The organism is Lancefieldella parvula DSM 20469 (assembly GCF_000024225.1).
GTDB lineage: Bacteria > Actinomycetota > Coriobacteriia > Coriobacteriales > Atopobiaceae > Lancefieldella > Lancefieldella parvula.
In genome coordinates, this window is sequence record NC_013203.1 from 1,457,501 (window position 1) to 1,515,171 (window position 57,671).

The 57,671-nt window shown below is 47.2% G+C and carries 53 protein-coding genes, 3 tRNA genes, 1 rRNA gene and 1 other RNA gene (2 of these 58 running past the window's edge); 17 read left to right on the forward strand and 41 right to left on the reverse strand.

Features of this window, described 5'->3' with window-relative positions; genetic code table 11:
• From APAR_RS06625 to prfA, 19 genes are all read right to left on the reverse strand, one after another.
• Window positions 1-1,035: ribosomal RNA gene (locus APAR_RS06625) — 16S ribosomal RNA — on the reverse strand (it extends 477 nt beyond the left edge of the window).
• Between the two features lie 610 nt (window positions 1,036-1,645).
• On the reverse strand, window positions 1,646-3,061 hold the full coding sequence (locus tag APAR_RS06630) for a phosphohexomutase domain-containing protein (RefSeq protein ID WP_012809372.1): 1,416 nt from the start codon (window positions 3,059-3,061) through the stop codon (window positions 1,646-1,648).
• Window positions 3,042-3,935, reverse strand: a complete 894-nt coding sequence (locus APAR_RS06635) for a UTP--glucose-1-phosphate uridylyltransferase (RefSeq protein ID WP_012809373.1) — start codon at window positions 3,933-3,935, stop codon at window positions 3,042-3,044. Before APAR_RS06635 ends, APAR_RS06630 begins: the two co-directional genes overlap by 20 nt.
• Before the next feature lie 120 nt (window positions 3,936-4,055).
• Window positions 4,056-4,484, reverse strand: coding sequence for a metal-dependent transcriptional regulator (locus APAR_RS06640; RefSeq protein ID WP_012809374.1), 429 nt, complete (start codon window positions 4,482-4,484; stop codon window positions 4,056-4,058).
• A 108-nt stretch (window positions 4,485-4,592) separates the two neighbouring features.
• Complete coding sequence (locus APAR_RS06645) at window positions 4,593-5,816, reverse strand: LCP family protein (RefSeq protein ID WP_012809375.1); 1,224 nt, start codon at window positions 5,814-5,816, stop codon at window positions 4,593-4,595.
• Between the two features lie 3 nt (window positions 5,817-5,819).
• Window positions 5,820-7,103, reverse strand: coding sequence for a UDP-N-acetylglucosamine 1-carboxyvinyltransferase (gene murA, locus APAR_RS06650; protein ID WP_012809376.1), 1,284 nt, complete (start codon window positions 7,101-7,103; stop codon window positions 5,820-5,822).
• Window positions 7,104-7,130: 27 nt separating this feature from the next.
• Complete coding sequence (gene atpC, locus APAR_RS06655) at window positions 7,131-7,553, reverse strand: ATP synthase F1 subunit epsilon (RefSeq protein ID WP_012809377.1); 423 nt, start codon at window positions 7,551-7,553, stop codon at window positions 7,131-7,133.
• Window positions 7,554-7,561: 8 nt separating this feature from the next.
• Window positions 7,562-9,043, reverse strand: coding sequence for a F0F1 ATP synthase subunit beta (gene atpD, locus APAR_RS06660; RefSeq protein ID WP_012809378.1), 1,482 nt, complete (start codon window positions 9,041-9,043; stop codon window positions 7,562-7,564).
• Window positions 9,043-9,960 carry an ATP synthase F1 subunit gamma gene (gene atpG, locus APAR_RS06665; RefSeq protein WP_012809379.1) on the reverse strand — a complete coding sequence of 306 codons (918 nt, stop codon included), beginning with the start codon at window positions 9,958-9,960 and terminating at the stop codon, window positions 9,043-9,045. Before atpG ends, atpD begins: the two co-directional genes overlap by 1 nt.
• A 6-nt stretch (window positions 9,961-9,966) precedes the next feature.
• Window positions 9,967-11,640: a F0F1 ATP synthase subunit alpha gene (atpA, locus tag APAR_RS06670; RefSeq protein ID WP_012809380.1), complete on the reverse strand. Its 1,674-nt coding sequence runs from the start codon at window positions 11,638-11,640 to the stop codon at window positions 9,967-9,969.
• Window positions 11,640-12,113, reverse strand: coding sequence for an ATP synthase F1 subunit delta (gene atpH / locus APAR_RS06675; RefSeq protein WP_012809381.1), 474 nt, complete (start codon window positions 12,111-12,113; stop codon window positions 11,640-11,642). Before atpH ends, atpA begins: the two co-directional genes overlap by 1 nt.
• Window positions 12,103-12,714, reverse strand: a complete 612-nt coding sequence (gene atpF / locus APAR_RS06680) for a F0F1 ATP synthase subunit B (RefSeq protein ID WP_012809382.1) — start codon at window positions 12,712-12,714, stop codon at window positions 12,103-12,105. The genes atpH and atpF overlap by 11 nt, the downstream gene beginning before the upstream one ends.
• A gap of 42 nt (window positions 12,715-12,756) precedes the next feature.
• Window positions 12,757-12,951, reverse strand: coding sequence for an ATP synthase subunit c family protein (locus APAR_RS06685; RefSeq protein WP_012809383.1), 195 nt, complete (start codon window positions 12,949-12,951; stop codon window positions 12,757-12,759).
• Window positions 12,952-13,087: 136 nt separating this feature from the next.
• The gene (gene atpB, locus APAR_RS06690; RefSeq protein WP_012809384.1) at window positions 13,088-13,888 is read right to left on the reverse strand and encodes a F0F1 ATP synthase subunit A; all 801 of its coding nucleotides are present in this window, start codon (window positions 13,886-13,888) and stop codon (window positions 13,088-13,090) included.
• Window positions 13,889-14,396: 508 nt separating this feature from the next.
• Window positions 14,397-15,041, reverse strand: a complete 645-nt coding sequence (gene upp, locus APAR_RS06695) for a uracil phosphoribosyltransferase (RefSeq protein ID WP_012809386.1) — start codon at window positions 15,039-15,041, stop codon at window positions 14,397-14,399.
• Between the two features lie 122 nt (window positions 15,042-15,163).
• Window positions 15,164-15,628 (reverse strand): ribose 5-phosphate isomerase B, encoded by a 465-nt coding sequence (gene rpiB, locus APAR_RS06700; protein ID WP_012809387.1) that lies wholly within the window; start codon window positions 15,626-15,628, stop codon window positions 15,164-15,166.
• An 89-nt stretch (window positions 15,629-15,717) separates the two neighbouring features.
• On the reverse strand, window positions 15,718-16,368 hold the full coding sequence (locus APAR_RS07375; RefSeq protein WP_012809388.1) for an L-threonylcarbamoyladenylate synthase: 651 nt from the start codon (window positions 16,366-16,368) through the stop codon (window positions 15,718-15,720).
• A 56-nt stretch (window positions 16,369-16,424) separates the two neighbouring features.
• Window positions 16,425-17,318 carry a peptide chain release factor N(5)-glutamine methyltransferase gene (gene prmC, locus APAR_RS07380; RefSeq protein ID WP_012809389.1) on the reverse strand — a complete coding sequence of 298 codons (894 nt, stop codon included), beginning with the start codon at window positions 17,316-17,318 and terminating at the stop codon, window positions 16,425-16,427.
• A gap of 12 nt (window positions 17,319-17,330) precedes the next feature.
• On the reverse strand, window positions 17,331-18,398 hold the full coding sequence (gene prfA, locus APAR_RS06715; protein ID WP_012809390.1) for a peptide chain release factor 1: 1,068 nt from the start codon (window positions 18,396-18,398) through the stop codon (window positions 17,331-17,333).
• A 215-nt stretch (window positions 18,399-18,613) separates the two neighbouring features.
• Here prfA and APAR_RS06720 point away from each other — a divergent pair, with 215 nt between their 5' ends.
• Window positions 18,614-20,302, forward strand: a complete 1,689-nt coding sequence (locus APAR_RS06720) for a hypothetical protein (RefSeq protein WP_012809391.1) — start codon at window positions 18,614-18,616, stop codon at window positions 20,300-20,302.
• Between the two features lie 72 nt (window positions 20,303-20,374).
• On the opposite strand, the gene APAR_RS06725 is transcribed toward APAR_RS06720, so the two are convergent.
• From APAR_RS06725 to APAR_RS06760, 9 genes are all read right to left on the reverse strand, one after another.
• On the reverse strand, window positions 20,375-21,064 hold the full coding sequence (locus tag APAR_RS06725) for a VTT domain-containing protein (RefSeq protein ID WP_012809392.1): 690 nt from the start codon (window positions 21,062-21,064) through the stop codon (window positions 20,375-20,377).
• A gap of 59 nt (window positions 21,065-21,123) precedes the next feature.
• An RNA gene (gene ffs / locus APAR_RS07210) (signal recognition particle sRNA small type) lies at window positions 21,124-21,217 on the reverse strand.
• A 58-nt stretch (window positions 21,218-21,275) separates the two neighbouring features.
• Window positions 21,276-21,614, reverse strand: a complete 339-nt coding sequence (locus APAR_RS06730; RefSeq protein WP_012809393.1) for a hypothetical protein — start codon at window positions 21,612-21,614, stop codon at window positions 21,276-21,278.
• Window positions 21,615-21,706: 92 nt separating this feature from the next.
• On the reverse strand, window positions 21,707-22,525 hold the full coding sequence (locus APAR_RS06735) for a PTS system mannose/fructose/sorbose family transporter subunit IID (protein ID WP_012809394.1): 819 nt from the start codon (window positions 22,523-22,525) through the stop codon (window positions 21,707-21,709).
• A 2-nt stretch (window positions 22,526-22,527) separates the two neighbouring features.
• Complete coding sequence (locus APAR_RS06740; RefSeq protein ID WP_012809395.1) at window positions 22,528-23,394, reverse strand: PTS mannose/fructose/sorbose/N-acetylgalactosamine transporter subunit IIC; 867 nt, start codon at window positions 23,392-23,394, stop codon at window positions 22,528-22,530.
• Between the two features lie 19 nt (window positions 23,395-23,413).
• Window positions 23,414-23,908: a PTS sugar transporter subunit IIB gene (locus APAR_RS06745; RefSeq protein WP_012809396.1), complete on the reverse strand. Its 495-nt coding sequence runs from the start codon at window positions 23,906-23,908 to the stop codon at window positions 23,414-23,416.
• 54 nt (window positions 23,909-23,962) lie between these two features.
• A complete protein-coding gene (locus APAR_RS06750) occupies window positions 23,963-24,394 on the reverse strand; it encodes a PTS sugar transporter subunit IIA (RefSeq protein WP_012809397.1) in 432 nt (143 codons plus the stop codon).
• 376 nt (window positions 24,395-24,770) lie between these two features.
• Window positions 24,771-26,477, reverse strand: a complete 1,707-nt coding sequence (gene pgi, locus APAR_RS06755; protein ID WP_012809398.1) for a glucose-6-phosphate isomerase — start codon at window positions 26,475-26,477, stop codon at window positions 24,771-24,773.
• 96 nt (window positions 26,478-26,573) lie between these two features.
• Window positions 26,574-27,014 carry a hypothetical protein gene (locus tag APAR_RS06760; RefSeq protein ID WP_245526049.1) on the reverse strand — a complete coding sequence of 147 codons (441 nt, stop codon included), beginning with the start codon at window positions 27,012-27,014 and terminating at the stop codon, window positions 26,574-26,576.
• A 238-nt stretch (window positions 27,015-27,252) separates the two neighbouring features.
• Between APAR_RS06760 and trxA the strand changes: the two genes are divergently transcribed.
• Together trxA and APAR_RS06770 are read left to right on the forward strand one after the other, a co-directional pair.
• Complete coding sequence (gene trxA / locus APAR_RS06765) at window positions 27,253-27,570, forward strand: thioredoxin (protein ID WP_012809400.1); 318 nt, start codon at window positions 27,253-27,255, stop codon at window positions 27,568-27,570.
• Window positions 27,571-27,669: 99 nt separating this feature from the next.
• Window positions 27,670-28,386, forward strand: a complete 717-nt coding sequence (locus tag APAR_RS06770; protein WP_012809401.1) for a phosphatase PAP2 family protein — start codon at window positions 27,670-27,672, stop codon at window positions 28,384-28,386.
• Here the strand turns inward: APAR_RS06770 and APAR_RS06775 are convergent.
• From APAR_RS06775 to purH, 9 genes are all read right to left on the reverse strand, one after another.
• On the reverse strand, window positions 28,346-28,843 hold the full coding sequence (locus APAR_RS06775) for a metallophosphoesterase family protein (protein WP_012809402.1): 498 nt from the start codon (window positions 28,841-28,843) through the stop codon (window positions 28,346-28,348). The two genes, APAR_RS06770 and APAR_RS06775, sit on opposite strands and share 41 nt — an antisense overlap.
• A 52-nt stretch (window positions 28,844-28,895) precedes the next feature.
• Entirely contained in the window at window positions 28,896-29,609 is a 714-nt protein-coding gene (locus APAR_RS06780) for a LytR/AlgR family response regulator transcription factor (protein WP_012809403.1), read from the reverse strand.
• A gap of 48 nt (window positions 29,610-29,657) precedes the next feature.
• Window positions 29,658-30,998 carry a GAF domain-containing sensor histidine kinase gene (locus APAR_RS06785; protein ID WP_041654087.1) on the reverse strand — a complete coding sequence of 447 codons (1,341 nt, stop codon included), beginning with the start codon at window positions 30,996-30,998 and terminating at the stop codon, window positions 29,658-29,660.
• Window positions 30,999-31,004: 6 nt separating this feature from the next.
• A complete protein-coding gene (locus tag APAR_RS06790) occupies window positions 31,005-31,631 on the reverse strand; it encodes a QueT transporter family protein (protein WP_012809405.1) in 627 nt (208 codons plus the stop codon).
• A gap of 216 nt (window positions 31,632-31,847) precedes the next feature.
• The gene (locus APAR_RS06795; RefSeq protein WP_012809406.1) at window positions 31,848-32,594 is read right to left on the reverse strand and encodes a glutamine amidotransferase; all 747 of its coding nucleotides are present in this window, start codon (window positions 32,592-32,594) and stop codon (window positions 31,848-31,850) included.
• Window positions 32,587-33,999 (reverse strand): MurT ligase domain-containing protein, encoded by a 1,413-nt coding sequence (locus APAR_RS06800; protein WP_012809407.1) that lies wholly within the window; start codon window positions 33,997-33,999, stop codon window positions 32,587-32,589. The genes APAR_RS06795 and APAR_RS06800 overlap by 8 nt, the downstream gene beginning before the upstream one ends.
• A 148-nt stretch (window positions 34,000-34,147) precedes the next feature.
• Window positions 34,148-37,702 carry a pyruvate:ferredoxin (flavodoxin) oxidoreductase gene (nifJ, locus tag APAR_RS06805; RefSeq protein ID WP_012809408.1) on the reverse strand — a complete coding sequence of 1,185 codons (3,555 nt, stop codon included), beginning with the start codon at window positions 37,700-37,702 and terminating at the stop codon, window positions 34,148-34,150.
• A 393-nt stretch (window positions 37,703-38,095) separates the two neighbouring features.
• Window positions 38,096-38,758, reverse strand: a complete 663-nt coding sequence (locus APAR_RS06810; RefSeq protein WP_012809409.1) for a hypothetical protein — start codon at window positions 38,756-38,758, stop codon at window positions 38,096-38,098.
• A 52-nt stretch (window positions 38,759-38,810) separates the two neighbouring features.
• A complete protein-coding gene (gene purH / locus APAR_RS06815) occupies window positions 38,811-40,400 on the reverse strand; it encodes a bifunctional phosphoribosylaminoimidazolecarboxamide formyltransferase/IMP cyclohydrolase (RefSeq protein WP_012809410.1) in 1,590 nt (529 codons plus the stop codon).
• Between the two features lie 140 nt (window positions 40,401-40,540).
• On the opposite strand from purH, the gene APAR_RS06820 reads away from it, so the two are divergent.
• The 3 genes from APAR_RS06820 to APAR_RS06830 are packed head-to-tail and all read left to right on the forward strand — an operon-like array spanning window position 40,541 to window position 42,785.
• Complete coding sequence (locus APAR_RS06820) at window positions 40,541-41,170, forward strand: GNAT family N-acetyltransferase (protein WP_012809411.1); 630 nt, start codon at window positions 40,541-40,543, stop codon at window positions 41,168-41,170.
• A gap of 2 nt (window positions 41,171-41,172) precedes the next feature.
• The gene (gene gluQRS, locus APAR_RS06825; RefSeq protein WP_012809412.1) at window positions 41,173-42,108 is read left to right on the forward strand and encodes a tRNA glutamyl-Q(34) synthetase GluQRS; all 936 of its coding nucleotides are present in this window, start codon (window positions 41,173-41,175) and stop codon (window positions 42,106-42,108) included.
• Window positions 42,105-42,785 carry a sensor histidine kinase gene (locus tag APAR_RS06830; protein WP_012809413.1) on the forward strand — a complete coding sequence of 227 codons (681 nt, stop codon included), beginning with the start codon at window positions 42,105-42,107 and terminating at the stop codon, window positions 42,783-42,785. Before gluQRS ends, APAR_RS06830 begins: the two co-directional genes overlap by 4 nt.
• Here APAR_RS06830 and treR read toward each other — a convergent pair.
• Window positions 42,760-43,479, reverse strand: coding sequence for a trehalose operon repressor (gene treR / locus APAR_RS06835; protein WP_012809414.1), 720 nt, complete (start codon window positions 43,477-43,479; stop codon window positions 42,760-42,762). The two genes, APAR_RS06830 and treR, sit on opposite strands and share 26 nt — an antisense overlap.
• Window positions 43,480-43,695: 216 nt before the next feature.
• Between treR and treP the strand changes: the two genes are divergently transcribed.
• The 4 genes from treP (at window position 43,696) to APAR_RS06855 (ending at window position 47,581) form a co-directional block, all read left to right on the forward strand.
• A complete protein-coding gene (treP, locus tag APAR_RS06840; protein WP_012809415.1) occupies window positions 43,696-45,189 on the forward strand; it encodes a PTS system trehalose-specific EIIBC component in 1,494 nt (497 codons plus the stop codon).
• Window positions 45,190-45,212: 23 nt separating this feature from the next.
• On the forward strand, window positions 45,213-46,910 hold the full coding sequence (locus APAR_RS06845; RefSeq protein WP_012809416.1) for an alpha,alpha-phosphotrehalase: 1,698 nt from the start codon (window positions 45,213-45,215) through the stop codon (window positions 46,908-46,910).
• Window positions 46,911-47,300: 390 nt separating this feature from the next.
• Window positions 47,301-47,391: transfer RNA gene (locus tag APAR_RS06850), tRNA-Ser, on the forward strand.
• A gap of 113 nt (window positions 47,392-47,504) precedes the next feature.
• A tRNA-Arg gene (locus tag APAR_RS06855) sits at window positions 47,505-47,581 on the forward strand.
• Between the two features lie 36 nt (window positions 47,582-47,617).
• Here the strand turns inward: APAR_RS06855 and APAR_RS06860 are convergent.
• Together APAR_RS06860 and serS are read right to left on the reverse strand one after the other, a co-directional pair.
• Complete coding sequence (locus tag APAR_RS06860; protein ID WP_012809417.1) at window positions 47,618-47,938, reverse strand: hypothetical protein; 321 nt, start codon at window positions 47,936-47,938, stop codon at window positions 47,618-47,620.
• A gap of 144 nt (window positions 47,939-48,082) precedes the next feature.
• Window positions 48,083-49,366 (reverse strand): serine--tRNA ligase, encoded by a 1,284-nt coding sequence (gene serS, locus APAR_RS06865; protein WP_012809418.1) that lies wholly within the window; start codon window positions 49,364-49,366, stop codon window positions 48,083-48,085.
• 110 nt (window positions 49,367-49,476) lie between these two features.
• Between serS and APAR_RS06870 the strand changes: the two genes are divergently transcribed.
• Window positions 49,477-49,698: a DUF6724 family protein gene (locus APAR_RS06870; RefSeq protein ID WP_012809419.1), complete on the forward strand. Its 222-nt coding sequence runs from the start codon at window positions 49,477-49,479 to the stop codon at window positions 49,696-49,698.
• Between the two features lie 41 nt (window positions 49,699-49,739).
• On the opposite strand, the gene APAR_RS06875 is transcribed toward APAR_RS06870, so the two are convergent.
• Window positions 49,740-49,826, reverse strand: a tRNA-Leu gene (locus APAR_RS06875).
• Window positions 49,827-49,959: 133 nt separating this feature from the next.
• Here APAR_RS06875 and APAR_RS06880 point away from each other — a divergent pair.
• The 6 genes from APAR_RS06880 to pknB form a co-directional block, all read left to right on the forward strand.
• On the forward strand, window positions 49,960-51,753 hold the full coding sequence (locus APAR_RS06880) for a serine/threonine-protein kinase (protein WP_012809420.1): 1,794 nt from the start codon (window positions 49,960-49,962) through the stop codon (window positions 51,751-51,753).
• Window positions 51,740-52,864, forward strand: a complete 1,125-nt coding sequence (locus tag APAR_RS06885; protein ID WP_012809421.1) for an FHA domain-containing protein — start codon at window positions 51,740-51,742, stop codon at window positions 52,862-52,864. The genes APAR_RS06880 and APAR_RS06885 overlap by 14 nt, the downstream gene beginning before the upstream one ends.
• A complete protein-coding gene (locus APAR_RS06890; RefSeq protein WP_012809422.1) occupies window positions 52,864-53,277 on the forward strand; it encodes an FHA domain-containing protein in 414 nt (137 codons plus the stop codon). Before APAR_RS06885 ends, APAR_RS06890 begins: the two co-directional genes overlap by 1 nt.
• Before the next feature lie 7 nt (window positions 53,278-53,284).
• Window positions 53,285-54,544 (forward strand): Stp1/IreP family PP2C-type Ser/Thr phosphatase, encoded by a 1,260-nt coding sequence (locus tag APAR_RS06895; RefSeq protein WP_049754789.1) that lies wholly within the window; start codon window positions 53,285-53,287, stop codon window positions 54,542-54,544.
• Between the two features lie 2 nt (window positions 54,545-54,546).
• Window positions 54,547-57,411: an FtsW/RodA/SpoVE family cell cycle protein gene (locus APAR_RS06900; protein WP_012809424.1), complete on the forward strand. Its 2,865-nt coding sequence runs from the start codon at window positions 54,547-54,549 to the stop codon at window positions 57,409-57,411.
• Between the two features lie 100 nt (window positions 57,412-57,511).
• Window positions 57,512-57,671, forward strand: partial view of a Stk1 family PASTA domain-containing Ser/Thr kinase gene (pknB, locus tag APAR_RS06905; RefSeq protein WP_012809425.1) — the start only. The gene runs 1,766 nt beyond the window's last position; the window shows 160 of its 1,926 coding nt (coding positions 1-160); its start codon is at window positions 57,512-57,514; the stop codon falls past the right edge of the window.

Below are 57,671 nucleotides of genomic sequence, written 5' to 3' on the forward strand. Positions count from 1 at the left end.
ACGACAGCCATGCACCACCTGTTTAGGCTCCTTTCGGCCACGACGTTTCCGCCGCTTCACCTAAATGTCAAGCCCTGGTAAGGTTCTTCGCGTTGCTTCGAATTAAACCACATGCTCCGCTGCTTGTGCGGGCCCCCGTCAATTCCTTTGAGTTTTAGCCTTGCGGCCGTACTCCCCAGGCGGGACACTTAATGCGTTAGCTGCGGCACGGAAGAAATACTCCCCCACACCTAGTGTCCATCGTTTACGGCTAGGACTACCAGGGTATCTAATCCTGTTTGCTCCCCTAGCTTTCGCTCCTCAGCGTCAGTTATGGCCCAGAAGGCCGCCTTCGCCACTGGTGTTCTTCCTAATATCTGCGCATTCCACCGCTACACTAGGAATTCCACCTTCCCCTACCAAACTCAAGTCTGCCGGTATCGAGAGCGAGCGGGGGTTGAGCCCCCGGATTTAACTCCCGACCTAACAGACCGCCTACGAGCGCTTTACGCCCAATGAATCCGGATAACGCTTGCCCCCTACGTATTACCGCGGCTGCTGGCACGTAGTTAGCCGGGGCTTCTTCTGCAGGTACCGTCACTTTCGCCTCGTCCCTGCTGAAAGCGGTTTACAACCCGAAGGCCTTCATCCCGCACGCGGCGTCGCTGCATCAGGCTTTCGCCCATTGTGCAAGATTCCCCACTGCTGCCTCCCGTAGGAGTCTGGGCCGTGTCTCAGTCCCAATCTGGCTGGTCGGTCTCTCAACCCAGCTACCCATCATTGCCTTGGTAGGCCGTTACCCCACCAACAAGCTAACAGGCCGCGGGCCCATCCCTCTCCGCCGGAGCTTTCTCGAGTCTTCCATGCGGAAGTCTCGAAGTATTCGGTATTATCCACGGTTTCCCGTGGCTATCCCAATGAAAGGGGCAGGTTGCCCACGTGTTACTCAGCCGTTCGCCACTTTATACACACCCGAAGGTGCTTTAATCGTTCGACTTGCATGTGTTAGGCGCGCCGCCAGCGTTCATCCTGAGCCAGGATCGAACTCTCCATTCAAAAAATTAACTGACTAAAAGTCAGTACAATTTAAAGTTGAGTTGAATCCACGTCTCTAAAATCCCGCTGATCTCGGATTCGCTGAAATTATGAATTGACTTTTGAACAAACTGTTCAAATTCGAATTTCGCTTGTCTGTCTTTGCTGATCTTTCGATCGCAGTATCCGGTTTTCAAGGTTCGCTGCGCTGCGATTTCCCATTGCGTGGTGCGCGGCGCGGGGAATAACTATACGCACTTACGGCTCGTTTGTGAAGGTGATTTTCTATCTTCTTAATTCCTCCACAATTTCTACACGATTTATAGTCTTTAGTGAATTACAACGGATATTTAATATCAAATTACTTATGTTGCCTTGAATTAATTCTTTATTTTTCATCTATATAGTGTTGTCTTATTTAAACGTTTTAATACGTGCGTACATACTGTTTCTAAAATATTATTCCAAAACATTGCTTCAGAAATACCATTCCTGAATGGTATTTCAAAATTAATCGAATTTCTCGTTTGATCGAATTTCTCGTCAATTGATAGAACTGTATGCTAGCTTCATGCTGTAAGAAAACAAGATCACGCTGGAATGATCTACGTAATTTAATGTTTAATAAGACTTAAATTTCGTCTTTTACAATCTGGCAGGCTGCGTCGAGGAGCTGATCACGAAGCGTCTCGTTAGCAGCCTCAGAATATACGCGTACCAGAGCATCCATACGAGAAGGACGAATAAGCACCCATGAATCGTCTTTGAACTGAAGCTTAAGACCATCTGCGTGACTTACCAAAACAGGTACTTGACCTGCAACATTTTCTGGGTTAAGACCTGGAAGGATGTTCCTGAACGCTTGAGTAGCCGCAGCGTCAAGACGCACTCCTCGCCTGCTATAACACATGCGACCCAGCTCAGCCTCATCCTCAGCAACAAGCTGTGCAAGCGATTTATGGGTGTACGCAAGCATCTCGACAACAAGCAGAGCCACAAGCAGGCCGTCTCGCTCCAAGAGGTGACTCGGAATACAGATGCCGCCGTACTCCTCTGCAGCGAGAAGAACGTCTCCCTGCTCAATCTCCGAATAAAGTCGAGCAAATCCAACGGGTACGCTCGCAGATTCCAATCCAAGATGAGCGGCTTGCCTAGAAACCGTTGCAGAACAGGTCAACGTAGAAACAACACGACCGGTTTGCTTACGATTTTGTACAAGATGACGTGTAATGAGCGGGATAAGCTCGTGTGGACTAAGGAGACGACCGCTTTCATCTACAGCAGCAGCGCGGTCTCCGTCGCAATCAATCAAAAGTCCCAACTGCGCATGGCGGGTTACCACCATTGAAGAGCACTCGTCGGCCCATGGATCTGCTGGCTGTGGGTGGATACCACCAAAATCCCTAACAGGACCTTGATGCATTTGATGCACAACGCATCCAGCAGACGAAAGCACGTCGGCAAGCAGGTCTGTTGCCGCGCCGTACATGGGATCAACCACCACGCTAGGGCGCAACTCCTTAATAACAGACACATTAATCTGATCAAGCAGCGCACTTTTATAAGGTGTCACGATATCTGTAGTGGTAAAAGTTCCACGCTGATCTGTTGGCTCAAGCGGCGTTGTCGATTCCACGCGCTGAAGAAAGTCACGCGAAACTGGACCACCATTAGCAGCGCGAATAATCATGCCGCAATATTCGCAGGAAAGTTCAGTTGCAGAAATGATAAGGCCACCAGCTACATTATCGTGATGCGCGCAGGCCCAGCAAATAGATGGTGTGGGACAAAACGTCTCGGAAACACGCACGTCTAGACCAAAGGAGGCTAGTGTTGCGGCAGCTTCAAGAGCAGACGAATCTGCCTCAAAGCGCGTGTCAAACCCAACAAACACAATACCGCCAGGCAGCTCTTGTGACCAGACAGTACCGAGGGCCTCTGCGAGTCTAACTACATTATCCCTGGTAAAGCCTTTGTCATAGCGAGCTTGCCAGCCATCGCTGCCAAAACGGAGTATGTCAGGTCTTTTATCCAATGCGGTTGGCATAGCTGCCGAGCGCCTCTTTAAACGCCGCTGCAGAATCCTGGTCAGAGAGTGCCATACGAGCATTAGTTGCTGCCCAAGCTGCAGGAGTACCGGTATCGCAACCCTCTTCTGGATCAATTACCAGCGCGTACATTTCTTCCTCAGCAAGCAGGCGCTCCATTGCGTCTGTCAACTGAATCTCGTTACCTGCACCAGGACCCTGAGTTGCCAGAAGCTCCATAATCTTTGGAGAGAGCAAGTAACGGCCAACAATAAACAGGTGAGAAGGTGCGTCTTCTGGACGGGGTTTCTCGACAAGTCCGGTTACCTTCCAAATAGCACCCTCACCCTCAGCATTATCTGAAGGAGAAGAAATGCACTCGCCCGCGATAATACCGTAACGATACACTTGATCTGCGGGAACTGGGGCAACCGCAATGACGGAAGCGTTGTTATACTGCTTAGAAATCTCTGCCATTCGAATGCACATCTGACGGTCTGGAACAAAATAATCACCGAGAAGAACAAAAAATGGCTCGTCTCCTACGCCGTCTGCAGCGCAAAGCACTGCATGGCCAAGGCCACGAGGATTGTCCTGATAGGTAAAAGAAACAGGAAGCGCAGAAGCTGCATGAACTTTATCGGCAAGGTCTTGCTTTCCGCGAGAAGAAAGATCGGACTCAAACTTCTGATCTTCAGCAAAGTAGGTTTCAACCTGTGGTTTCTCACGAGAATTGATGATGATTACTTCATCGACCTCTTCTGGCTCAAGAGCCTCTTCTACTACGTACTGAATAACGGGCTTATCCAAAACAGGCAACAGCTCTTTAGGAGTTACCTTTGTCGCAGGTAAAAAACGCGTACCTAGACCTGCTGCTGGGATAATTGCCTTCATGTGTTTACCTTTCAGTTATAAGCCCTGCTGGCTCTGCACACCTAACGTGCATTTTTAAAGATGGCGATTTTGTCGCCGATAAACTCAAATGACAAACGCTCACCTAAACGTCTAGTTAAGCTATTTACTTGGAATCTCAATACCGCGCTTTTCAAGGAACGTAATAAGCTTTGCCAAAGTATCTATAGAAAGTGAATGTTCCATAAGACAAGCTTCTGCGTCTGCAGTCTCTGTGTCTACTCCCAAATCTTCCTCGAGGAAAGTGCGAAGCGCACGGTGAGCGCGCCACGTGGTACGAGCATTTGCCTCGCCTTCTTTGGTCAGCGTAACGCGACCATAACGACTCTGCTCAACCATGTCCTGCTCTTTAAGCTGAGAAAGCGCCTTATTAACGCTTGCTTTAGAAACATCAAGGCATTCAGCAATGTCAACGGAGCGGACACTCTTATCGTCATCTGGCTGCTCAAGTGCAATTCGATAAATTGCCTCGAGATAATCCTCACCGGCTTTTGTCAGTGTGTGGTCGCTTTGTACGTTATCGTTGGCCATAACTCTCCTCCGATGACTGCTTGGCAGTCTTTTTCATGCAAAATCAATTGCGCTACGCAACGAAAATACTTCTAATACTTGAATGATACCCAAAAACGAAGCTAAATTTTACTGGCGAGAAGAGCTGTTTGGAGATTCTGAGGACTCTTCAGAGCTTTTCTCGGTAGCTTCAGCATTTGCCTCAGCATCTGTTTGTTCATTTAAACCAGACGGATCGTTTCCTTCATCAATCACTTTCATCATCTTTGCAAGTGCTTCTTTATCTGTAATAACATACGACTGGCCATCAATTTCTGTTCCCTCAGATGGTACGTATGCCGTATAGATATCCTTATCGGTATTCATTCCAATCATCTGAGTACCTAGGGAAATAATATCTGAGACAGACAAATCAGTAATGACCATACTTGCTGTTGAATTGACAATATTGGCAATGGCCACAGGATCTCCGGTGTTCAAAATCTGAGCAATCATGGCCTTGATGAACGTTCTTTGGTGGCGCATACGAGTGTAATCGCTATCTGCAAAAGCGTAACGAACGCGAGTGAAGAAGAGTGCTTGAGCACCGTTGAGCTTCTGAACGCCAGGATACAGCTCAACAACGTCGCTAAAGTTCTCTGTATCACGCATGTACTGCTCAACGTTTACGGTCACGCCTCCAAGAGCATCTGTAATGCCAGCAAGACCATCGAAGTTAACCTCAGCATAGTGAGCAATATGTACGCCGCACAGTTCGTTAACAGCCTGCACCATACCATTTGCTCCGTCATAGTAGTGGACGGCATTGATCTTCATGTAGGAACCCTTCCACAAGACACGTGTGTCTCGTGGAATAGAAAGCATAGTCACACGCTTATGAATGGGATCAACACGCGCCAAAATAATGGAATCTGCACGATACTCGGTTTCACCAGGTCGTCCATCTGTTCCTAGAAGCAGCACATAATAGGGATCACTTGGTGCAGAAGGCTCCTGAAGCGTTTGGCGAAGCTCATTAGTGATGACCTGCGAGTTATTAAGCTGCGCCTGAACATTTGCGTACCAAATACCTACGCCTACCACAGCAGCAACAAAAACAGCCGCAAAAACACCTAAAAGAGACCTTACCACCATCTGTTTTCTAAAAACACGTTTACGGCGCTTGTGGTAACCCTCTGCCTGCGTACGGCTAAAAGGAGAAGTGCCAGCTGAGATTTTCTGCGAAGCATTAGCCGCGACGCTAGGTGCAGTCCCTTGTGCACTGCCAGCTGCAGTATTTTGTGCGGCATCAGCCGAGGTACCTTGTGTAGCTCCGCTGTCTAGCAATTTTGCATGCTTTGGTGTAGTTGACACAAACTATCCTTCGATAAAATCGTCGTCTGGAATGGTAGTGCGCTGAGCATCTGCTCCCAGCGCGACGAGTTTCTCGACAAATCCCTCGTAACCACGGTCAATGTGGTGAATATCGGAAACGATTGTTTCACCCTCAGCCACAAGACCAGCCATGACAAGAGCAGCGCCGCCACGAAGATCTGGAGACTTAACCTGTGCTCCCTCAAACCCGGAGACACCGCGAACAATAGCATGATGTCCCTCGATAGTGATATCAGCTCCCATACGGGAAAGCTCGGACGCTAGCATAAAGCGGTTCTCAAAGACATTCTCGGTAATAATACAGGTTCCCTTTGCCAGAGCAAGCAGCGTCATAGTTTGTGCCTGCATATCCGTTGGGAAGCCTGGAAACGGCAGCGTCTGAATGTCGATAGCCTTAAGATCTTGCTGGCGAGAAGCCCGTGCCCACCTATCTCCAGTCTCAACGGTAATGCCCATCTGCTCATACTTCTTAAGCACCAGACCAAGGTGATTTGGCTCGAAGCCGTGAACGGTAATGGGCTCACCAGTAAGCGCACCGATAGCCAGGAAAGTACCAGCCTCAATACGATCGCCAACAACTTCATGCTCAACAGGATGCAGCTCAGTTACGCCATGAATCTCAATAACAGGAGATCCAGCGCCCTGAATGTTGGCACCCATTTTATTGAGCATGTTAGCTAGATCGACAATTTCTGGCTCACGGGCTGCGTTATCGATGACCGTTACACCCTTTGCAAAGACTGATGCCATCATCAGGTTCTCTGTTGCGCCAACAGAAGCAAAAGCAAGAGAAACAGTCTCTCCGGTTACGCCGTGAGGAGCACTTGCATGAATATTGCCGTGCTCAACCTTAAATTCGACGCCCAAAGCCTCAAGACCCAAAATGTGCATATCAATTTTACGTGCGCCGATATTACACCCGCCTGGCATCGCAACAACAGCTTTACCAAAACGTGAGATAAGGGGGCCCAAAACAGCAGTTGACGCACGCATTTGTGCAACAAGGCTGTAAGGAGTCTCCCAGCTTGTAATATCTGTGGTATCAATTTTGAGTTCGTGAAGACCAACGACTTCAATACGAGCACCTAACGTCTTGAGTACCTTACCCATGACGTGAACGTCTGCAATATTAGGAACGTTGGTAAGTGTAGTAACACCAGGAGCCATGATGGTTGCAGCCATCAATTTGAGGGCAGAGTTTTTTGCGCCCTCTACGGTGACCTCTCCTGTGACAGAGTTGCCACCCACTACTTTTATGACGTCCATAAACCTCCGAAAACGACAGTGTGAGAATTACTCCTCAACCACTTGCTTCAGAAGTAGATTACACCAGTCTATCTTTTTTGCGTAGTAGGCACGACGATTATCATCTTCTGGAAGAGAAAGCATCTGGTCAATGACATCGTCTCTTGTTTCGCGCACAACATCTGCATCAATGTCATCAACACGACGAGCATGATCTGCCAAGATAATGACTCCTGTTGGATCAATCTCTGCATATCCACCAGAAATCACTATCTTGGTCATAGATTCTTCTTCAGACTCTGGATGAGGCATGTGCAGTCTTACAACACCATCACCAAGCGCAATGATTTCTGGTGCGTGGCCTGGCCACACACCATACTCTCCATCTGATGAAGCAAGAATCAGACTCTCAACGGTTCCTTCGTAGAGGAGCTTATCTGGTCTGACAAACTGACAAGTCAACTCAGCCATGAGAAATCCTAGTTCTGTGAGCTATCTGAAGCTGACATCTTTGCAGCACGCTCACGAACATCTTCGATGGTGCCTGCAAAACGGAATGCCTGCTCAGGTAGGTCATCACACTTACCATCAATAATCTCTGCAAACGAGCGAACAGTTTCCTCAACGGTGCAATATACGCCAGGGTTGCCAGTGAACTTCTCGGCAACGTGGAATGACTGAGAGAGGAACTGCTGAATCTTACGGGCGCGAGCAACAGTACGCTGCTGCTCCTCAGAAAGCTCGTCCATACCCAGAATTGCAATGATGTCTTGAAGGTCAGAGTACTCCTGCAGAGTCTCCTGAACTGCCATAGCAACGCGGTAATGCTCTTCGCCAACAATGGATGGATCAAGAGCAGAACTAGAGCTGGCCAGAGGATCAACTGCTGGGTAAATACCAAGCTCAGTAATAGCACGAGAAAGAACGGTAGTTGCATCCAAGTGCGTAAAGGTTGTAGCAGGAGCAGGGTCAGTAAGGTCGTCTGCAGGGACGTAAACTGCCTGTACGGAAGTAATAGAGCCTTCCTTGGTGGAAGTAATACGCTCCTGAAGCTCGCCCATCTCTGTAGCCAGAGTTGGCTGATAACCAACTGCAGAAGGCATACGACCAAGAAGTGCGGAAACCTCAGAACCTGCCTGAGAGAAGCGGAAGATGTTGTCGATGAACAACAGAACGTCCTGGCCCTGATCGCGGAAGTACTCTGCAGTAGTAAGGCCTGCAAGAGCAACACGCATACGAGCTCCTGGTGGCTCGTTCATCTGACCGTAGACTAGGCAAGTCTTGTTAATAACGCCAGACTCAGTCATCTCAAGGAAGAGGTCAGTACCCTCACGAGTACGCTCTCCAACGCCGGTGAATACGGAGGTACCACCATGCTGTTGAGCTAGGTTGTTAATAAGCTCCTGAATCAAAACGGTCTTACCAACACCAGCGCCGCCAAAGAGGCCAGTCTTTCCGCCTCGAACATAAGGCTCGAGAAGATCGATTGCCTTGATGCCTGTCTCAAAAATTTCTGTCTCAGTAGTGAGCTCTTCGAAAAGAGGTGCTGGGTGGTGAATTGGATAATACTCAACGTCTTCAGGAATTTCTCCACCATCAACTGGCTGACCCATGACGTTCCAGACACGGCCCAGCGTAGACTTGCCTACTGGCATCATCATTGGCTTGCCGGTATCCTTAACGCGAAGATTACGCTGAAGACCATCGGTTGACGACATAGCGACGGTACGAACAACACCACCGTGAAGCTGAGACTCAACCTCAAGAACAGTGCTGACGTGACCAACAGGCGTGTCATCCTCTACCGTCAGTGCGGTATAGATGCTTGGAACAGGTCCGTCGAACTTAACGTCGACAACTGGTCCAACTACGCGAACGATTACGCCATCGTCAACGCGCTGATTGCGCTTGTTGAGAACAGCTTCCTCAAAGGAAGAAGTCTCTACTTGCATATCTGACATTACATATCCTCCAATGCTGCAGCACCACCGATAATCTCATTGAGTTCAGTGGTAATTGCGCCCTGGCGTTCGCGATTGTACGTACGGCTAAGAGCGCCTAAGACGTTCTCAGCATTATCAGTTGCAGACTGCATTGCACGACGGCGTGCACCGTGCTCAGCTGCAGCAGAATCAAGAAGTGCGTGGAAGATGACCGTCTTGATATAAGCGGGCATCAAGGAGTCTAGTACCTGAGAAGCAGATGGCGAGAAGTGATATTCACTCTTGTTATACGTCTTCACCTGTGAGAGGGCTTCTTCGGTACGGGGTTTATTAGGAATCGTGAGTGTCTCGCGTGAAACAGGAAGAAGTTGCTCTGTAACCTGCTCTTGATCAACACGGTTCTTTGCATGCCAATACTTGATTACTACGCGATCAATCTTACCCTTTATATAACCATCCATAATGTAGGAGGCAATACGATCAGCTTGGTCTGCTGTAGGCTCAGAGGAAATGCCTACATAGGACATAGTGGGCTTGATATTTCTATACGTAAAGTACTCAGTTGGCTTGCGTCCGCAAGTAATTATCTCTGAAGCCACACCCTTAGCTTTAAGACGTGCCATCTCATGCTCAACTTCGCGCTGCGGCAAGATGTTAAATCCTCCCGCAAGACCGCGGTCAGATGCGATGACTAAAAACAGCACGTTCTTCTCAACTTTATGCGTAGCAAGAAGAGGCTGTTTCTTAGGATTAAAGCTAGCGCTTGCAACATTTGCAAGCATAAGGGTAATAGCATCCTTGTATGGCGAAGCAGCCTCGGCCCTATCAAGTGCCTTGCGGACACGCGCTGTCGAAATCATCGACATAGTGCGCGTAATCTGCATGGTGCTCCTGATGGAGCTCATACGCCTCGATATTTCGTGAAGGTTCGCCATTAGTAATTACTCCTGCAATGAACCCTGGGTTACTGCGTCAAAAGAACCTGGTGTATCTGCATTAGCTTCTGCTTCATCCACAACCTTGTTTGGATGCTCTTCTATAAACTTAGCCTTGAAGTGCTTAATGTGATCACTCAAGCGCTCTGCCTGCTCATCAGAAATCTTTCCTGTGCGCAAAGAGTTGCGGAGCTGTGGGTGATACTCACTCATGTACTGAGCAAGGCCGTCACGGAAGAGAGCAACGTTCTCAAGATCAACGTCATCAATGAAATTCTCTTTTGCGGCGTAAATTGCGCAAATCTGGTCAACTACGTCCAGAGCTGAGTAACGTGGCTGCTTGAGAAGCTCCATCATATGAGCACCATGGTTAAGCTGGTACTGCGTAGTTGCATCCAAGTCGGATCCAAACTGCGAGAATGCCTGCTTCTCACGGTAACTTGCAAGGTCCAGACGAAGTGTACCTGCAACCTGCTTCATAGCCTTAACCTGAGCGTCGCCACCGACGCGGGATACGGAAATACCTACGTCGACTGCTGGGCGCTGACCCTGGAAGAATAGGTTAGACTGCAGATAAATCTGGCCGTCTGTAATGGAAATGACATTTGTAGGAATGTATGCAGAGACATCGCCTTCCTGCGTCTCAATAATTGGAAGTGCTGTAAGAGAACCTGCTCCGTTTTCATCGGAGAGCTTACATGCACGCTCCAGCAAGCGTGAGTGCAGGTAGAAAATATCACCAGGATATGCCTCACGTCCTGGTGGACGGTGAAGCGTCAGTGACATCTGACGGTATGCAACTGCCTGCTTAGAGAGGTCATCGTAAACAACAAGAACGTGTCCGCCTGGATGATCTTTGTCAGCAGGCTTGCCGTCCTTATCGTTATACATAAAGAACTCACCAATAGCAGCGCCTGCCATAGGGGCAATGTACTGCATTGGAGCAGAATCAGCTGCGGTAGCTGCAACAATGACGGTCTTATCAAGAACACCATGGCGGGAAAGAGACTCGCGGATGTTTGCAACTGTAGACGCCTTCTGACCGATGGCGACATAGATACAAATCATGTCGGTGTTCTTCTGGTTTACGATTGCGTCAATTGCGATAGCGGTCTTACCAGTCTTACGGTCACCAATGATCAACTCACGCTGACCACGGCCGACAGGAACCATAGCGTCAATTGCAAGAAGACCAGTCTGAACTGGCTCGCAGACAGGCTGACGCTGCATAATGCCAGGAGCCTTGAACTCAATAGGACGACGATGTGTAGCGTGGATTGCACCAAGACCGTCAATAGGCTGACCCAATGGATTAACCACACGACCAAGCATGTCGTATCCAGCAGGGATGTCCATAACACGGCCAGTAGTGCGACACTCGTCGCCTTCCTTGATTTCAGAAACTTCGCCGAACAAAACAGCACCGACAGAAGTCTCATCAAGGTTCTGAGCAAGACCGAATACGCTGTGGCCAGTAACGGAGCTGGTAAACTCCAGCAACTCGCCTGCCATAGCGCTGCGTAGACCAGCAACACGAGCAATACCGTCTGCTACCTCAGTAACAGCAGATACCTCTTGCTGGGATACGGTTGAATTGACCTTAGAAAGGCGCTCTCTAAGCTGTGCCATTACAGCATCTGAGCTTAGCGTTCCTTCCTGTATGGTGGTCTTATCAGTCATTACAATTCACTTTCAACGTGATCTGAAGAGAGCCTACTCTTAATGTGAGTGAGTTGTGTCTTTACCGATGCATCATAACGATGATCACGTGCCTCAACTACGATGCCGCCCAAAATCTTTGGATTAACACGCTCAATAAGATACACCTGAGTATTGAAGTTCTTCTCGAGCTTCTCGGTGACCTTTGCGCGTAACTCATCATCAAGAGGCATTGTAGTAGTTACCGTTACCGTAAGTGTCTTGTCTTCTTCTTCAAGAAGCTCCTGGAACGTAGCGGCAACATCATTGATAAGGCTGACATCCTCACTCGCCTGCATAGCACCAAGAGTCTCAAGAACTTCTGGAGAGAACTTCTTTGCGTGCTGCACCTGTACGAGGTCTGCCGTTGCACGACCCTCTGCGCGGCCAGCCTCCAGGAGCGCCCTGGTATAGCCCTCTACTTTTCTGTCTTGATCGTCTTTATTAGTGCTCATCTGGAGTACCTACTTCCGCAAGGTACTTTTCGGCAAGAGCACGCTGCTGCTCTACTGAGAGCTCGTTGCCAATAATCTTTCCGGCAATATCGACGGCAAGATCAACAACGGAATCAGAAAGCTCGGCCATAGCGTGACGACGCTCAGACTCTACAACGCCCTTACCCTTAGTAATAATCTCAACAGCTTCTGCCTTTGCCTGCTCGATAATACGAGCACGCTCTTCTTCGCCCTCACGCTTAGCAGCAGAAACAATCTCGTTTGCTTGCTGCTTAGCTGCGTCGATACCAGCTGCTGCGATTTCACGATCCTTGTTAGCTTCCTCGCGAGACTTTGCTGCAGCGTCCAGATCGCCTTGGATCTTCTCTTGACGCTTGTCAAGCATACGTAGAACGGAAGGCCATACAAACTTTGCTACAACAGCAAAGATGATCAGAAACGCAATCAGAGCAGGAACAAACTCAGCGGGCTTTGGAAGAAGAATATCGGCACCACTTGCACCCTCTTCGGCAAGTGCGACTGAGGGAGCCATTGCCACAAGTAGAGCAGCAGTTGCGCCTACTGTGCTGGCCTTTCTTGCTCCCTTACAAATCGTATTCATGCATTCCTCCAACGTAGCGATTTCGCTGTTACGTACTGTTATTTACTTAACCATCAGGGTAACAACGAAGCCAATCAGGGTAAGAGCCTCGATAAATGCGCAGCCAAGAATAAAGACTGTGAAGAGACGGCCCTGAACCTCTGGCTGACGAGCCATGTTGTTAGCGGCACTCATTGCTACGGCGCTAATACAACCTGCTGCTGCGACAACGCAAATAGCATATCCAAAAATTCCCACGATTCCTCCTTTTTCGCTCGCCCCTCTCAAGGCGACCAATATTCATACCTATCATCAACTGAGCGTGGACTCAGAAGACTTCATCTTTTGTGCCGTTTGGCACGGATGTGGCAATGCCACCAACTAAGCGTTTGGCTTAGTGCTCAGACTCTACCAGCTGGATATATACAGTGGAGAGTAGGGTAAAAACGTATGCCTGAATGAAGGCAACAATAGTTTCTACCAAGTAAATGATAATCAACAGCAGAATCCAGAAAAGCGAGAAGCCTGCCTGAGCAGCTGTTGACGCGGAGAAGTTCTCAAGTGCTGGCATAAAGTACATAGATGCAAGAATTGCAAACGTACCCATAACGATGTGACCTGCATACATATTGCAGAACAAACGGACAGCCAGAGTAACCAGACGAAGGAATGTTGAGAATACCTCAATAACCCAAATAACTGCTGCAATCACAGGATTAACACCCTTTGGTGCAAGGCTCAAGATATACCCAATAACGCCCATCTTCTTTGCGCCCACATACATAAAATATCCAAGGGAGCAAAGACCAAGAGCGGCAGTAACACCAATAGTACCAGTACCTGGATGTGCGCCAGGAATAAGACCAATGATGTTATTAATTAAGATGAACATAAACATAGTGATCAAGAATGGGAAGTGTGTGCGCCAAGTTTCTCCAAGAGAAGCCTTGCAGACATCATCTCTAATGTACTCAATCAGATACTCAACACCATTAACAAAGCGTCCTTTAGGAACAACGCTCTCTGCCTGCTTTTTCTTAAACCTAAAGCAGACAATAAGGAAAATCACAGCAGCGACCAAGAAATAGAAAATGTAGTTCGTGAAACCAAAGGTGGTGTTACCAACCAATGCGTGTGGTAAAAAACTTTCGAGCAGCTCGGCCATCTCTGCTGGCAACTGCGCAAGAACATCCACTCTGTCTCAACCTCCCCATACAATCTGCAACCATTTCAGATTGCCCGTCACTGCTCAGCATACTTGAAACGCAACATAAGATGCCAAGAATATGCCACTTGGAGTGTATTATCTACCACTCGGCGTACATATTTGCGACGAACGGCGATACTAGCACTAAATGTATGCATAGTCACGATTACAAAACCAAATAATTGACTCATGCTCAAAATCTCACATTACTGACACATTTCGTATTAGCCACCGTTATTGGTTCATTTAACTATAACACTAACGAACTGCTGTTATGCTGCTATTTTCTCGGCAGGTATAGTTAGGTTTAAATAAAAAATAATTGCATCAATATTCCCGGTTATCCGCAAACTTGTTGATATATGACAGCAACTATTTCTTCTCGTAAAACGATGATTTGAAAAATGATCCAGTGCACACGTTATGCGAGCACTGGATCATGTACTAGCGTACGTATTCGCAACCCTATTAGATTGCGAGAAGAACAATGAACTCCTTACTTGGTGCCATAAATACGGTCACCTGCATCACCGAGACCTGGAAGAATGTAAGCATTTGGACTCAGCTGACGATCAACAGTGCAAGTGTAGAGGCGTACATCTGGGTCAAAGTCCAAAGTTGCTTTGACACCTTCAGGGCAAGAAACAATGGTCAAGCAACGGATATCCTTGACACCAGCTTCACGCAGGAACTGAATAGCAGCAGTTAGGGAACCGCCAGTTGCCAACATTGGGTCAACAACCAGGCAAGTACGGTTCTCAATATCTGCAGGGAACTTGCAGTAATACTGGTGAGGAAGATGGGTCTCTGGATCGCGATACATACCAACATGACCAACACGAGCAGAGGGAACCAGCTCTAAAATGCCGTCAACCATACCAAGACCAGCACGAAGAATTGGAATAATCGCAACCTTCTTACCAGCGATACGCTTAGCAGTCATGGTCTCAAGAGGAGTCTCTACCTGGACGTCCTCAAGTGGGAAATCACGCATAGCCTCATAGCTCTCAAGAATTGCAAGTTCGTTAACAAGCTCACGGAACTGCTTTGTAGTAGTTGTCTTATCACGAAGAATGTGAAGCTTGTGCTGAACCAATGGGTGGTCAACAACCGTAAGTCTGGACTCATCGTAATCTGCCATAATGCTCCCTCCAAGAGCTTGACCTGTGCTTTATTTGAATGTCTGCAACTTTAGCCTAGCTAGTACATTCCATGCAGGTTTGCGTATGTATTACTCATACAGCACCATTGTGTGCTGCTCGCTTACTCAGCATCAACACCCTTAAAGTTAGGGTCATCCTCACGCATAATCTTCTCGACACGTCCAGTATGGCGGCCGCCTGCAAACTCGGTGCTTAGGAAGGTATCCACAATAGCCTCGTTAACAGCAAGATCGGTGAATCGGCCAGAAAGGCCAATGACGTTTGCATTGTTATGTTCACGAGCAAGCTCTGCAAACTGAACAGTCTGAACAGGAGTTGCGCGAATACCAGGAACTTTATCAGCGGTCATGGCAATGCCAATGCCGGTGCCGCAAATCAGAACACCACGATCAGCCTTACCCGCTGCAACTGCACGAGCAACCTTATCTGCAAAATCAGGGTAATCAACACGGTCATCATTTGCTGGACCAAAGTCCAAAACCTCGTGACCAAGCGACTTAATGTGCTCAATAATAGGATCTTTCTGGATAAAGCCAGCGTGATCAGAGCCAACTGCAATACGCATACGTATCCTCCTCAGAAAATTCACTCCTATAGAGAGTACCGCATGCAGGCAAAAGCTGCAGCCAAAACACATAAAAGGAATAGGATTTTTTATCTTTCCGCAAATTCCGCGGTGGCGAGAATATCCTCGGTTGGAAGAGCGCCTTCGCGCAAAATGCGCAGCTCATTACCTGTACAATCAACAATGGTCGACGCAATAGCAAGGGGCGCTGGACCTCCGTCAAGTACCAAATCAGCCTCTTCAACAAGCTCCGCCTCAAGACCACATCCATCAACTGCAGAAGGAGTTCCGTGCGTATTGGCGCTGGTAGTAGCCAAAGGACATCCGAGCTGCTGTGCAATCCGGCACACAAGTGGTGAATTGGGCATACGAAGCGCAATGGTCCGATTATCCGGTAAAACATACTCTTCAGGAACGTTCTCTGATGCGTTAACCACTAACGTAAGAGCTCCTGGCCAATATGCTTCTACCAGCTTATTTGCCCAGTCATGTGTAATATGAGCATATTTTTGCAAGTCAGACTTACTGCCCACAAGCCATGGAAGTGTCTGCTCTACGGGACGTTGCTTAATCTCAAAAATACGCTTATGTCCTGGGTTTTGAGGAGTTGCTGCTGCACCAATCCCGTAGACAGAATCAGTAGGCATAATAAGTACACCGCCACGACGAGCAACCTCAACTGCTAAAGAAACTACAGATGCATCTGGACTCATCTGGTCAACTTTGATGTACTCTCCCATGAAACCCTCAACTCTTTGTTGTGTTACACAGATTTTCTCGCCAGACGTCTGAAATACTACTTTACTAGACGAGATACAAGAATGCGTGGTCTGTGCGTCAGGTCCTCTTTAACCTCAACGGACTCCCAAATTCCCTGCTCCTCAGCAAGGTGTGCTGCCTTGTCCAAGTGTCCCTCGTAGAGCTCAACACAAAGCATTCCTCCAGGCAAAAGCATGCGCGGAGCTACCTCAAGCAATCGCCTATAGACGTCCAAACCGTCCTCGCCCCCGTCAAGTGCCAGCTTGGGCTCAAAACCCTTGACCTCAGCAGGGACCTCCTGTTCAAGCACGCTTGTGGGAATGTAAGGCGGATTAGACACCAACACCGAGAAGGATTGTGCAAGTTCTGCAGGCACTCCTTCTACCAAGTCACACTCAATAAGTTCCACACGGTCCTGCAGGTCCAGAGCATCTCTGTTGCGAGTTGCTAGCGCAATCGCCTTAGGAGAAAGGTCTGTAGCATAGACGCGTGTCTGTGGGCGCTCAGTGGCAATAGAGAGCGAAATGCAGCCCGTTCCAACACCAACCTCAAGCACGCGTACTTCCCCGTCAGCATTTGGAGTTGACGCATCAACGCCTTCTAGCGCAACGTCTACCAGAACTTCTGTCTCTGGCCGCGGAATAAGCACACCAGGCTCGCAGGTAAGCACCAGGTGCCTAAAAGGCATCTCTCCTGTCACGTACTGGAGTGGCTCGCCCTCTGCACGGCGTTTAATTGCCTCGCGCATACGAGCACGCTCGTCTGCAGAAAGCGGCTTGTCAAAGTTGGTGTAAAGCTGAACGCGAGAAAGACCCGTCACTGCAGACAAAAGCCATTCCGCAGAAAGACGTGGATGCTCATCGCCTTTCTTTTCCAGGTGCTGAGTGGTCCACGTTAAAATTTTCTGAATTGTCCAAACTTCATCCGTCATGAAGTTTGCGCCTTAAACAGCCTGAGCGAGTTTCTCGGCACGCTCTGCTGCAGCTAGAGCCTCAATGACAGATGGCAGTGTATCGCCCAACAGAACGCCGTTGTAGGTACCGTTAAAGCCAACGCGGTGGTCGGTTACGCGATCCTGTGGCTGGTTGTACGTACGAATCTTCTCTGAACGTGCACCATGACCAATCTGGGAAAGACGCTCTGCACCCTGCTCAGCCTGTTGACGTTCAAGCTCCATCTCGTAAAGACGAGCGCGAAGCATCTGCATACAAACCTCGCGATTCTGAATCTGAGAACGCTGGTCCTGGGACTGAACAACGGTGTTTGTTGGCAGGTGAGTAATACGAACTGCAGAATACGTGGTGTTAACGCACTGACCACCAGGGCCAGATGCGCAGTAGGTATCAATACGCAAATCTTCCTGGTTAATCTGAATATCAATCTCGTCAGCCTCTGGGAGAACTGCAACGGTTGCAGTAGAGGTCTGAATACGACCCTGAGACTCCGTCTTAGGAACGCGCTGAACACGGTGAACGCCGGACTCATACTTCATGACTGAATAGACCTTATCGCCTGTAACCTTAAACTCAATGGTCTTAAAGCCACCTGCCTCAGAAGGAGAACTGGACAAAATCTCTGTCTTCCACCCGCGAGCCTCAGCAAAGCGCTCATACATCTTAAAGAGATCGCCCGCAAAAATTGCAGCCTCATCACCGCCAACACCAGCGCGAATCTCAACAATAGTGTCCTTCTCGTCATTTGGATCGCCTGGAATCAGCATGACCTTAATCTCATCCTCAAGCTGAGGGAGCATCTCTTCATTAGCAGCAATATCTTCCTGCAGCATCTCTTTTTCTTCTGGATCAGAAGTAGCATTAAGAAGTTCCTTTGCCGCTTCGATATCGTCAAGAGCAGTGATGTACTTATTAGCGTGAGCAACCAAGTCCGCCTGATTAGAGTGCTCCTTTGCAACACGAGCATACTCTTTTGGATCAGAAACAACAGCTGGATCTGCAAGCTTTTGCTCAAGCTCAGCATACGCATCGACGATTTTTTCTAGCTTGTCACGCATTCTTGCTCCTAAGATAAATACTTTGTGCACGCTTGGCTCATTGGCACGTGTCCAAACTATCGCGCAAGCTGCTTACAAGGTGAGAATTCAACTAAAGAAGTGTACCACCACTAGGCAGTTTTTAAACCGATAGCCCCCTATCTGCACAGGATGAGGGTACACAAGTTGCCTAATTGTGAGAAAATTACAGCAGGTCCGTACAGTAATGGGGAGCTATGACTTCTAAGAACAAAACTTCACAACCAGATAACTTATCTGCTGCAGAGGATACATCTTCAGACGAGAAGAGTCTTGATGCCCAAGCTATTGAGGCGACTGACCCTATTGCTGCTGATATGGCTGCTGCCAATGAAGATTACATTATGGAAATTGTCAGCCCCATTTTTCCTGCTCTAGACGAGGACGACAAAGAGGGTGACGATAACTCGACTTCAGATGAAGGTTCTTCTGAAAACGATGCGGACAGTACAACTGACCTGGAAAAAATCGTAAACGATGCCGCTCTGACACAGGACCTCTCTGCTGTAGAAGCTCGCCTCAAAGAGCTTGAAGAAAGCACGAAAGAGCACTCAGAAATTAAAGCTGCTGAAACTTCTTTCAAAAGCAGTGCTGATGCTAGCAATGAAGCATCAGCTGATGACGCAACCTCTATCAAAGATGTTGCTGATACATTCTCAAGCTATCTTCGCAGTAGACGTCGTGCGCTTTTTAGATTTGTACGCCGTTATAGCTTGCTTTCTGGCATTCTTGCTCTTTTGAGCCTTGCTATTTTATCTGCGATTATCGTCTTCTTTATTCGCGTAAGCAATGTTCCTTCAACTGACACTGTTATTGCTGACGCTCGTACACGAGCTGAGGCTCCAGCGTGGACTCCCGGCAAATACGATGCCGATGAATCCTTGCTGCTTACAGGCATTGAAGTTATTTCTCGCACAAGAAGCACTACAGCAATCTCAAGTGATGCTGCTCAGTTTGGCGCCACAGGCTACGCCAACTCTGTAGTGCGACTTACCTACACAGGTAATGCAATTGCAGCCACAAAGATAAGCAAACTAGGATATGCAAATACCCAAGGCTGGAACGCTATTGGTAATGAAGAGTCTCAATCAGTCACTTACCAAGCCACCTCTGGTGTTTCCACAACAAAGGTTCTTGATGCAATTGGTGATGTGCTATCCAAGCTTGATGAACATAATCCTAACGAAGCTGTCACGTATAGCTCACAATTTTCTGGCGCAACCTTTACTGTTCTTGATGCAAGCTTTGATCGCAGTCAACAGACTTGCTGGGTAAAAATGTCAGGTGTTTCAACAACCTTCTATGGTTCACTTACCTGTGAAATTACTGCTTCATTTACCTTTGACGCCTCTACGGGCACCTGGACACTAGACTCAGTCAGTCCGTCGGCTGGGCTGAAATATGACTACAGCGGACTTGTTGGAACTTGGAAGGGTACTTTTATCAGCTGCGAAGCAAGCAGTGGAAGTTCCTGCTATGCCGGTCGAACTAATCCTTTAACGTTAGCGATAACGTCTGCAAGTTTTTCTCGTGATCAACTGACACTTACAGCCACTGTAGAGGGTGTTATGCATAACCATGGAGCACTTAATACCTCATATCGTTGGTATCCGGGTGACACTGAGTTTAAGAACGCATCTACTTCTCTAGTAACTTCAGGAACCATCGGAGAAGAAATCCAAGTTTCTGGAACAATCGATCTGACCAATGCAAGCTTAAACACAAATTCCGCTTCTAATACAACCCACGCTACAGCTCAAAAACCACAGCTGAAGGTCACCTTTGATAGCGCTAACAGCAGCGTTATGGCTCAACTCATTTCTACTCATACGGAGAACGGTCAAACAGTCACCTTTACTGATACCTATCAACTCACCAAAGAGTAAAAATAATCCCGTCAGGCCAAGTTGTTCCTGACGGGATTATTATCAGCAAAATCTAAGCAATACGAAAGCTTATTACTTAGCCTCGTCTCCCTCTTTATCTGTGGCTTCTTTACTGCTCTTCTCGCCCTTATTTATGCGTCCGCGAACAATCCCCACAATTGTTGGGGTAACTGAGACGGCAACAATTCCTACAATCAATAGCTCAAAGTGCTCCTGAACTACAGAAATACCACCAAAGAAATAACCGAGAAGTACAAACATTGTGGACCACGTAAGACCACCAAGAATGTTGTAAACGACAAAGTTTCTCCAGTGCATACCTCCCATACCAGCAATAAAAGGCACAAACGTGCGAATAAAAGGAAAGAAACGTCCTAAGAAAATTGCTAGATGACCGTGCTTATCCAAGAACTTCTGAGTTTTTTCAAGATGCTCTGGGGTGAGTGCTTTTACTTTTCCGGAAGCAATAATTTTTTTTCCAAAGAAATGGCCAATCATAAAGTTCATCTGATCACCAAGAATTGCGGCAGACCAAGTAATAACGAGCAGTAAAACAATATTAAAACCGCCGCTATGGGCAAAAAATCCCGCCGCAAAAAGCAGAGAATCACCTGGTAAAAATGGGAAAAAGACTACACCGGTTTCAATAAAAACAATTAGGAAAACAAAACCGTATGCAGCAAGAGGGCCGGTGGCAATCATTGAAGCAATAAATGAACGAGGATCTCTAAGCAGTTCAATGATGTAGTTTACAAAACCCATCGAAGTCCAATCGTCGTGACAAATGTCGCGGCAAGCACAATTTACACCTAAGAAAAGCGCATTGAGTGGGAACGGATGCCCGCGAGTGACCCCTTATGGCTGCTGTCTCCCGACCCTGACCAGGTTCGAGGTGTCACGTCATCCGCACCCGTTCAATGCGCTGTAGATACTCTACCCTATTAGAGTAATCTTTGCACAAGTCAAATGCCGCCTATGCGTTTTTTGACGAATTTTTCTCAATTGCTTTGATGATCTTCTCGACGTTCTTTTTTCCTCTTGAGATGCCTACATGTAAAATTCCAGCTATAGGAACAGATATGACGAGAAGAACAATACCGCCTACAAGTGCAGTTGTTGCCATAGAGCTTGTAGAAAGACTTCCGTACACACTGAGATAAATGAGCCATACCCCAATCGCAATACCAGAATAAGCGGCTCTTTTATAAACACTAAGTGTTCCAAGAGCTTTTGACTGCATACGGGCTTCAACGACCAAAGGATTATCCTCATGCGAGTGAGAAGCTGCTCCTACATATTTTTTCTTACTCATAAAAACTCTCAATCAAAAGTGGCACCGCCTTATGACGATGCCACTTTATTACGTTTATCTTTTCTGCGCCAGACAGGATTTTGCGCAAAAAATTAGTAAGACAGACCTGGGTTGAAGACGCCAAGAACAACGCCAACAAGTGCTACAACAACAAGAATAAGCATAACAACCGTTGGGCTGAGCTTCTTCTTAGTCATCAACCACCAGCAAAGGTATACAAACAGAAGATTCAATACCTTAGGGAAAATGCCGTTAAGTGTTGTTTGAATGTCAACACCAGCAATATTCAGAGAAGTTGTGACATTGATCCATGTAGCGGCAACCGAGCCAATAACCATAGTACCAATCATAACGATGGAGCTACGGAGAGCCTCAGATTCGGGACCAACAAGTGCCTCAACAGCAGAAGAACCGAGACTATAGCCCTGGTTATAAGCAAACTTCATGCCGAAGTACATAATGAGGTTCCAGACCACAACATAGAACAGTGGGCCAAGAACGGAGCCGCCCTTAGAAAGGCCAAGTGCAATTCCAAGAAGAATTGGAATGAAAGTACCAACGATAATGGAATCACCAAGACCAGCAAGAGGGCCCATAAGGCCAGCGCGAAGACCGTTGATGGTCTCGTCGTCAATTGCCTCACCGTTTGCACGAGCCTCTTCCAAAGAAGCAGTCAAGCCAACAACCATAGAACCAATCTGTGGCTCAGTATTGAAGAAGGTTGTATAGGTAGAAAGAGCCTCAACCTTTTGGTCATCAGTATCGTAAAGCTCGTCAACGATTGGAAGCATAGATGCAAGATAACCGAATGTCTGCATGTGCTCCTGAGAGAAGCAGGTAAGATTGCCGTAAATCCAGCTCAAGAAAGACTTATTACGTGCTTTCTGAGAAATGGTTTTCTTTTCAGCCATGATTAAATATCCTCCTCTTCTTCATCGTCTGCGCTTACATTGCCTGATGCTGCAGCGGCCAAACGAACATTTTTTGCCTGCTGAAGCTGGTAGTTAAGAACAGCGAAGAAGACTGCTACAACTGCAGAGACAATGAGGTTCAGGCCAAGTGCACCAGCAAGGATAAAGCCAAAGGCAAAAGTTACCCAATCAAGAGGCTTAGTAATAACCTGCTTGCACAGAATTGCAACACCAACAGTAGGAAGAAGGGTACCAACAGTGAAGAGGGTCATCATTGGAATGCCGTTCATAGGAAGGTATTCCTTCATGACGCCGACCATGCTCTCGCCAGCCATGCAAATAAAGAATGTTGGAATGAACGAGAAAATAATGTGAGAAACCCAAGGGAATACAAAGTCAACCATTGGAATGGTCTTCTTGATACGACCCCACTCCTTGGTCTCCATTGCACGCCAACCAATACCCTGCCATACAAGGTTCATGGTAGCAGTGCCATAGAACAAAACGGTACCAAGCGTACCAACAGCGGCGCCAATAGCAGCTGCCTGGGATGCAGCCTCAACAGAACTTGGATCAAGACCATAAGCCTTGATTGCAAGAATTGCTAGAGGAATGCCGATGTAGGAAACTGCACGAACATCAGCGGAGACAGTTCCGCCAGGAGTTACAAGTGCAATATAGACCAGCTGAATAGCTGCGCCAACAATAATGCCAGTCTGAACATCACCAAGAATGACGCCAACGACAAGACCTGCAACAAGTGGACGACCGAGAGTATAGTTACCTACGGTAGTGCCACCCATACCAGGCAGTGACGCAAGGCATGCAAACAAACCCAAAAGGGCAGCTTGAAACGCATTAATTGCCATAAAAATCGCCTTCCGAATACTACTTTACATCGAACTTCTCGCGGAATTTAGGCCACTCACCAATTGCCTTTTCTTTAAGAAGAGCAAATTGAACGGTATAACCAGCTTTGGTTATATCCTCAAATGCCTGTCCCTCTTCTTGCGTAAAGGACTGGTTGTTACCCAGTTTTACCGCACCAGGACGATCATTACCAGGACCGATAATGATAGTGTTAATTCCTGGCTTAAAACCAAAGTCAACAAGAATTTTCTTCATGTCAACTGGGTTTTTAGTAATAAGGAAATAACGAGAATCGCTGTCAAGAACCTTCTGAGCGTTCTCTTTAAAATGATCAAATGTCCAGACAAAAACTTTCTTGTCAGGTGCTGCTGATTTGTAGGCAGATTTAAGAACAGGATTTGATGCAGCCGCATCATTTACTGCAATGATTCCATCACAGGGAACCTCAAGTGCCCAACGGGTAACTGTTTGACCATGAATCATACGGTCATCAACACGAACAAATGAAATCACGTTTTCTCCTAACGTATGTCTTGCGCAAGCAACTACGCTTACTTGCAGTAATTACTAAAGATCTTCTTCATCCTCATCGTCAAGAGCAAGGACAATCTGATTAACTCCATTTTTTCCTTCATCCAAAATAGATGAAACAAGAGCTTCACCACTCAGACCATCATCTATTGCCATCAGAGCACCAATTGCCATTGGAAGATTGGCACCACTAAAAGCTACCGTATGGGATAGCAGACCTTTTTTAGCGAGAAGATCAAGTGCATTAGTAAGTGGAGAACCACCGATGATGTCTCCAAGAACAACAACCTCATCGTCAGCAGTAAGTGGCTCAAGAATTTTTGACAAATTCTTGACATACTCACCTGCTCCAACACCATCTTCCATGCTATAGCTTAAAATGTCTTCTCTTGGCCCCATTAACATGTCCATTACGCTATGTAAACCTGGCGCAAAAGTTCCGTGACTTACAAGCAAAAGATACTTCATTACCGCTCCATTCCAGACCAGATGTCACTTGCGTAGTATCACTTGCGTAGTTGTTATAACACAAAGCTATACAGACACTGTTGACATTCTTAAATTATTAATAATATTGATGTGTTATTTCTTAAATTTTGTTCAAATTATTCAATCATTTCCTCTGTAATTTATCGAGCAAGCGTTTTTAGCCGTAAAAATGTATATTCATTGATTTTTCTCTTATATTAATATTTTAGCGTATTAGAGATAATAATAAGACAGATTTAAAATATAAATGTCTATTCTAAGTTCCATACAAATCCGTCTCAACCGACAAAAAAGAAGACCATACACGATGGCCTTCTTAATACGCACTCCAAAAACCTTTATGTTACATAATGCACTATCTTCTGTTTTTGCGATAGAAAGCTACAAGAGACTGAGTAGAAGCGTCTTGTTTTGCCAACTCTTCATCGTTATGAATTGCGGGGAAAATCTGCTTTGCAAGCTGTTTACCAAGCTCAACACCCCACTGATCGTAGGAATCAATGCCCCACACCACACCTTCAACAAAGGTGATATGTTCATAGAGTGCAATAAGTGTTCCGATAGCGCGAGGGTTAAGCTCTTTACCAAAGATAGAAGTAGTTGGCCTATTTCCCTCAAAAACGCGCGCAGGAACCATCCACTCTGGAGTTCCCTCAGCCCTAACCTCATCAGCAGTCTTGCCAAAAGCAAGCGCTTTGGTCTGCGCAAAGAAATTAGAGAGGAAGAGCTCGTGAACATCAAGATCTGCATCTTTTGAAGCAAAAGCAGTGTTTGCAAATGCAATAAAATCAGCAGGGATTATCTGAGTTCCCTGATGAATGAGCTGATAGAATGCGTGTTGCCCATTAGTGCCAGCCTCTCCCCAGAAAATTTCGCCTGTCTTAGAAGTAACAGCGGTACCATCCCAGCGGGTAGACTTGCCGTTAGACTCCATGGTGAGCTGCTGCAGGTATGCAGGGAATCTATGCAGATATTGACTATACGGAAGTACTGCATGAGACGCTACACCAAAGAAATTAACGTACCAAACGTTTAAGAGACCCATAAGAGCAACAACATTTTGTCTAAGTGGAGTGTTCTTGAAATACTCATCAACTGCATTAAAGCCGCTAAGGAACTCTGCAAAGCGTTGTGGGCCAAAAACAAGCGCCAGTACAAGGCCAACCGCAGAATCAACTGAATAACGGCCGCCAACCCAGTTCCAAAAACCAAAGGCATTCTCTGGATCAATACCAAAGTCTTCTACTAGATTAAGTGCGGTTGAAACGGCAACAAAATGTTTGCGAATAGCTTCTGCATTCTGAACATTTGAACCGTCAATAACGCCCTGTTCAGTAAGCTTTTCCAAAAGCCACGTGCGAGCACAACGAGCATTGGTAAGCGTCTCAAGCGTAGTAAAAGTCTTAGAAACAATAATGAAAAGTGTTGTTTCTGGATCAAGATCCTTGGTTTTCTCGCCAAGGTCAGCAGGATCAATGTTGGAGACAAAACGAGCGGTTATACCAGCATCTGCAAAAGGCTTTAGTGCTTCATAGACCATAACAGGACCAAGATCTGATCCACCAATACCAATGCTTACAACGGTCTTGATAGGCTTACCAGAAATACCCTTCCACTCCCCCGAGCGAACTCGATCACAGAAGGCATACATCTTGTTCAGAGTCTGGTGGACGTCAGCAACAACATCTTGTCCGTCAACAATAAGCGTACCAACTTCAGAAGCAGGACGACGAAGAGCCGTATGAAGAACTGCTCGATCCTCAGTAGTATTGATATGCTTACCAGCGTACATAGCGTCTCTACGCTCTTCAAGCTTAACCTCTTTTGCAAGGTTGCACAAAAGATCAAGCGTCTCTTGCGTGGCAAGATTTTTAGAAAGATCAATAAGGAACTGGTCCAGCTCAAACGTAAAATTCTGGACGCGCTCTGGATCTTCTGCAAACCATTTCTTCAGCGTATCTTTAGTATCTTTTAAGTTGATGTAGTGATCTGTAAGTGCACGCCAAGCTTTAGTTTGTGTTGCGTCAGTAGGCAAAAAGTTTGGTGCTGTAGGTAATGCCATACCAATCTCCTTCTTTTGACTACCTCAAGGATAATCTGCACGATACTCATGAAACTCCACAATGTCGTTTTTTGATAAAAATACGACAAATCATTACTAATAGGGTTCTCCCAAAGGTGGAACCTGTTTAATCGCAGCCCAGCGCATCTGTTTCTGATGAAGATCATCAAGTGCAGAAGCAAAATTATCAAGATTTATCATGCGCATTCCGCATACACGAACAAGGACACGGGGCGAGAAGGTCTTTTCGGCATCAGTCTTTAATTGGGCAAGCTCTTCTGCAAATGCCTCACGCACTGATGTAACTGCTGCATCATTTACCATCAACACAGTATCTGGACTAAATGCACTTATCGCCTGCCTCACAAGCTGAGGGTTAATAGGGTCTCCTGTTTTTGTGGTAGTAAGTAAGGTGGCCCATGCCTCAGGTGCATATCCTAAGTGCTCTAGAGAGGCTCGAAGTGCGGAAAGCTCTGCTTCTTCAAAGTCTTCTTGCCCCTTTACTAATAGAACCGATGCAAAAGCATTGCCTGCCATACACACCCCCTGAGCAGCAAAATCTCCAAACTCATGCGTTATTTTTGCTATGTAAGCTTCTTTTCGCATAAATCTTTCGCTTGGCATGCACACCTCTTTCTTATATGCCAACTATGCACGTAATTCATAATTTGAGCAAGTCTGCAAAGTTATGTGTATACACTTTTCTAATTTGGGGATAAGTTTGCTAGCGCTTGTAATTAAATGGCTTAAGGCCGTATGTAACTGGAGGTTCGTTATGGCACAGCAACTTACTACTGCAGAGTTCGATTCTGTTCTTGCTAACGCAGACAAGCCTGTTCTTGTTGATTTCTGGGCATCTTGGTGTGGTCCTTGCCGCGCTCTTGGTCCAGTTGTCGAGGAAGTTGGCAATGAGATGGCAGACAAGCTTGACGTCTACAAGGTAAACGTTGATGACGAGGCAGATCTTGCAACTCGTTTCCGCATCGTTTCCATCCCTACCCTCATCCTCTTCAAGAACGGTGAGCCTGTTCACACCATGGTTGGCAACCTTCCTAAGGCTGACCTCGTTTCTGAGCTCAACGCTAACCTGTAAGTTCTTGTATGCCACACGCCTGTGCTGGCTTATCATTGAACTAAGCGGCGGTACGTCTATCGGCGTGCCGCCTTTTTGTTACAGTTACAAGGAGAACCAATGGCCGATAAAAGCCTTGACGCTCAAAAGACAGGACTTTTAAAGGGGGTTCGCAAGCGCCTCTTTCTACAGCGTTTGCGTTCAAGCCTCTCTACCATCATTCTGCTTATCTCTTCAGCAATTTTTATTTTTTTGTTGATTGACGTTTCTGAAGGCGATGTCATTGGCATCGATCGCTTTGCCTACAGACTCTTTGTTGTCCACCTCAGAACTCCACTTCTCACAGAAATAATGGAGGGTTTCTCTGGGCTTGCAAGTCCCGTCACTGTTATTGTCATGCTTATTGTGGTTGCTGCTTTTGCGCCAGGGCCAAGTGTTGGTAGGCTTGCTTCCATTAATCTTGGTGGCGTCGTTATTGTTGACCTCATCTTTAAAGCCATTGTCCAGCGCCCCCGCCCAGATGGTTTTAGGCTGGTAGTTGAAACCGGCTATAGCTTCCCTTCGGGCCACTCGATGTTCTCAATGGCCTTTTACGGTTTACTTATTTGGCTGGTCTGGCATTACGAGAAAGACAAACTTCAGCGCTGGATTTGGTGTGGTCTATTCTCTGGTATCATCATCATGATTGGCGTCAGTAGAATTTATCTAGGCGTACACTACGCCACCGATGTTATTGGTGGTTTCTCGCTTGCCCTTGTATGGCTGGTTCTCTTCACCAAACTGATGATTCCATCACTTATTTACAAGAAAAAAGTACCTCAAGCGAAGACAGACTAATAATCTCTGCGCTGACCACCTGAGCTGCTTCTTCATCAACGATAATACGTCCCATAGTTGCACCCTCGCGCCCACGAGGGTAGGTCGGACTTCCTGGATTCATCACAAGGGTATTAGTCCACTCGTCGCGCTGTAAAAGGGGCTTATGCGTATGACCACAAATAGCAATGTTACATTTAACGAGGTCGAGCCTCTCGCGATAATGACATACCTGCCACTTAAGACCAGCCGCAAAGAAAATAATCTTTTTCTTTACCATAGGACCGTAGTTGTAGCAAAAATCATTATTGCCCAGACAAAGCTTAACGGGAGCAATTTTTTGCAACGTCTGATAATCGGCGTTAGAGGTAATATCCCCTGCATGAACAATGTAATTGGCGCCTTGTAGAGCCTCAAGCAACTCAGATGACAAATACCCATGCGTATCTGAAATTACGTCAAACCTTACAAGTGCCATACCAAACTCCTACGTGCGCTTTTAAGCTGCTGGTGAGAAACTCTTTGAGCTTCTACAGTCCCAACGCTCGCTTGAGTGCGACCACACGACGGCGAGAAACCGAGATGTGACGCTCCTCAAATCCCTGAATAGTCAACTGAAGGATACCAGCAGAGATAACCTCAACATCGTCAACATACTCAAGATTCACGATAAAGCTACGATGAATGCGGAAGAATCCGTGTGGAGCAAGGCGCTCTTCAAGTTTTTGCAAAGAAATGGTAGATAGGAAGCGATCGTCTTCTGTATAAATGCAAGAATAATCGTCTTTTGCTTCAATAAAGCGAATCTGATCAATAGGAACAAGAACTTTGCTTCCACTCTTAATGACGGGAATTCGCTCAATGGTTGCCATAGGAGACTGAGGACGTAGGCGCTCCTCAACCTTATCAAGAGCCTGCTCAAGACGCTCGGTCTCAACAGGCTTCATTAGGTAATCGACAGCATTAACGCCAAATGCATCCAATGCATACTCACTATATGCGGTAACAAACACAATCTGAGGAGGATTCTTCAACTTGTGAAGAGCCTCTGCAAGCTGCATTCCATTTGTCTTAGGCATAGAGATATCAAGGAATATAACCTCAACACGAGACTCCATGAGTTTCTCGACAGCATCCCTTGCACTTGTGGCCTCAATGATTTCTTCGAGACGACCAGTTTCCTCAAGTAAGAACTTAAGCTCAGAACGGGCTGGAGCCTCGTCGTCAACAATCATGGCACGCATGTCATTCATCTCCCAACGGCCTAACGCAGCGTTAAGCAAAACTGTGTACTACTGTGCTGTTACCTGCAGTGCCGCACCTGCAAGCTTGAGTGTCACGCACGTGCCCTGACCTGGCTTAGACATGATTTCCATGCCAGATCCAGCAGCGTAGAAGCGCTCAGCTCGCTCAGCTACGTTCTTAATGGCAATACCCGTACCTTCACTTCTCCCCGAAGAATTGTGCGGAGTAGGGCCTTGACCATTAAGCAAGCGAGAAACAGTCTCTTCATCCATTCCAAGACCATCATCAGCAACAGATATAAGAATATCATCTTCGTCGCGTGCGACGTGGATGTCAATATGGAGTGCGCCTTCATCTTTCATGGCATGCCTCACTGCATTCTCAACAATAGGCTGAATCAAAAAAGACGGGACCTGAATGTCTTCGCATCCCTCGTCAACATGCTCAGACTCCTGGATACGTTCTTCTCCAAAACGGGCTTTTTCAATTGTCAAATACCTGCGTGTTTGTGTCAATTCCTGAGAAAGCGGAATGAGCGAGCCTTGAGAACTCTCAAGTGTGCGACGATAAAACACAGAAAACTCACGAAGCAAGTCTCGTGCCTTATTAGGATTTGTACGCGTAAGAGATGCAATGGTATTGAGCGTATTAAACAGGAAATGCGGATTAATTTGAGCCTGCAAGGCTTTGACCTCGGCCCGAGCGGTCAGTTCTGCCTGACGATCAAGCTCGTAAGATGAAAGTTGTGTGGAGAGAAGCTCACCCAAGCCCTCAGCGATTGCCAACTGCGTGCGATCAATTTCAATACCGCGGCGATAATACAGTTTGATGGTTCCGACAGGGCGATCCTGAACAATCAACGGAACAATAATGCCAAAGGAACTGCCACCATTTCCAAAACCACCTCGCCTTTTTAGCACCTGCTGGCGACTGTCAACCGAGACAAACGTCTCCATGCGCCCACTTTCCAAAACCTCAGTTGCAGGACCAACAACTTTTGATCCAGGTACATGTGCAGTTGCAATATCTCCCTCAAAACCCAATACGTACTCCGTATCGGTAATAGAGATAGCGGCAGCTGAAGTTTCTGAAAGCAATAAAGTACAGATAGTTGGTGCTGTTTCTTGTGACAATCCACCACGTAAAGTCTTAAGCGTCTTTGACGCAACCTCAAGTGTGCGTTCTGTTTCTTGAGATCTAGTATGTTCATTACCAGGCTGAGTAGTACCGCCAAGAACAATGACCGTGGCAAGTCCTCCGCCCGCAACAAGAGCGGCAAACAGATTGTCTGTTACGACACTCCAAGAAAGCAAACCCAGCAATACACAGGCAAAAAGGACCAAGACCACCTTGGTTGACCTCTGCATATACTGAGCAAGCCCCTGCATAGCTATCTAGTTCCCTACTGATTCTGTGGTAGAACCCTCAGAAAAAGCAAGCTGCTGAGGCAAAGGCGAATGCTTAAGTGCACGAGCTAAAGGCACACCAAGTACATAAAGAACAACAGCCTCTCCGAGTCCTGTGGTAATAAAGCCAAACAAGAACATAAGAGGATACGATCCATCAAGCTCTATAGTAGTAAATGGAATTGTGTAAAATCCCAACCCCTGAAGCAAAATTGGAAGATACGCAGAAACAATAACCGCATTTGCAAGCACTGGTCCGAGAAGGGCGAGCGGCACATTTTTTCTGTTCTTCCAGGTAAACCATGCACCAAGGGCAGTTGCTAAGGAACCAAAAACAACGTCTAGCAATCCTAAAGCTCCCGTGCCGGAAATAACCATATTCGCAAGGTTGGCGATAACGCAACCGAGTGTAAGTCCTGGAATTGCATCAGCAGTAAAAAGTGCAATGACAACGACTGCCTCAGAAATACGGAACTGCACGGGACCCCAGGCCAGACCGCCTAAGAAGAGAAGGGTTGCAAGCGTAAGCGCTGCGTAAAGAGCTGCAATGATACCAATACGTGCAAGGCGCTGAGCGCGCTGTTTTGTTGCATAAGCTGAAGAAACCTGTGGCAAAACATTCCCCTTGTTTAACTCTAAAAACTTGTTTCATAATACGACGAAAAGCATATATGAGCAAATGAGCTACCTAGGCGTGCGTTAGTTCTGCAAAAAAACTACACCTATGACCTGCAGCGTATTTAAACCATTGGATATAAGCTCACTATAATGTGACACTATAAAGCGCATAGGGTTTCTCGCCATACGCGCTCAGTTGCATAAAATTTTGAACTAGTAATGCAAATGCATTCCTGGATAGACCATCTCGCGAGCATGCTTTTGATATGCAGCAATAGCCTCTTCTTCAAAGGCAAGAGGAGTGTCTTTTTCACCCGCCATATCCAAAATCCAACGTGTGAGGTAAGGGTTGAGTGGAAGCAGCGGACCAATAAGCCAGGTGGCAATAGCGTTCTTGCGTCGGAAACCTTCCAACTTGCTTTCTTTATTGATGCCAAAACCTACCTTATTTTTAAGAAAATGGCAGTTGGAGTTATCTCCCTCAGTAAGCGTGAACTGCATCTTAAAGCCAACAACAGTAAAAGGCTCTTTGCCGTTGCCGGGATCAAACTCTCCCACCTGAACGTCGTGGAAGCGCTGAGGCATATAACGAGTAGTCGTGAATTTGAACAAACCCAAGCCTTTAATTTCAGAGCCGTCTGGATTAACGATTTTCTCGCCAAAAAGCTCTGAAGCGTTACCGGTAAACAGCATAGGGACGCCCTGATCAGCCAGTTCAGCCAGTCTATCCTTGTAAGGCATGAGGCGAGAAATAATAAGCTCTTGCTGAGCCTCTGTCATGCCACCCATGATGATTGCTGACGGTGTATGTTCCACAAAGTAAGGCGTCGCGGCATGAGAGGTATACACAAAGTTCTCTTTTGGGAGACAAGCCTCCAGGTAGAGAGCATTTCCGTTATCTCCACCCTGGTTGCCATACTCTGGATAAAGAATCTCAATCTTAGTTGCTGGATTACTCATTGGAGGCCTCCATCTGTTTTAAGCGCTCAATGATACGGTTTCTGCTGATATCAGCAATACCACCGTTGTAGAGGCCATGTGCATAGAAAACGTGTTGGCAAGCATTGAGATCAACCAGGTCAGCAGTCTCTTCAGGAGAGTTTGCTACAAAGGTCTTAGCAGGATCAACGCCCGCAAGTCTGAGTCTGAGCTGCAGATCAAGTGATGTATCACCGTAAATAATGACCTGCTTAACACTTGGATCTTGCAGGAACTCAAAGTCGGTCTGGTAGTACCAGCCAATGTACTCTGTCTGGTCCTTAGCTTTTGCCATATATGCATCAGCAATCATGATGATAATTGCCTTATCGCCTGGTTGTTTGCGCAGGATATCAATAGTAACTGAGGTTGCCGTGTCATTCTCGCCCTTAGAAGCCATGCTAATAAGGCGACGACCGTTGTAATCAATCTCGTTATACCTGGAAGAAGCAATGTTAACGCGCTGCAAAGACGCGGCGATAGTTGCAGGCGCAAGACCCATCTCACGCGCGGTAACAATAGCTACAAACAGGTTGTAGAGGTTAACGATAGAGTAGCTGTTGAGCTTATATTCGTACGTTGGTGCACCCTCGTGGCAGTGTTCTTTGACCACAAACTTGCCAGTCTCTGGCTCTACTGAGATAACCTCATAATCAGGAGTTGGATTGGTATACCCGCATTCCTCGCAAGTTGCGTGGCCAAGATGTCTGAGATGAGCGTAATCCCACTTGAGCTTGCCGCCACATTTTGGACATGCGGTAAGGTCTGAAACAATGCCTACAGGATCCGCAGTATCATCAGCCAACCTTGCAATTGAGTAATACGTACGATGAGTACATTGAGGGGCAAGTCTGCAGCTAATCATGTCATCTGCGTTCAAAATCAGATGAGTTGAAGCAGGGATACCCTTATCCATAACGTCAAACACATAGTCTGGCGTTGCACTGCGAGAAAACGTATCGCGGAACAAATTAGTAACGGACAAAATATCAGGCTGCAAATAAGGAAAAATGCGAGGTCCAGAGAGCTCATCAAACTCCATAACTGCAAGCTTAGTCTTTGAAGCGCCCTTCCATGTGGCGTTCTTTGCAAATGAGCTTGCAAAACCACTAGAAATATTACCGCCAACGCGATTAGTAACAGTCTGATAACCGTTATCAGCGAGAAGATCGTTGAGCAAGTTATTAGTGGTTGTCTTGCCATTAGTACCTGTGATAAAGACAACCTGTTCTGGCTTAGCGATATCCCCTAAAAATGCAGGGTCAATGGCCTCCGCAATAAATCCTGGTAGAGTTCCACCTTCGTGATTAGTCAACTTAAGTGCTGCAAGTGTTGCTTTAGCAGCGAGAAAAGCTACAGGAAATAATCTGCTCTTTTTTTGTGCCACAGTAACTCCCATCGTGAGCAAAGTCTCTCTAGTTTATCACCTCACGAGAAGGGCTTGAAGAACACAGGTCTTCTCGTCAAAAATGTCGCATAAAAAAGCCGAGCCAGGACATCCTGGCTCGGCCAAAGCTCCGTGAAAGTAAGTTGCCTTACTCCTCAGGCTGCTCCTTCTTCTCTGCTGCATAGAGCTCGGAGAGGCGTACAAGGTGATCGTAGCGAGCCATTGCGGCTTCCTCGTTCTCCTTGAAGAGCTTCTCTGCGTGCTCTGGGAACTCGCGGGTGAGTCGGCTGTAACGAGCCTCGTTCATCAGGAACTCCTGGTAGCCACCCTTAGGTGCCTTAGAGTCGAGCGTGAACTTCTTACCTGCTGGTGCAGATGGGTTGAAGCGATAGAGGTTCCAGTAGCCAGTATCGACTGCCTTCTTCATCTCCTCCTGTGCGTGAGCCATGCCACCCTTAATGGAGTGCATCTCACATGGGGAGTAACCGATGATGAGGGATGGTCCTGGATAAGCCTCTGCCTCGGCAATTGCCTTGAGGGTCTGCTGGAGGTTTGCGCCCATGGAGACCTGAGCAACATAGACGTAACCGTAAGTCATAGCGATCTCAGCAAGGTTCTTCTGCTTGATGTCTTTACCAGCTGCAGCGAACTGTGCAACCTGGCCAAGACGGGAAGCCTTAGAGGACTGACCACCGGTGTTGGAATAAACCTCAGTGTCGAAGACAAAGACGTTGATATCCTCGCCGGAAGCAAGAACGTGGTCAAGGCCACCGAAGCCGATGTCGTATGCCCAACCGTCGCCACCGAAGATCCAGAAGGACTTCTTGGTGAGGAAGCTCTTGTTAGCAAGGATTTCCTTAGCTGTTGCAAGGTCAGACTTAGCAAGCTCAACCACAAAAGTCTTGGAAGCTTCCTTCGAGAGGGCTGCGTCGTTGACGGACTCAATCCATGCCTTAGCAGCATCCTTGAGGTCCTGAGATGCGCCGTCCTCATCGACAAGCTGCTGAGCAAGCTCGAGAAGACGCTTCTGCTGTGCCTGGTGACCAAGCATCAGACCCATACCGTGCTCAGCGTTGTCCTCGAAGAGGGAGTTGTTCCATGCCGGACCGTGACCATTTGCATCGGTAGTGAATGGTGAGCAGGAAGCTGGGTTACCCCAAATAGAGGAGCAACCAGTTGCGTTGGAGATGTACATACGATCGCCGAAGAGCTGAGTAACCAGACGACCATAGCTGGTCTCAGCGCAGCCTGCGCAGGAACCAGAGAACTCAAGAAGAGGCTTCTTGAACTGGGATCCCTTAACGTTGTTAGCGACAAGCTCGGTCTTCTCGGAGACGTGATTAACTGCGTAATCAAAGATCTCCTGCTTGGACTCTTGCTCCTCGATTGGCTTCATGGTCAGAGCATCTGCAGGGCAGATGTAGACGCAGTTGGAGCAACCAGTACAGTCGAGCTGAGAAATAGCAATCTCAAACTTGTAGCCCTTAGCCTTAGGACCAACGGCATCCTTGAACTGAGACTGTGCTGGTGCAGCAGCAACCTCTTCGTCGGTAAGGACGAATGGACGAATGACTGCGTGTGGGCAGACATAAGCGCACTGGTTACACTGGATGCACTTCTCGACGTTCCACTCAGGAACAACAACAGCAATGCCACGCTTCTCATACGCAGCAGCGCCAAGTTCAAACTGACCGTCAACGTGGTTCTTAAATGCGGAAACAGGAAGTGCGTCACCCTCCATACGAGAGACTGGTGTCATGATGTCGCGAACCTGCTTGAGCAGAGCCTCACGACCCTCAAGGGTGATTGTGCTAGGAGCATCCTCTGCAGAAGCCCAATCAGCAGGAATCTCAATCTTAGTAAATGCGGTAGCGCCGGCGTCGATTGCCTTGTGGTTCATATCGACGACGTTCTGACCCTTCTTCAGGTAAGAGTGAGTTGCAGCATCCTTCATGTACTGAAGTGCGTCTGCCTCTGGGAGAACCTTTGCAAGAGCAAAGAATGCAGACTGAAGAATAGTGTTAGTGCGTTTACCCATACCAATTTCCTTGGCAAGGTCAATTGCATTAATCAGATAAACGTTGATGTTGTTCTTAGCAATGTAGCGCTTTGCCTCTGCTGGCAGGTGGTGTGCAAACTCCTCTGCATCCCACTGGCAGTTGACCAGGAAAGTACCGCCAGGCTTGACATCGCGGACCATCTTGTAGCCCTTGATGATATATGCAGGGACGTGGCATGCAACAAAGTCTGCCTTGGTGACATAGTAAGGAGAACGAATCTTGTGATCACCGAAACGCAGGTGGCTGATGGTAATGCCGCCAGTCTTCTTGGAGTCATACTGGAAGTATGCCTGAACATATTTATCGGTGTGGTCACCAATAATCTTAATGGAGTTCTTGTTAGCACCAACGGTACCGTCGCCGCCGATACCCCAGAACTTGCACTCAATGGTGCCCTCAGCTGCAGTGTTAGGAGCCTCAGGATCCTCTGGGAGAGACAGATTGGTAACATCGTCAACAATACCAATGGTGAACTCGCGCTGAGGATTATCCTTCTTGAGCTCCTCAAAGATTGCAAATGCAGATGATGGTGGGGTGTCCTTGGAACCAAGGCCATAACGACCGCCAACAACCTTAATGCCTGTACGACCAGCCTCATAGAGAGAAGAAACAACGTCCTCGTAGAGAGGCTCACCAACGGAGCCTGGCTCCTTGGTACGGTCGAGAACAGCAATCTTCTTGACGGACTCAGGAAGAACATCAACAAAGTGCTTTACAGAGAATGGACGATAGAGGCGGACCTTAACCAGACCGACCTTCTCGCCATGAGCATTCAGGTAATCGATAACCTCTTCAAGGGTATCGCAGAAGGAACCCATGCAGATAACAACGCGATCAGCGTCTTCTGCACCGTAGTAGTTGAACAGACCGTAATCAGTACCAAGCTTAGCGTTGATCTTGTTCATGTAGTCTTCAACGACTGCTGGCAGCTGGTTATAAACCTCGTTGCATGCCTCGCGGTGCTGGAAGAAGATATCGCCGTTCTCGTGGGAACCACGGCTTGCTGGATGCTCTGGGTTCAGTGCGTGATCACGGAATGCCTGAACAGCATCCATATCACACATCTCAGCCAGGTCAGCATAATCCCAAACAGCAACCTTCTGAATCTCGTGAGAAGTACGGAAGCCGTCGAAGAAGTTAACAAATGGAACCTTGCCCTTAATTGCTGCGAGGTGAGCAACAGGAGCCAGATCCATAACCTCCTGGACGTTGCCTTCTGCGAGAAGTGCAAAACCAGTCTGACGAGTAGCCATAACATCAGAGTGATCGCCAAAGATGTTCAATGCATGGGTTGCAACGGTACGTGCGCTGACGTGGAAAACACCAGGAAGCTGCTCGCCGGCAATCTTGTACATGTTTGGAAGCATGAGCAAGAGACCCTGAGAAGCGGTGTAAGTAGTGGTCAGAGCACCCGAACCAAGAGAACCGTGAACAGCACCAGCTGCGCCAGCCTCGGACTGCATCTCGACAACCTTGACGGTTGTGCCAAAGATGTTCTTTACGCCCTGAGCGGACCACTGGTCAACATAGTCTGCCATTGGACTTGATGGGGTAATTGGGTAAATGCCCGCTACCTCAGTAAACGCATACGACACGTAAGCCGCGGCGTTGTTACCGTCCATGGACTTAAACTTTCTTGCCATTTCCTCTCCTTGCCTAATCTGTGATTTCTCACAGTATGCGTCTGTGCGATCCAAAATAAAGCTGTAGACCCTGGGTGACTACGGAAACAGGTTTCATAGTTCGGCCGGCAGCGGTCGCATAATGCTTTTATTATTGCGCAAAAAAACAATGAAACAAATCAGAAATACAAGCCAATAAATACCTATTTTTAGGTAGGAATTTCTACCTGCGAAATTGCAAAATAAACATAACAATAAAGTACAACTTTTTTGTAACTCAACAAAATATTCAAGTACGCAAACAGCCATCTGTCTAAAAACTAAACAGATTTTTACGTGAGCAATCAACGCACAATAGTTTTATCACGCATTGATTGCGCTTTTAAATGCTCTTAAATCTCATGCCTCTTCTGATTACTTTGAAGCTTTAATTTCACAAAGCTTCTTGTAACCAAATAAAAAACGCTCTCCTATCTGGCCTTCAGCATCAGAGGCACATACGATTCCGTGTTCATCTGATGTAAGAAAAGCTTCATCAAATTCAACAGTTCCATCAAATATCTGTGCAACAACATCTGGGTTAAACTCTATTGGCTCATGAAGAGTCTGTGCTAAATCAAGCACCAAACTTGTAGCTCCAGATTGAACACTTTCTTCTGAGGTGCCAACGATAATCCTTCCGTCCTTTACCAGCCAGAGTACCTCTGGTGCACAATGAGTTTGCTGCTCTTCTCGCTGTGAAATTCTTGCACGTCCTGCAAGAGACAGAACAGATCTCTCCTCCAAAGACTGATAAGGCCCAACGGTCATAGCAGCCTGGCCATTACTTTCAAGCAAAATCATTAGAACGCCATCTGGATACTCTTGTGATCCTTCTTTAAGCGTTCCCTCAATGTGTTGCTTAGCCCAAGCAATCAAGTGCGGAGAAACTTCTTTTTGAGCAACTATTCGTCTACTCAGCGCACGTAAGTGCCTGTTATCAAGAGGAAGAGCTCCTCCAGCCAGTCTCCAGCGACAAACAAGTTCTGGATTATCAAGCTCAAACTTCTGAGCTGCTTTTAACTCTTCCTGGTCCACAGTATCCTCCCCCAATTTTTATAGTATTGACTGCTAGTCCCGACTTAGCAGATTAGTGCCTAAAGTGTCGCTTTCCCGTAAACACCATTGCAATACCATATTCATCACAAGCAGCAATGGATTCATCGTCTCTAACTGATCCACCTGGCTGAATAATAGCTGTTACGCCATGAGCTGCCAGCGTGTCAACGTTATCTCGGAATGGGAAGAATGCGTCAGATGCAGCCACAAGGTTCTTTGAATCAATTCCCATACGCTCGCAAGCTGCTTCAGCACGCTCACATGCGAGAAGAGCAGCATCAACACGGTTGGGCTGACCTGGTCCCATACCAATTCCAGCCTGATCTTTTGCGACCAGAATTGCATTAGACTTAACGGTCTTACAGACCTTCCAAGCAAATACCAAATCAGACAACTCTTCTGAAGTTGGTTGACGCTTTGTGACAACCTCAAAGCTATCCGCAGTTTCATCAGCATGATCAAGGTCTTGCACTAAAAGACCACCATCAACAGTTCTCATTTCGAGCTCACGACTTCTATCGATTCCGCCCGTAGCTAATACGCGAAGATTTGTTCTCTTTGACAGTCGCTCAAGAGCCTCTTCCGTGAAACTTGATGCAATAAGAACCTCAACAAACTGCTTATTGATATCTGCAAAATGCTCCACAAACTCCAGTGGAACTTCTCTGTTCACTGCAATAATTCCACCAAATGCAGAAAGAGGATCACAAGCAAATGCCCGGTCATATGCCTCAATAACATTTTCTGCTGTTGCAGAACCACAAGGATTCTGATGCTTCAAAATAATGACTGATGGATCATCAAACTCACGAACAGCCGCCCAAGCTGCATCGGTATCCAACAAATTGTTGTAAGACAAAGGCTTACCCTGAAGTTGCTGAGCATTTGCTAGGGAGTGTGCAGGAGCGCCAGGCATCTTGTAAAACGCTGCGGACTGCTGAGGATTTTCTCCGTAACGAAGATCTTGCTCCTTTGTTGCCTTTACCAGCAAAGTCTCTGGGAATTTACTTTGCTCTGCTTCAACAACACCAGAAAGGTATGCGGCAATAGCGCCATCGTATGCAGCCGTTGTCTTAAATACCTTCAAAGCCAGCTGCTGGCGAGAAGCCCTTGTAGTTGCACCGTCATGGACACGCATCTCATCAAGAACACGACCATAATCTGCCGGATCAACAACAACCGTAACAAAATCATTATTCTTTGCAGCAGAGCGGAGCATTGAAGGTCCACCGATATCGATATGCTCAATTGCATTTTCAAGAGTTACTGATGGATCAGCTACAGTCTTCTCAAACTCATAGAGATTAACGCAGACCAGGTCAATCATGCCAATACCATTATTCTCTGCGTCTGCGACATGACCGGAATTATCTCTACGGCATAAAAGACCACCATGAACACGAGGATGCAGCGTCTTAACACGACCGTCCATCATTTCTGGAAATCCGGTATAAGACTCAATAGGAACTACGGGGACACCAGCCTCTTCAAGGGTTTTTGCGGTTCCACCTGTTGAAATTACTTCAACACCAAACTCTTTAGTAAGAGTTTGTGCAAATTCAACAATACCCGTTTTATCTGTTACCGAAATTAGCGCACGTTTGATAGGGGCCTCAGCCATTGCCGCTCCTTTGTGTTTGACACTTGCTATCAGAAACACTTACAGACTATCAGCTGCAAAACACTACGTACTAGATGTAAACAAACTTGAAACTATTCTATAATCTTCCGATGTAAAACACACGAAAGGAACTATTTCATATGTCTATTGATACTCCCATCATAGTCCCCTTTGAAGATGCTGACTTACCGGAGCTCATATCAATCTTTGAACGCGTCTGGTACTTGGATGGTGAAGAGTCAAAAGATGAAAGTCACTCCCTTGCGACTATTGATATCGCCTATTTTATTAGCGTTTCTACTCATCGCTTTGTAGCAAAACAAGGCGACCAAATACTTGGTCTTATTTTTTGCTCAAACGGAGAAACTCCAGCCGATTATAAAAAATGGCAAAAACTAGAAAATGAGGCAACCACAAAAGCTAAAAAACTATTCAGCGCAGAAGATTTTGAGGATCATGAGGTCTTTGGCGATGTCGAATCTGGTCTAGTTCACAAATATTGGAACACAGACACTAACAATCCTAAATGGGAGATTACCCTGTTCTGTGTTAACCCTGCTATAAAAAGCCAGGGCATTGGAGGCATGCTCTTCTCCTACATTTTGAACTTTATGAAAGAACAGGGAGCCAAGCATTATTTTCTTGCAACTGATGATAGCTGTGACTTTGGCTTCTATCAGCACAAGGGTCTTACATGTAAAGACAAAGCGGCTGTCAAATCATCAACAAAAGACTTTGGATTTGCTTATATCTATGCAGGAGATCTCTAAGAATGAACCCTTGCGTTGGAAGGTTTGCGCCCACTCCTTCCGGAAGAATGCATCTTGGTAACGTTTTCTCAGCGCTTATGGCTTGGGCTAGTACTCGTTCCCAAAATGGCAACTTTATTCTTCGCATCGAAGACTTAGATATTCGCGCTCATAACCCTCAATATACCTCCTATCTTCTTGATGACCTGCAGTGGTTGGGGCTAGATTGGGACAGAGGCCCGTTCTACCAAAGTAAGCGTACAGAGCTCTACCAAGAGGCTCTTTTAAGATTAAAACAGCAGGGGCTCCTATATCCTTGCTTTTGCTCCCGAGCAGACTTACACGTCGCGCAGGCCCCTCATGCCAGCGACGGTACGTATATCTATGCAGGAACTTGCAGCAATCTAAGCCAGTCTGAGCGTGAAGAACTCTCAAAACATAAAATTCCAGCAACACGTATGCGAGTTTCTAATAAGAACTACACATTTGAAGACAAAGTCTATGGTCCAATATCTCAAAACCTTGCTGAATCATGTGGAGACTTTATTGTCCAACGTGCAGACGGAATCTTTGCTTATCAGCTTGCTGTGGTAGTGGACGATGCTGATATGGGCATAACTGAAGTAGTCAGAGGATCGGATCTTCTCTCCTCGACACCTAGACAACTTTATTTACAAGACACACTTGGTCTTTCTCATCCCACATACGCTCACCTCCCCTTACTTGTTGCACCGGATGGTAGAAGGCTTTCCAAACGTGACCGTGACTTAGATCTTGGTGCCCTTAGAGCTCAAGGAAAAACACCAGAAGAAATTCTTGGCTTTTTGGCTTATTGCATAGGTCTTGCGGAAAAGGATGAAACTCTTTCTGCAGCACAAGTTGTAAATCGCTTTTCCTGGGATGCACTTCACGCTCACCGAAAAAACGTGGTTGTTGAGCATTTTTCACATGTTTTGTGAATGACGCAAGCCACGAATTGCGCACCCCCATTGCGGTTATTCGCGGGTATGCCGATATGCTTGATCGCTGGGGAAAAACTGACGAGGCGGTTCTTGATGAATCTATCGCCGCATTGAAATCCGAAAGCGAGCACATGCATGAGCTCGTTGAACAGCTGCTCTTTCTTGCACGAGGCGATGCCGGCAGAAATACCCTTACCACGGCTCACGTAAATTTTGCACGGCTTGCCTATGACGTATGGGAAGAGTCCGAGATGATTGACCCTGACCATCGCTATGTCCTGGACTTTGACGCAACGTTTATGAATGAACCGCACTATCAAGTTGTTGGCGATATCGCGCTGCTCAAACAATGCCTGAGAATCATTGTCCACAATGCCGCCCGCTATTCTCCTTCGAATACATCCATTACATTTGACGTTTCATATGACGAGAAGTACGTCCGTGTATCTATACAAGATAAAGGTGTTGGCATATCCGACGCAGCGGTTTCACATATTTTTGAGCGGTTTTGGCGCGCCGACAGAGCCCGTGCGGAAAATAACGACGGGTCCGGCCTCGGCCTCTCTATTGCAAAGTGGATCGTTGACAGTCATGACGGCTCTGTCGACGTGCTCTCGCGCAAAGGTGTAGGCACGCGATTCACCATTGCTATATCTCGCGACGAGCAACCGTAAAAAACGAGAAGTAATCTGGACGGTGCTTTGACTGCGTAAACTCAAACATCTCGCCTTGGAAATTGAATGTTTGCCCGGTTACCACGGCCAGGTAATCTGCACCGTCAAGATCGAGACAGTCTTGATCTTCTCGGGTAACACGCTCAACGGTAACGGTTCGTTTGCTGGTTGCAATCTGCATATTGAGGGTCTTCTCGATATAGTCATAGATTGAAAACTGAGCTATATCAGGAGTTAAGCCTGGTACAAGACTTGCTCGGAAATAATTGCAGTCAAGAATCGATGCTTTAGAGCCTACAACCCTCACTCGAACAACATATAAAAGCTCATCGCCCTCACCAAATCCGGTGTAGCGTGCGAAGTCTTTATCGGCAACAATACGTTCAAACTTGAGAACCCGTGTTTCCGTATCGAGTTGATTGCGCTTGGATGCCTCTTGAAATGTTTCAATACCTCCCAGCTCAAAAAGAGCTCGCGGGCGCTTTTGGTAAATAACGCGCACCCCTTTGCCATGTACGGGCTGCAGTGCCCCTTGCTGCGTTAAAAGTGCAATTGCCTTTCTGAGCGTATTGTGAGAGCAACTGTATTCTTTTATAAGATTCGCCTCAGATGGAATATAGGTCTGATAGGGATATTCTCCTCGCTCTATTTTTCCTAAAAGATTCCTATAAATCTCATCATAAATTGCCTTCATGCATATCTCCATCGCTGTTTAGTTGCAATTATTTTATATTTTTTCACCAAAAACAGCATATCACCTACTTATCCAAATCATCTGCATAAGACGTTTATAGGCAAATTTATACCGCTCAGCAATACGAAACTGTCGATTTTTCATTTTCCGCCAAAGAAATTGCTCCGATGAACTAACTTATTTGCATAAGTTAGTTCCACGAGGAAAAGAGGAAAGATGGCAAAGTTCGACCATGATGCTCGTGAACTCCTCGAGCTCGTTGGCGGCAAAGACAACATTGCTGCGGCTTCACACTGTATGACACGCATGCGATTTGCCTTGAAAGATCCTTCAAAAGCGGATGTGGCTGCCATTGAAAAGCTTGCATCCGTTAAAGGAAGTTTCACGCAAGCCGGCCAGTTTCAAGTTATTATCGGCAATGACGTCGCCGACTTTTACGACACCTTTGTCGGTATTTCTGGCGTAAGTGAGGCTTCAAAACAAGACGTCAAATCAGCCGCCCTTCAAAACACAAACATTTTGCAGCGAGCCATGGGAGCCATTGCCGAGGTCTTTGCTCCCCTGATTCCCGCAATCATTACCGGCGGCCTTATTCTTGGCTTCCGAAACGTGCTTGGCGAGATGCCCTACTTTGGACCTGAAGGCAACCAGACCCTCGCTTCGCTTTCCGTCTTCTGGACGGGCGTATATAACTTCTTGTGGCTTATTGGCGAGGCAGTCTTCCATGCCGGCATCCCTGTAGGCATTTGCTGGTCAATCACAAAGAAAATGGGCGGGACCCCCATGCTCGGCATTGTGCTTGGCCTCACCCTCGTTTCCGGCCAGCTCATGAATGCCTATGCTGTTTCAGGAGCAACCGCCGCTGATTGGGCTACCCATACATGGAATTTTGACTTCGCGCAGGTCCGCATGATTGGATATCAGGCTCAAGTTATCCCCGCTATTCTCGCTGCGATTACCTTCAACTACCTCGAGCGATTCTTTAAGAAAATCACGCCATCCGTCATTCAGATGATCGTAGTGCCCTTCTGCTCACTTTTGCTTGCCGTTATGGCTGCTCACTTCGTGCTTGGCCCCATTGGCTGGACCATCGGATCTTGGATCGGAAACATTGTTCTCGCAGGCATCACAAGTCCGTTTGCATGGCTCTTTGGCCTTATCTTTGGCGCCGTATATGCTCCCCTTGTCATCACTGGCTTGCACCACATGTCCAATGCCGTTGACATGCAGCTTATTGCAAGTTCCAATAACTATGGCACTCCACTGTGGCCCATGATCGCACTTTCCAATATTGCTCAGGGTTCATCGGTTCTCGCCATGTCTGTCCTTCAGAAGCATGACGAAAATGCTCAGCAGGTAAACATCCCTTCCATCATCTCTTGCTACCTTGGCGTTACCGAACCCGCTATGTTTGGCGTCAACCTCAAATACGGTTTCCCCTTCGTATGCGCTATGATTGGCAGTTCCATTGCAGGAGGTGTCTGTACGGCCTTTGGTGTCAACGCTCTCTCCATTGGCGTTGGTGGACTCCCCGGAATTCTTTCAATTCGCCCCGAGTTTATCGGCATCTTCGCCGTTTGCATGGCCATCGCTGTAGTGGTTCCATTTGTTCTTACATTCACCATCGGCAAACGCCAAGGTATTGATAAAGGTATCGATACCAATGTCGTCACGCTTGATGGCGAGAAAAACAGTGCCCTTTCGGCCTAATAAAACCTGTAAGAGGAGCGGATATGTCAGGGCAATCTTCACGAGTAACAAGCAATCCCAAGGGCGCTTATACGCGCGCTGAGTTTCTCGGCACCAAGGTTGTGTATCAAATCTACGTCCGCTCCTTTAACGATTCAAACGGAGACGGCATCGGAGACCTTCCCGGCATCACGCAACGTCTTGACTACCTGCAAAAACTCGGCGTTGACTATCTGTGGCTTACTCCGTTTTTTGTTTCACCCCAACATGACAATGGCTACGACGTTGCAGATTACCGCAACGTCGAGCCTCTCTTTGGCACCATGGCTGACTTCAACGAACTTTCAGCCGAAGCAAAAAAGCACGGTATCAAGCTGATGCTCGACATGGTCTTTAACCACACATCAACCGAGCATCCATGGTTTCAGCGGGCACTTAGCGGCGATCCTCAATACCTTGCCTACTATACCTTTGTCGATGGCAACCCCAACACGCCGCCAACAAACTGGAAGTCCAAGTTTGGCGGAAGCGCATGGGAGTGGGTTCCCACACTTCATAAGTGGTATCTCCATCTCTTTGACGCCTCACAGGCGGATCTCAACTGGGACAACCCAAGCGTCCGAGCCGAGCTTGCCGACATAGTGAGTTTCTGGCACAACAAAGGCGTTGATGGTTTTCGCTTTGACGTTGTTAATCTCATTTCCAAGCCAGATGTCTTTGAGGACGACGCCATAGGAGACGGCAGGCGCTTTTACACCGACGGGCCACATGTCCACGAATACCTGCAGGAACTCGTCAAGCGCGGTGGTATCGACGGGCTGATGACCGTCGGTGAAATGAGCTCCACCTCAATTGAAAACTGCATACGCTATTCCAATCCGGCTGACCATGAGCTTGCCATGACCTTCTCGTTTCATCACCTTAAGGTTGATTACCTCAACGGAGACAAGTGGTCGCTCAAAGAGCCGGATATCGGCAAGCTTCGTGAGCTGTTGAAATCGTGGCAAGAACAGATTACGGCAGGTGGAGGCTGGAATGCGCTGTTTTGGGCCAATCACGATCAGCCTCGTCCGAATTCTCGCTTTGGCGATACCGAGCACTACTGGGAAATGTCCAGCAAACTGCTTGCCGTCACCGCACATCTTCTGCGCGGAACTCCCTATATTTACCAGGGAGAAGAGCTGGGTATGACCAATGCGGGATTTACCAATATCACACAGTATCGAGACGTGGAGTCCCTCAATTACTTTAAGATCCTTCAGGATCGGGGCTGCTCCCCCAAAGAAGCGCTCCATATCATCTCCGAGCGCTCCCGCGACAATGGGCGCACACCCGTTCAATGGGATGCCTCAAAAACCGCAGGTTTCACTTCCGGTACACCGTGGATTGGCATTCCCGACAACCACACCATCATCAATGCTGCTGCAGAAGTTGGCGATCCTGACTCGATATTCTCCTTCTATCAAAAGCTCATTGTTCTTCGAAAAACTCATCCCGTTATCAGCGAGGGAGATGTTTGCTTTATCGACTCCGCTGGCGAGAAGGTCATTGCCTACGAGCGTACCTTGGATAGCTGTTGCGTGCGCGTCTTTGCAAACTTCTCTGACCAAAAGGTTCGCTGTGCGCCGAAAGCTGAAATCGATGGGTCTGACGTCCTTATTGGTAACTATCCCAACACCGTAACCGATGCAGATGCGCTCATACTTCGTCCTTTTGAGGCACGAGCCTTTATCTGGGAATGATAGAGTCATACTCGAGTCCTCCCAAAGCTCCTTATCCAAAGTTCTTGTCGACACCTAGAAGTTGCTAGGTTTCTCTTAGCTTGCCATACGTGCATTTACCAAATTTGCAGCAAGTTTGGTCGACTCAAGACCAACTTGGCGCATTTCTAGCAGCCTCTCTAAACAGTCCCTCGAAAACTATAAAACCTACGTACTTCATTTAAGTAGCTCGTTTACATACTTCTATCAGAAGGCTAGACGTGGAGATTCTGTGAATGAGCAAAAACAGCTCTACGTTCTCTTTGCTATACATGTGAACTCCAATCCGACCGCCCTTGACGGTCCAACTTTTCGTCCGCACCCCCTTGTGAGTGGCGCCAGTTCGGGGTATCATTCACAAGCACCCATTTTGGAGAGCTGACCGAGAGGCCGAAGGTGCTCGCCTGCTAAGCGAGTATGGGCCCCAAGCCCATCTGGGGTTCGAATCCCCAGCTCTCCGCCAGAATTTTCTGCTCGTTGCATCACCGCAACGAGCTTTTTTCTTACCGAGAAGAACTTTTTTCTAAGATTAGTCTTGCATTTTTTACTGGAAAATGGCATTCTATCTACTTGCACGCGGCGTTACCTCAGCTGGATAGAGGACCTGACTACGAATCAGGGCGTCATAGGTTCGAATCCTATACGCCGCACCACTTGAACTTAGGAGCTCCTTCAGGAGCTCTTTTTTATTATCTAACCGGTCTTAAAGCTACTTCTCCAGAAGAATTTGCATACAGATAACTGTACAAAATATGAGCCTCATCAAGCTCATCCATTACTTCTGCCATACATGTTTCCGCTGCTATAACATCTAAATACTCTTGCGGATCCAAATCTTTAAGTCCAACTCTTCCTTTAAGTGAAATCCAATTTCTTAACACTTCAACTTGATCTGGCGCTATTTGAATCTCTGAATAAAACTCCTTATTCCCAAATCCTATTTCTGCTTCTTCTCCCTGAACTAACTGCCGAATAACAACTCTTTCTTTTACTCCAACTCTATTCTTCATTTCTACCTCTTCCTTTTCTACTTTGTCATCCTCAGTATAGTTGATTTATAGAACATATGTTCTATAAATCAATAAAAGAAATGGTCTCCACAATTTTTTGAAGACCATTTCAGAAATTGAATCAATTTTGATTAAAAAGAGAAACTATTCTGGACGAATAACCTCAATGCCACCCATGTAAGGGCGAAGCACCTCAGGAACAGTAACGGAGCCATCCGCGTTCTGATAATTCTCCATAATTGCTGCCATAGTACGACCAACCGCCAGGCCCGAGCCATTAAGTGTATGAACTAAGCGGGTGCCCTTAAATTCGGCTGGATCCTTATAGCGAATATTTGCACGACGTGCCTGGAAATCCCAGCAGTTTGAGCAAGAAGAAATCTCCTTGTATGCGTTATAGCTTGGGAGCCAGACTTCGATGTCATAGCACTTACATGCAGAGAATCCAATGTCGCCAGTGCAGAGAGTAACCACATGATAAGGAAGACCCAGAAGCTGAAGGATCTTCTCGGCTTCCTGAACCATAGACTCAAGTTGATTCATGGAATCCTCAGGCTTTGCAAACTTAACCATCTCTACCTTGTCAAACTGGTGAACGCGGATGATACCACGAGTGTCTCGACCAGCTGAACCTGCCTCCTCGCGGAAACATGGAGTGAACGCGGTATAGAGCAAAGGAAGCTGAGATGCATCCAGAATTTCATCACGGTGAATGTTAGTGAGCTGAACCTCAGCAGTTGGAATGAGGTAAAGGTCAGGCTGAACGTGATACAAATCTTCCTCAAACTTTGGAAGCTGACCAGTGCCATAGAGTGAATCCTGGTTAGTAATGACTGGTGGCCACCACTCTTTGAAGCCTGCCTGATTATGCGTATCAATCATGAAGTTAATAAGCGCACGTTCCATACGAGCGCCCATACCACCAAGAAGGTAGAAACGAGTTCCTGCAAGTTTTACACCACGATCAAAGTCAATCATGCCCAGTTCAGGACCAAGGTCCCAGTGTGCTTTTGGCTCAAAGTCAAACTGAGTTGGCTCTCCCCACTTGCGAACCTCTGGATTATCAGAGTCGTCTTTGCCATAAGGAACAGATGCGTCAGGAATGTTTGGAATAGCTGCAACAAGGGCTGTGAGCTCCTCCTCAACCTCACCGCGACGCTGGTCAAGCCTAGCAATGTGATCTTTGTTAGCTGCTACCTGCTCCTTAGCTGCCTCAGCCTCTTCCTTCTTGCCCTCACGCATAAGAAGGCCAATCTGCTTAGAAACAGCATTGCGCTCTGCCTGAAGCGTCTCTACCTCACTAATTACGCTTCTACGTTCCTCATCAAGCTCAAAGAACTTCTCGCGATCCCAATGGGCGTTTTGCCTAGACTCGCAAGCCTTATCTACGAGGTCAGGATTCTCGCGCACAAATTTGATATCAAGCATGCAGCTTCTCCTTGAATCAACACTTTTTGGCAGTGCATTCTTTCTTATAGCCTACCAAGTATATACTTGTATTTAGATTCTTAACCCTTCACATGTTCTGGAGTAGGATTATGGACGCAATTAACTCGTTTATTAGTTGGCTTTTTGGCGATAAGACTGGTGCATTATTCCTTGTGCTTGGTGGAATTTTGCTCTTTTTAGTTATTTCTTTTGTGCTTGAGCGCAAAACAAAAAAGATGTATTTCAACCACAAAAAAACTGATGAAGATTGGGATCTCTTTGGAGATGACTCCGAAGAGGGCTGGTCTGACTTTGAGGAAGACAATAAATAAGCAACAAAAAAGCCCCGTTAAGGGACTTTTTTAAATGCAAATGGTGCGGGCGAAGGGACTTGAACCCCCATGAACTTGCGTTCATACGGACCTGAACCGTACGCGTCTGCCAATTCCGCCACACCCGCGTGCTAGGGAATAATACTACAACATTTTGTTTTCTTCTAATGGAAAAACAATAGATATATAAGAAAATTCTTTTCAGCGGTAGAATATAAGAAGTCACGGCCGACAAACACACTTTAAACACAGGAGGTTGCCGTGAGTGACTCGCGGTCACAGACCACGCAGACCACATATATACATGCACCTTCTGCTCAGCAGACAACTTTTGCGGCTGAGCCGGAAGTTTTGCTGGATCGATATCGCGTTCTTGCCCGTAGAGGTAATGGAGGCTTTGGTACTGTTTGTACCTGCTGGGATACTCGCTTGCAGAGGCGTGTAGCTATCAAACGCATGCCACTTTTAGGTGCTTCCGAAACTCCTGGTGTGCTGGCCTCTACGGTTGATGAAGCGCTCGCAGAGGCGCGAACTGCCTGCTTATTAGCACACCCCAACATTGTGACCGTTCATGACTTTGAAATTGAAGGTAATTACGCCTACCTAGTTATGGAGTTTGTAGACGGTCTCAACCTATCTGAGCTCCTAGCTCGTGTTGAAGGCGGCTATCTTACCTACGCTGAAGCTGCTCACATGGTCTCTTCACTTGCCAAGGCGCTCCAGTACGCCCACGATAACGGCGTTCTTCACCTGGATATCAAGCCAACTAACATTATGATTGACCGTCAAGGTACCGTAAAACTTGCCGATTTTGGTATGGCAACGCTTGCTTCGGCTGCTGGTTATGGTGGTGCTCGAGGCGGCACGGTAGGCTACATGCCTCCTGAGCAAGTTGAAGGCATGCTTGTTGACGAACGTGCTGATATTTTCTCGCTTGCTGTTGTTTTGAGACAGGCCCTTACAGGATCTAATGTATTCTCAGGCAGAACTGCAAAGGAATCGCTTGATCGTATATACAAAGGTCCAAAGATTCCTCTGTTAAAAGAAGATCCTGAAGTTCCGTTTGCTGTAGATGCGGCCTTGACGCAAGCACTTTCTCCTGAGCCATCTCTGCGACAGGGCAGTATTTCTGAATTCGCGCAAGAAATTGTGACTCCTCTTGGCAACGAAAAACAGGGCGAGAAAAGCCTCAAAGCCTTAGTAGAACAATCAGAAGAAGAGACCGAGACCTGGGATGTCAAGCATCTTCCTCTTTCAATTCGTTTCCCCTGGCTGCCCTCAGTTGCTGTGCGTGGTACATCTGCACTGGTCACCGGCGTTCTTCTCGCCCAATTGTTTCAGTTTATTGAACCAGATTCACTCATATTTATTGTCGTGGGCTCCCTTGTGGGAGCAGCAATCGCCGCTCTTTGGACACCCTTAGGATCCGCGCTTGTCATTGCGTGTACAGCGTACGCTCTAGCGAGCATTAGTCCTACCAGCACTTCATTCCCATTTGCAACGCTTGTAACCTTAGTGAGCGTTATCTGGTGGGCATTTGCGGGAAGAGCCTCAAAACTCAGCAGTATTAACTGCTTGCTAGGTGCGTTATTACCTACTCCTGTTTCGGCACCAGCTCTTGCCTCTGCTACTATGCGACCTTTGCCTGCGGTTTTGACAGGAGCCTTCAGCTATCTCTTTGGAACTCTGCTTATTAAAGGCATGTCTTTTGGATTTGCTGCAACACCTCTTGCCTATGACTACACCTCACTAGCCGCAGGTCTTCCTTTCTGGATCCGTTTTGGAACATGCGCACTATCTGCTCTTTTAGGCTCACTGATAAGTCAAAAAAGACGTCGCGGATGGATGATTTTTGGACAAATTGTCTGCGCTACAGTACTTTCAGGTGGCTTTATATGGGCAGCTTGGATGGAGAATCCCAATTTTTGGGTAGTTGAAAGTATAGTTTCAGTACTAATTACGGTATTCTTATGTGTGTTTGTATGTATTGCAATTGTCCTGATAGGTCCACTTCAAGCGGATCAGGAAGGCGAGGAATTAAATGAGCTTTCTTAGTGACTTTGAAAACCGTATTGGTTCGGTCTTTGGTGCCGCACCTCAAGGATATGCAGAGCCCTTCTCTTTTAAGAAGCTAGCCAAACGTGCAGCTAAAGAGATGGAACGTGAGACCTATGAAATCGACGGTGTAGACACTGCACCTGCCTTGTATACCGTTTTAGTTGCTCCTCAAGATGATTCACTGATGCGTCCTCTTTATGCTGATCTAACTGCAGAGATTTCTAACTTTGTGGCTACTCAGGCTCAGCAAAAAGATTATGTGTTTGTAGGTCAACCTCTTGTTCGTTTTATGGTTGATCCTTCTCTAAAACCTGGAAAATTTGCCGTCTTTGCAGAAAATGTTGATGGCAATACTCTTGACCAGCTGCGTAATGAAGAGCGTGCTTTCTTGGGCGGAAACTCCAGTGTTGGAGGAGCTGCGGCACAGATGCCTCAACAACACAATTCCCGCGCTACTGTTCGACCAGAATCACAGCCAGAGCCAGATCCGTTGTCTGTAGTTCGACCTGTTTCTGCAGATAATGCAACGCCAGAGGTGTTGGGTGATCTTGCTGGTACAGATGCCGGTCTTGCGGTAATGCCACCAGATTTTGTTGAGGCTCAAGGTGCAATTCCTGTTGTTTCTGCAGCTGAATCCACCCCTATGCCTGTTCTTCCTAGCTCAAATGAACTTCCAGACCTTCCAGTAAACGGTGCTATCCCAACAGCAGCTCCCGTTCCTATGACTCAGCGTCGTATCACACCTTCTCTTGATGCGCAGCTTAATGGCATAGGTGGACGTTCTTCTCGCAATTTGCAAGGCACGCCACGCGCAAATATGGACGCTATCTGCATCTTAATTGATCGTCAGAGTGGACGTTCGTATCGTGTTGAGGCTCCTCGCGCTATCATTGGTCGTGAGCGTTCTCAAGCAGACATTGTTCTGCGTGATCCCAACGTTTCAAGACGTCATGCTGAAATGACCTACGACGGTCACGATTGGCACATTGCTGATTTGCACTCCACCAACGGAACGCTAGTCAACGATATCGACGTAGATGAGGTTATTCTGCGCGATGGAGACCTTATTACCATTGGTCTTATGGACCTTCAGTTCCGGGAGAACTAATGATTGACTTGATTCTCTTTGCAGGACGCGTTCTGCTTGTTGTCCTGCTTTACATCTTCTTATTCTCAGTCATGCGCACAGGTATTGGTCTTGTCCGTGGACAACGCAAAGACGGAGCTATTTGGTCCGTTGATGTCGAGAAGGGCGTCAAGTCCTTACGCGGCCTTCATGTTGACATCTTAGGTCCCGTTGTCATTGGACGCTCTCCTTCTTCTGACATCGTGATTGACGAACCTTACGTTTCTGCTTCACACGCTCGCTTTACAATCCAGGGCCCTGCTCTGGTGCTTGAAGACCTTGGATCCACAAATGGAACCATGGTTAATGGTCACATCATCGAACAACCTGTTACCCTTCGTGATACAGATGAAGTTCAGGTCGGCGATGTGATTATGCGTGTTGGACGTCGATAAGAGGCTCATGGTTTCTTCTGATACAACACATATTTCTGATACACCTACTCAAGAGCCCGTTAGTGCTCCTGGTCGTTGTGAGTTGCCACTTGATGGTCGAGGCGATACAGAAGCAGTTTCAGGCTCTAACACCTTTATTTCTTGGGGTGCCCGCTCTGACGTAGGATTAGTCCGCGATCACAACGAAGACTCATTCCTCCTGCGTACTCCTCTCTTTGCCATCTGTGACGGTATGGGAGGACACGCTGCTGGTGAAGTGGCAAGCTCAATTGCCGTTAAAGTTATCGCTGAACAGGCTCCAAGTACTGCAGACGACGTACGTCTTGGTGCTGCAATTGAGGCCGCTAACCAGGAAGTTATTGACGCTCCTGCAAAGGGTGTTGGCAAACCTGGAATGGGTTCCACTGCTTCTGCTGTTCTCATTGAAGGCAATCAGATGGCTGTTGCCCATGTTGGTGACTCCCGTATTTATCTACTCCATCACGGAACTTTGGTCCGCATTACTCACGATCACAGCTACGTTGAGGAGCTCATTGATTCTGGACAAATTACTGCTGATGAGGCTCGCACACACCCTTCTCGCTCAGTAGTTACACGAGCCCTTGGTTCTGATCCAGACATGTATGCAGATCATTTCTCACTCGAAGTATCTGATGGTGACCGCATCATTTTGTGCTCCGATGGTCTTTCTGGCATGGTTCCTGATGACGAGATTGAATCTATTGCCGTCTCTAACGTTACACCACAAAAGGCTGCCGATAACCTTGTTTCTGCAGCTCTTACCTATGGTGGATCAGACAACATCACTGTTATTGTCATCGATGTCTTAGACGACGGTATAGCCGATCAAACAAGGCGACATCTTACCCGTGGCGTCATTGCAACGTTTATCTCGTTCCTTGCGCTCTTTGCAGCCACTATTGCTGTGTTCTTCCTATTTGTAAGCAGCGAGTGGTATTTGGGAATCAACGGAACTACCGTTGGTGTATATCGAGGTATTCCTACAACAATTGCTGGCATAAATATGTCTTCGCTTGTTGAAACTACGTCAATCGAAATAAAAGATTTGCCTGACGCAGTTCAAGACTCACTTGCCGACGGAATCCGTGTTAAAGACGAGGATGAAGCACACAGCACCGTCGAGGATTACCGCAAGCAAATTGACGATGCCAACAATCGAGCAGTTAAAAAGAAAGAAGATGCTCAATCTAGCGGAACACCAACAACAGAAACAACAACTTCAACAACAAATTCGGGAGGTGAGTAGGAATGGAAAAAGCGGGTGGATTAAGACGTAATACGGAACTCTTCTTACTGTTTGTCGGAGCGATTCCAGTATTTCTACTGTACGCCATGTATATGATTACTGCTCGTTCAACGCTAAGCGTTGAGACTATGGCTGTTCCTATTGGCCTCTTCGCAGCATTTACCGTAGCTCACATCGCTATTAGATTCCTTGCTCCCGCAGCTGACCCCGCCATTCTCCCTATTGTGTTTGTGCTTTCGGGAATTGGTATCACCATGGTCACTAGACTTTCTCCAAATCTCGCTGTCAACCAGACTATTTGGCTTTTTATCTCTGTTGTTGTCATGATTGTGGTGCTAGCGATCATTAGAAACCTTGACGCGTTAGCGGACTACAAATACTCCATTGGTATTCTCGGTGTCATATTGCTTCTTTTGCCAATTGTTATTGGTCAGGACCGCTACGGCTCAAGGCTTTGGATTTCGTTTGGTCCCTTTACTTTCCAGCCTGGCGAGATTGCAAAGATTGCTATTACGCTCTTTCTAGCGTTTTACCTTGCGCTTAATCGAGAAGCTCTGTCGGTCTCCATGCGCTCTGTGGGACCATTCCGAATTCCTCGCTTCAAAATGCTACTGCCCTTATTTGTCATGTGGGGCATCAGCCTGATTGTTGTCATTTTCGAACGCGACCTTGGTAGCGCACTTCTTTTCTTCGTTTTCTTTGTCATTATGCTTTATGTTGCAACAGGTCGCGCTAGCTACGTTTTTGTCAGCGTTGCACTCTTGGCCATCGGTGGCGTGATACTTTACCACTTCTTTAGCCATGTTCAGACTCGTGTCAACATTTGGCTTGACCCCTTCAAAGATCCCTCTGGAGATGGCTTCCAGATTGTTCAGTCTCTCTATTCCATCGCAGATGGAGGACTTGCTGGTACAGGAATTGATAAGGGAATGCCTACACTCATTCCTGTTGTTGAGTCTGACTTTATTTTCTCTGCCATTGCTGAAGAAATGGGTCTTTTTGGTGGAGCAGCAATTATTACCCTGTTCCTGCTCCTTACAGTGCGTGGTCTTGCAACAGCCGCTCGTGCAAAGTCTGATTCATCTGCCTTTGCCGCAGCTGGCCTTACCAGTGTTTTGGCATTCCAGACCTTCCTTATTATTGCAGGCGTCACTAAGCTCATGCCTCTTACTGGCGTCACTCTACCCTTTATGAGCCAGGGCGGCAGTTCTCTGCTTTCCAGCTTTATCATTGTTGCCTTACTGCTCAGAGCAGGTGACGAGGGAACTGGTCGCGAGACAGAGCTTGAGCCAAGCAAAAAAGTACTTGATTCCCAGAGACTTGAAATTTCTTCTGGTGGAGCTCACGCCTCTTCCGTTCTGCACGGTAGTCACATCCGCGGAGGCTTTGATCTACAGTCTGAGGAGTCAGGTGTTCTAGGACGCGTTGCTCTCGGAAAGCGTCTAACCAATTTGGTTACCGTATTTACCCTCTTCTTCACCGTTCTTCTCGGCAATCTAACCTTCCTAATGGTAATTGACGCCCCTAGGCTTCAAGCACTTCCTACCAACAACCACACTATTGCTAAGAGCGCTTACGTTCAGCGCGGTGCCATCATAACCTCTGACGGCGTCACGCTGGCAGAAAGCGTCAAACAAGACGACGGTACCTACGTGCGCAACTATCCGCACGACGGTATGGCTTCTCACACGGTTGGCTACATCTCTACTCAGTACGGAACTGCGGGTATTGAGTCCTCCATGAACGAAACACTCACTGGCCATGCAGATCATTCCGATTGGAGAAGCGCTCTGTACTCGATGGCCGGTATTAACACCACTGGTTCAAGTGTTGTTCTGACCATCAATTCCCAAATGCAGGCCGTAGCAGAAGCTGCACTCCAAGGTTATTCTGGCTCTATTGTTGTTATGGATCCATCTACCGGAGCTGTACTTGCAAAGGCTTCAAGTCCTTCATATACCCACGCTGAACTGGGTACTATTATTGAATCCGGTACTGGCAGTCAGTTAGTCGACAGAACTACCCAGGCACTCTACTCCCCTGGCTCATCCTTTAAGACCGTTACGCTTGCTGCTGGAATTGATACGCACAAAACCACGCTGGACACCACATACTCAGCTCCAGGAACCATGGAGATTGGCGGCGGAACCATCCACAACTACGCCAACGAGGACATGGGCACCATTCCTCTACGTGAGGCATTTGCTCGCTCTTCAAACACAGCCTTGGCACAGCTTGGTGTAGCACTAGGCGCGGATAATCTGGTCAGCTATGCACGCGCCTTTGGTTATGGCACCGCACTTGGTCAAGATTTCTCAACAACGCCATCGCTAATGCCAAATCCTGCTGAGATGACCACCTGGGAACTTGCCTGGGCATCCTGTGGCCTTCCTGTTGGCGAACACGCAAGTCCCGCAGGACCTCAAACTACCGTCATGCAAAACGCCGTTATTGCAGCTGCAATTGCTAACGGTGGTGTAGTTATGAACCCCTACATTGTTGATCGCGTTCTCTCGCCAGAGGGAGCTGTTGTTTCTACAACGTCACCAAAATCGCTTGGACAAGCTGTGTCTGCAGATACTGCTGCACAGGTTCGAGAAGCAATGTTGGGCGTTGTAGAATCTGGCACTGGCATGGGAGCTCGCGTTCCAGGTGTCAAGATTGCGGGAAAAACAGGTACAGCAGACGTCGAGAATGGTAACTTTAACTCGTTCTTCATTGGTTTTGCACCTTACGACCACCCAACCCTTGTTGTTTCTGTTGTCATCGAGGGCAATGGCGAGAACGTTTTGGGTTACGGTGCTCAAGTTGGTGGACGTGTTCTTGCACAGTGTCTAAACATCCAGGCTTTGGGGGCTGCTTCGTAAATCTCAAAGCATCACGCGACCTTCTCCCTAAGTAGTTAGGTGTGTTCTAAGATGGTAAGTAACGTGGCGAGAAAATCGCACGCTTGATAGGAGTTGAGTTATGCCAGGTAGAATGCTCGGTGGGCGTTACCAGGTTCAAGACAAAATTGGTACCGGTGGAATGGCAACCGTTTACCGCGGACAGGACCAAGTTCTTGGTCGTACTGTTGCCATCAAAATGATGCTGCCACAGTACGCAAATGACCCGTCCTTTGCTGCTC

Bases quoted from the DNA above. Each gene is read 5' to 3' on its own strand.
- APAR_RS06630 (WP_012809372.1), bottom strand. From the start codon at position 3,061: ATGCCAACCGCATTGGATAAAAGACCTGACATACTCCGTTTTGGCAGC.
- APAR_RS06635 (WP_012809373.1), bottom strand. From the start codon at position 3,935: ATGAAGGCAATTATCCCAGCAGCAGGTCTAGGTACGCGTTTTTTACCT.
- APAR_RS06640 (WP_012809374.1), bottom strand. From the start codon at position 4,484: ATGGCCAACGATAACGTACAAAGCGACCACACACTGACAAAAGCCGGT.
- murA (WP_012809376.1), bottom strand. From the start codon at position 7,103: ATGGACGTCATAAAAGTAGTGGGTGGCAACTCTGTCACAGGAGAGGTC.
- atpC (WP_012809377.1), bottom strand. From the start codon at position 7,553: ATGGCTGAGTTGACTTGTCAGTTTGTCAGACCAGATAAGCTCCTCTAC.
- atpD (WP_012809378.1), bottom strand. From the start codon at position 9,043: ATGTCAGATATGCAAGTAGAGACTTCTTCCTTTGAGGAAGCTGTTCTC.
- atpG (WP_012809379.1), bottom strand. From the start codon at position 9,960: ATGGCGAACCTTCACGAAATATCGAGGCGTATGAGCTCCATCAGGAGC.
- atpA (WP_012809380.1), bottom strand. From the start codon at position 11,640: ATGACTGATAAGACCACCATACAGGAAGGAACGCTAAGCTCAGATGCT.
- atpH (WP_012809381.1), bottom strand. From the start codon at position 12,113: ATGAGCACTAATAAAGACGATCAAGACAGAAAAGTAGAGGGCTATACC.
- atpF (WP_012809382.1), bottom strand. From the start codon at position 12,714: ATGAATACGATTTGTAAGGGAGCAAGAAAGGCCAGCACAGTAGGCGCA.
- upp (WP_012809386.1), bottom strand. From the start codon at position 15,041: ATGGCAGATTACGATGAGTCCAGACTTACGGTTGTTGACCACCCATTG.
- rpiB (WP_012809387.1), bottom strand. From the start codon at position 15,628: ATGCGTATTGCAGTTGGCTCTGATCACGCTGGCTTTATCCAGAAAGAT.
- APAR_RS07375 (WP_012809388.1), bottom strand. From the start codon at position 16,368: ATGGGAGAGTACATCAAAGTTGACCAGATGAGTCCAGATGCATCTGTA.
- prmC (WP_012809389.1), bottom strand. From the start codon at position 17,318: ATGACGGATGAAGTTTGGACAATTCAGAAAATTTTAACGTGGACCACT.
- prfA (WP_012809390.1), bottom strand. From the start codon at position 18,398: ATGCGTGACAAGCTAGAAAAAATCGTCGATGCGTATGCTGAGCTTGAG.
- APAR_RS06720 (WP_012809391.1), top strand. From the start codon at position 18,614: ATGACTTCTAAGAACAAAACTTCACAACCAGATAACTTATCTGCTGCA.
- APAR_RS06725 (WP_012809392.1), bottom strand. From the start codon at position 21,064: ATGGGTTTTGTAAACTACATCATTGAACTGCTTAGAGATCCTCGTTCA.
- APAR_RS06730 (WP_012809393.1), bottom strand. From the start codon at position 21,614: ATGAGTAAGAAAAAATATGTAGGAGCAGCTTCTCACTCGCATGAGGAT.
- APAR_RS06735 (WP_012809394.1), bottom strand. From the start codon at position 22,525: ATGGCTGAAAAGAAAACCATTTCTCAGAAAGCACGTAATAAGTCTTTC.
- APAR_RS06740 (WP_012809395.1), bottom strand. From the start codon at position 23,394: ATGGCAATTAATGCGTTTCAAGCTGCCCTTTTGGGTTTGTTTGCATGC.
- APAR_RS06750 (WP_012809397.1), bottom strand. From the start codon at position 24,394: ATGAAGTATCTTTTGCTTGTAAGTCACGGAACTTTTGCGCCAGGTTTA.
- pgi (WP_012809398.1), bottom strand. From the start codon at position 26,477: ATGGCATTACCTACAGCACCAAACTTTTTGCCTACTGACGCAACACAA.
- APAR_RS06760 (WP_245526049.1), bottom strand. From the start codon at position 27,014: ATGGCAGGCAATGCTTTTGCATCGGTTCTATTAGTAAAGGGGCAAGAA.
- trxA (WP_012809400.1), top strand. From the start codon at position 27,253: ATGGCACAGCAACTTACTACTGCAGAGTTCGATTCTGTTCTTGCTAAC.
- APAR_RS06770 (WP_012809401.1), top strand. From the start codon at position 27,670: ATGGCCGATAAAAGCCTTGACGCTCAAAAGACAGGACTTTTAAAGGGG.
- APAR_RS06775 (WP_012809402.1), bottom strand. From the start codon at position 28,843: ATGGCACTTGTAAGGTTTGACGTAATTTCAGATACGCATGGGTATTTG.
- APAR_RS06780 (WP_012809403.1), bottom strand. From the start codon at position 29,609: ATGCGTGCCATGATTGTTGACGACGAGGCTCCAGCCCGTTCTGAGCTT.
- APAR_RS06785 (WP_041654087.1), bottom strand. From the start codon at position 30,998: ATGCAGGGGCTTGCTCAGTATATGCAGAGGTCAACCAAGGTGGTCTTG.
- APAR_RS06795 (WP_012809406.1), bottom strand. From the start codon at position 32,594: ATGAGTAATCCAGCAACTAAGATTGAGATTCTTTATCCAGAGTATGGC.
- nifJ (WP_012809408.1), bottom strand. From the start codon at position 37,702: ATGGCAAGAAAGTTTAAGTCCATGGACGGTAACAACGCCGCGGCTTAC.
- purH (WP_012809410.1), bottom strand. From the start codon at position 40,400: ATGGCTGAGGCCCCTATCAAACGTGCGCTAATTTCGGTAACAGATAAA.
- APAR_RS06820 (WP_012809411.1), top strand. From the start codon at position 40,541: ATGTCTATTGATACTCCCATCATAGTCCCCTTTGAAGATGCTGACTTA.
- gluQRS (WP_012809412.1), top strand. From the start codon at position 41,173: ATGAACCCTTGCGTTGGAAGGTTTGCGCCCACTCCTTCCGGAAGAATG.
- treR (WP_012809414.1), bottom strand. From the start codon at position 43,479: ATGAAGGCAATTTATGATGAGATTTATAGGAATCTTTTAGGAAAAATA.
- treP (WP_012809415.1), top strand. From the start codon at position 43,696: ATGGCAAAGTTCGACCATGATGCTCGTGAACTCCTCGAGCTCGTTGGC.
- APAR_RS06845 (WP_012809416.1), top strand. From the start codon at position 45,213: ATGTCAGGGCAATCTTCACGAGTAACAAGCAATCCCAAGGGCGCTTAT.
- APAR_RS06860 (WP_012809417.1), bottom strand. From the start codon at position 47,938: ATGAAGAATAGAGTTGGAGTAAAAGAAAGAGTTGTTATTCGGCAGTTA.
- serS (WP_012809418.1), bottom strand. From the start codon at position 49,366: ATGCTTGATATCAAATTTGTGCGCGAGAATCCTGACCTCGTAGATAAG.
- APAR_RS06870 (WP_012809419.1), top strand. From the start codon at position 49,477: ATGGACGCAATTAACTCGTTTATTAGTTGGCTTTTTGGCGATAAGACT.
- APAR_RS06885 (WP_012809421.1), top strand. From the start codon at position 51,740: ATGAGCTTTCTTAGTGACTTTGAAAACCGTATTGGTTCGGTCTTTGGT.
- APAR_RS06890 (WP_012809422.1), top strand. From the start codon at position 52,864: ATGATTGACTTGATTCTCTTTGCAGGACGCGTTCTGCTTGTTGTCCTG.
- APAR_RS06895 (WP_049754789.1), top strand. From the start codon at position 53,285: ATGGTTTCTTCTGATACAACACATATTTCTGATACACCTACTCAAGAG.
- APAR_RS06900 (WP_012809424.1), top strand. From the start codon at position 54,547: ATGGAAAAAGCGGGTGGATTAAGACGTAATACGGAACTCTTCTTACTG.